This is a genomic window from Aurantimonas sp. DM33-3, from assembly GCF_014334315.1.
Taxonomy (GTDB): Bacteria; Pseudomonadota; Alphaproteobacteria; order Rhizobiales; family Rhizobiaceae; genus Aurantimonas; species Aurantimonas coralicida.
The window spans coordinates 55992-112445 of the sequence record NZ_JACSGS010000005.1 but is presented as its reverse complement, the minus strand read 5'-3'; the positions used below and the strand labels follow the sequence as shown (position 1 = coordinate 112445).

The 56454-nt window shown below is 68.3% G+C and carries 50 protein-coding genes (1 of these 50 cut by a window edge); 30 read left to right on the top strand and 20 right to left on the bottom strand.

Translation table 11 applies throughout. From position 1 onward, the window contains the following. Nucleotides 1-166: 166 nt before the first annotated feature. From H9Q09_RS09035 to H9Q09_RS09015, 5 genes are all read left to right on the top strand, one after another. Entirely contained in the window at nucleotides 167-1402 is a 1236-nt protein-coding gene (locus H9Q09_RS09035; RefSeq protein ID WP_187390769.1) for a response regulator, read from the top strand. Continuing rightward, nucleotides 1399-1764, top strand: coding sequence for an Hpt domain-containing protein (locus tag H9Q09_RS09030; RefSeq protein ID WP_187390768.1), 366 nt, complete (start codon nucleotides 1399-1401; stop codon nucleotides 1762-1764). The genes H9Q09_RS09035 and H9Q09_RS09030 overlap by 4 nt, the downstream gene beginning before the upstream one ends. Next, nucleotides 1761-3038, top strand: a complete 1278-nt coding sequence (locus tag H9Q09_RS09025) for a diguanylate cyclase (protein ID WP_187390767.1) — start codon at nucleotides 1761-1763, stop codon at nucleotides 3036-3038. Before H9Q09_RS09030 ends, H9Q09_RS09025 begins: the two co-directional genes overlap by 4 nt. A 183-nt stretch (nucleotides 3039-3221) precedes the next feature. After that, complete coding sequence (locus H9Q09_RS09020; protein WP_246716072.1) at nucleotides 3222-4193, top strand: tripartite tricarboxylate transporter substrate binding protein; 972 nt, start codon at nucleotides 3222-3224, stop codon at nucleotides 4191-4193. A 173-nt stretch (nucleotides 4194-4366) separates the two neighbouring features. After that, the gene (locus tag H9Q09_RS09015) at nucleotides 4367-4507 is read left to right on the top strand and encodes a hypothetical protein (RefSeq protein WP_187390765.1); all 141 of its coding nucleotides are present in this window, start codon (nucleotides 4367-4369) and stop codon (nucleotides 4505-4507) included. 8 nt (nucleotides 4508-4515) lie between these two features. Here the strand turns inward: H9Q09_RS09015 and H9Q09_RS09010 are convergent, their stop codons facing one another. Together H9Q09_RS09010 and H9Q09_RS09005 are read right to left on the bottom strand one after the other, a co-directional pair. Continuing rightward, the gene (locus H9Q09_RS09010; protein ID WP_187390764.1) at nucleotides 4516-5277 is read right to left on the bottom strand and encodes a hypothetical protein; all 762 of its coding nucleotides are present in this window, start codon (nucleotides 5275-5277) and stop codon (nucleotides 4516-4518) included. 79 nt (nucleotides 5278-5356) lie between these two features. Next, nucleotides 5357-7663: a bifunctional diguanylate cyclase/phosphodiesterase gene (locus H9Q09_RS09005; RefSeq protein WP_187390763.1), complete on the bottom strand. Its 2307-nt coding sequence runs from the start codon at nucleotides 7661-7663 to the stop codon at nucleotides 5357-5359. A gap of 134 nt (nucleotides 7664-7797) precedes the next feature. Here H9Q09_RS09005 and H9Q09_RS09000 point away from each other — a divergent pair, with 134 nt between their 5' ends. Then, nucleotides 7798-8325: a hypothetical protein gene (locus tag H9Q09_RS09000; protein WP_187390762.1), complete on the top strand. Its 528-nt coding sequence runs from the start codon at nucleotides 7798-7800 to the stop codon at nucleotides 8323-8325. Here H9Q09_RS09000 and H9Q09_RS08995 read toward each other — a convergent pair. Beyond that, the gene (locus H9Q09_RS08995) at nucleotides 8313-9068 is read right to left on the bottom strand and encodes a transferase (protein WP_187390761.1); all 756 of its coding nucleotides are present in this window, start codon (nucleotides 9066-9068) and stop codon (nucleotides 8313-8315) included. The two genes, H9Q09_RS09000 and H9Q09_RS08995, sit on opposite strands and share 13 nt — an antisense overlap. Nucleotides 9069-9383: 315 nt before the next feature. Between H9Q09_RS08995 and H9Q09_RS08990 the strand changes: the two genes are divergently transcribed. The 4 genes from H9Q09_RS08990 (at nucleotide 9384) to H9Q09_RS08975 (ending at nucleotide 13078) form a co-directional block, all read left to right on the top strand. Continuing rightward, nucleotides 9384-10283 carry a metal ABC transporter substrate-binding protein gene (locus H9Q09_RS08990; RefSeq protein ID WP_187390760.1) on the top strand — a complete coding sequence of 300 codons (900 nt, stop codon included), beginning with the start codon at nucleotides 9384-9386 and terminating at the stop codon, nucleotides 10281-10283. Between the two features lie 88 nt (nucleotides 10284-10371). Continuing rightward, on the top strand, nucleotides 10372-11319 hold the full coding sequence (locus H9Q09_RS08985; protein WP_210315283.1) for a manganese/iron ABC transporter ATP-binding protein: 948 nt from the start codon (nucleotides 10372-10374) through the stop codon (nucleotides 11317-11319). Continuing rightward, the gene (locus H9Q09_RS08980; RefSeq protein WP_024350188.1) at nucleotides 11316-12203 is read left to right on the top strand and encodes a metal ABC transporter permease; all 888 of its coding nucleotides are present in this window, start codon (nucleotides 11316-11318) and stop codon (nucleotides 12201-12203) included. Before H9Q09_RS08985 ends, H9Q09_RS08980 begins: the two co-directional genes overlap by 4 nt. After that, nucleotides 12200-13078, top strand: a complete 879-nt coding sequence (locus tag H9Q09_RS08975; RefSeq protein WP_187390759.1) for a metal ABC transporter permease — start codon at nucleotides 12200-12202, stop codon at nucleotides 13076-13078. The genes H9Q09_RS08980 and H9Q09_RS08975 overlap by 4 nt, the downstream gene beginning before the upstream one ends. Before the next feature lie 65 nt (nucleotides 13079-13143). Here H9Q09_RS08975 and H9Q09_RS08970 read toward each other — a convergent pair whose 3' ends face one another. From H9Q09_RS08970 to H9Q09_RS08955, 4 genes are all read right to left on the bottom strand, one after another. Further along, entirely contained in the window at nucleotides 13144-13281 is a 138-nt protein-coding gene (locus H9Q09_RS08970) for a hypothetical protein (protein ID WP_187390881.1), read from the bottom strand. Between the two features lie 146 nt (nucleotides 13282-13427). Further along, nucleotides 13428-14009: a copper chaperone PCu(A)C gene (locus H9Q09_RS08965; RefSeq protein ID WP_246716071.1), complete on the bottom strand. Its 582-nt coding sequence runs from the start codon at nucleotides 14007-14009 to the stop codon at nucleotides 13428-13430. Between the two features lie 56 nt (nucleotides 14010-14065). Continuing rightward, nucleotides 14066-14476 carry a hypothetical protein gene (locus H9Q09_RS08960; protein WP_187390757.1) on the bottom strand — a complete coding sequence of 137 codons (411 nt, stop codon included), beginning with the start codon at nucleotides 14474-14476 and terminating at the stop codon, nucleotides 14066-14068. Nucleotides 14477-14561: 85 nt separating this feature from the next. Next, a complete protein-coding gene (locus H9Q09_RS08955; RefSeq protein WP_187390756.1) occupies nucleotides 14562-15308 on the bottom strand; it encodes a siderophore-interacting protein in 747 nt (248 codons plus the stop codon). Between the two features lie 374 nt (nucleotides 15309-15682). Here H9Q09_RS08955 and H9Q09_RS08950 point away from each other — a divergent pair, with 374 nt between their 5' ends. From H9Q09_RS08950 to H9Q09_RS08935, 4 genes are all read left to right on the top strand, one after another. Further along, a complete protein-coding gene (locus H9Q09_RS08950) occupies nucleotides 15683-16555 on the top strand; it encodes a siderophore ABC transporter substrate-binding protein (RefSeq protein ID WP_187390870.1) in 873 nt (290 codons plus the stop codon). A gap of 76 nt (nucleotides 16556-16631) precedes the next feature. After that, nucleotides 16632-17603, top strand: a complete 972-nt coding sequence (locus tag H9Q09_RS08945; RefSeq protein WP_187390755.1) for an iron chelate uptake ABC transporter family permease subunit — start codon at nucleotides 16632-16634, stop codon at nucleotides 17601-17603. Between the two features lie 76 nt (nucleotides 17604-17679). Continuing rightward, a complete protein-coding gene (locus H9Q09_RS08940; RefSeq protein ID WP_210315290.1) occupies nucleotides 17680-18615 on the top strand; it encodes an iron chelate uptake ABC transporter family permease subunit in 936 nt (311 codons plus the stop codon). Beyond that, entirely contained in the window at nucleotides 18612-19370 is a 759-nt protein-coding gene (locus H9Q09_RS08935) for an ATP-binding cassette domain-containing protein (protein ID WP_187390753.1), read from the top strand. Before H9Q09_RS08940 ends, H9Q09_RS08935 begins: the two co-directional genes overlap by 4 nt. A 103-nt stretch (nucleotides 19371-19473) precedes the next feature. Here H9Q09_RS08935 and H9Q09_RS08930 read toward each other — a convergent pair whose 3' ends face one another. Beyond that, nucleotides 19474-20028, bottom strand: a complete 555-nt coding sequence (locus H9Q09_RS08930) for a carboxymuconolactone decarboxylase family protein (RefSeq protein WP_024350179.1) — start codon at nucleotides 20026-20028, stop codon at nucleotides 19474-19476. 208 nt (nucleotides 20029-20236) lie between these two features. Between H9Q09_RS08930 and H9Q09_RS08925 the strand changes: the two genes are divergently transcribed. Both H9Q09_RS08925 and H9Q09_RS08920 read left to right on the top strand, forming a co-directional pair. Then, on the top strand, nucleotides 20237-20848 hold the full coding sequence (locus H9Q09_RS08925) for a TetR/AcrR family transcriptional regulator (RefSeq protein ID WP_187390752.1): 612 nt from the start codon (nucleotides 20237-20239) through the stop codon (nucleotides 20846-20848). Between the two features lie 60 nt (nucleotides 20849-20908). Continuing rightward, a complete protein-coding gene (locus H9Q09_RS08920) occupies nucleotides 20909-21553 on the top strand; it encodes a DsbA family protein (protein WP_187390751.1) in 645 nt (214 codons plus the stop codon). A gap of 64 nt (nucleotides 21554-21617) precedes the next feature. Here the strand turns inward: H9Q09_RS08920 and yghU are convergent, their stop codons facing one another. Continuing rightward, complete coding sequence (yghU, locus tag H9Q09_RS08915) at nucleotides 21618-22496, bottom strand: glutathione-dependent disulfide-bond oxidoreductase (RefSeq protein WP_187390750.1); 879 nt, start codon at nucleotides 22494-22496, stop codon at nucleotides 21618-21620. A gap of 357 nt (nucleotides 22497-22853) precedes the next feature. After that, a complete protein-coding gene (locus tag H9Q09_RS08910; protein WP_187390749.1) occupies nucleotides 22854-24917 on the bottom strand; it encodes a TonB-dependent receptor in 2064 nt (687 codons plus the stop codon). 437 nt (nucleotides 24918-25354) lie between these two features. Between H9Q09_RS08910 and H9Q09_RS08905 the strand changes: the two genes are divergently transcribed. From H9Q09_RS08905 to cls, 5 genes are all read left to right on the top strand, one after another. Then, nucleotides 25355-27277, top strand: coding sequence for an IucA/IucC family protein (locus tag H9Q09_RS08905; protein ID WP_246716070.1), 1923 nt, complete (start codon nucleotides 25355-25357; stop codon nucleotides 27275-27277). Beyond that, on the top strand, nucleotides 27274-29004 hold the full coding sequence (locus H9Q09_RS08900) for an IucA/IucC family protein (RefSeq protein ID WP_187390747.1): 1731 nt from the start codon (nucleotides 27274-27276) through the stop codon (nucleotides 29002-29004). Before H9Q09_RS08905 ends, H9Q09_RS08900 begins: the two co-directional genes overlap by 4 nt. Beyond that, a complete protein-coding gene (locus tag H9Q09_RS08895) occupies nucleotides 29001-30251 on the top strand; it encodes an AMP-binding protein (protein ID WP_187390746.1) in 1251 nt (416 codons plus the stop codon). The genes H9Q09_RS08900 and H9Q09_RS08895 overlap by 4 nt, the downstream gene beginning before the upstream one ends. Before the next feature lie 8 nt (nucleotides 30252-30259). Continuing rightward, a complete protein-coding gene (locus H9Q09_RS08890; RefSeq protein WP_187390745.1) occupies nucleotides 30260-31546 on the top strand; it encodes a DUF6005 family protein in 1287 nt (428 codons plus the stop codon). Nucleotides 31547-31741: 195 nt separating this feature from the next. Continuing rightward, entirely contained in the window at nucleotides 31742-33139 is a 1398-nt protein-coding gene (cls, locus tag H9Q09_RS08885) for a cardiolipin synthase (RefSeq protein WP_187390744.1), read from the top strand. A 44-nt stretch (nucleotides 33140-33183) separates the two neighbouring features. Here the strand turns inward: cls and H9Q09_RS08880 are convergent, their stop codons facing one another. Then, nucleotides 33184-34761 carry a gamma-glutamyltransferase gene (locus H9Q09_RS08880; RefSeq protein ID WP_187390743.1) on the bottom strand — a complete coding sequence of 526 codons (1578 nt, stop codon included), beginning with the start codon at nucleotides 34759-34761 and terminating at the stop codon, nucleotides 33184-33186. Between the two features lie 89 nt (nucleotides 34762-34850). Further along, complete coding sequence (locus tag H9Q09_RS08875; RefSeq protein WP_210310117.1) at nucleotides 34851-35618, bottom strand: helix-turn-helix domain-containing protein; 768 nt, start codon at nucleotides 35616-35618, stop codon at nucleotides 34851-34853. A gap of 190 nt (nucleotides 35619-35808) precedes the next feature. Between H9Q09_RS08875 and H9Q09_RS08870 the strand changes: the two genes are divergently transcribed. From H9Q09_RS08870 to H9Q09_RS08835, 8 genes are all read left to right on the top strand, one after another. Further along, on the top strand, nucleotides 35809-37380 hold the full coding sequence (locus H9Q09_RS08870) for an ABC transporter substrate-binding protein (protein ID WP_246716069.1): 1572 nt from the start codon (nucleotides 35809-35811) through the stop codon (nucleotides 37378-37380). Nucleotides 37381-37463: 83 nt separating this feature from the next. Continuing rightward, nucleotides 37464-38405, top strand: a complete 942-nt coding sequence (locus H9Q09_RS08865; protein WP_009210491.1) for an ABC transporter permease — start codon at nucleotides 37464-37466, stop codon at nucleotides 38403-38405. Then, on the top strand, nucleotides 38405-39298 hold the full coding sequence (locus tag H9Q09_RS08860) for an ABC transporter permease (RefSeq protein WP_187390740.1): 894 nt from the start codon (nucleotides 38405-38407) through the stop codon (nucleotides 39296-39298). The genes H9Q09_RS08865 and H9Q09_RS08860 overlap by 1 nt, the downstream gene beginning before the upstream one ends. Continuing rightward, entirely contained in the window at nucleotides 39298-40992 is a 1695-nt protein-coding gene (locus H9Q09_RS08855) for an ABC transporter ATP-binding protein (protein WP_187390739.1), read from the top strand. Before H9Q09_RS08860 ends, H9Q09_RS08855 begins: the two co-directional genes overlap by 1 nt. After that, the gene (locus H9Q09_RS08850) at nucleotides 40989-42530 is read left to right on the top strand and encodes a M81 family metallopeptidase (RefSeq protein WP_187390738.1); all 1542 of its coding nucleotides are present in this window, start codon (nucleotides 40989-40991) and stop codon (nucleotides 42528-42530) included. Before H9Q09_RS08855 ends, H9Q09_RS08850 begins: the two co-directional genes overlap by 4 nt. Nucleotides 42531-42576: 46 nt before the next feature. Next, nucleotides 42577-43740, top strand: coding sequence for a M20 aminoacylase family protein (locus H9Q09_RS08845; protein ID WP_187390737.1), 1164 nt, complete (start codon nucleotides 42577-42579; stop codon nucleotides 43738-43740). A gap of 37 nt (nucleotides 43741-43777) precedes the next feature. Continuing rightward, nucleotides 43778-44914, top strand: coding sequence for a M20/M25/M40 family metallo-hydrolase (locus H9Q09_RS08840; RefSeq protein WP_187390736.1), 1137 nt, complete (start codon nucleotides 43778-43780; stop codon nucleotides 44912-44914). 28 nt (nucleotides 44915-44942) lie between these two features. Beyond that, complete coding sequence (locus H9Q09_RS08835) at nucleotides 44943-46415, top strand: amidase (RefSeq protein WP_187390735.1); 1473 nt, start codon at nucleotides 44943-44945, stop codon at nucleotides 46413-46415. Between the two features lie 51 nt (nucleotides 46416-46466). Here the strand turns inward: H9Q09_RS08835 and iolB are convergent, their stop codons facing one another. The 8 genes from iolB to H9Q09_RS08795 form a co-directional block, all read right to left on the bottom strand. Continuing rightward, the gene (gene iolB, locus H9Q09_RS08830; RefSeq protein WP_187390734.1) at nucleotides 46467-47276 is read right to left on the bottom strand and encodes a 5-deoxy-glucuronate isomerase; all 810 of its coding nucleotides are present in this window, start codon (nucleotides 47274-47276) and stop codon (nucleotides 46467-46469) included. Nucleotides 47277-47339: 63 nt separating this feature from the next. Next, on the bottom strand, nucleotides 47340-48245 hold the full coding sequence (gene iolE, locus H9Q09_RS08825) for a myo-inosose-2 dehydratase (protein WP_187390733.1): 906 nt from the start codon (nucleotides 48243-48245) through the stop codon (nucleotides 47340-47342). Between the two features lie 48 nt (nucleotides 48246-48293). Next, nucleotides 48294-50123: a 3D-(3,5/4)-trihydroxycyclohexane-1,2-dione acylhydrolase (decyclizing) gene (gene iolD, locus H9Q09_RS08820; RefSeq protein WP_187390732.1), complete on the bottom strand. Its 1830-nt coding sequence runs from the start codon at nucleotides 50121-50123 to the stop codon at nucleotides 48294-48296. Beyond that, entirely contained in the window at nucleotides 50120-52039 is a 1920-nt protein-coding gene (gene iolC / locus H9Q09_RS08815; RefSeq protein WP_187390731.1) for a 5-dehydro-2-deoxygluconokinase, read from the bottom strand. Before iolC ends, iolD begins: the two co-directional genes overlap by 4 nt. Continuing rightward, nucleotides 52039-52818: an ATP-binding cassette domain-containing protein gene (locus tag H9Q09_RS08810; protein WP_009210502.1), complete on the bottom strand. Its 780-nt coding sequence runs from the start codon at nucleotides 52816-52818 to the stop codon at nucleotides 52039-52041. The genes iolC and H9Q09_RS08810 overlap by 1 nt, the downstream gene beginning before the upstream one ends. Before the next feature lies 1 nt (nucleotide 52819). Beyond that, nucleotides 52820-53926: an ABC transporter permease gene (locus H9Q09_RS08805; protein ID WP_024350156.1), complete on the bottom strand. Its 1107-nt coding sequence runs from the start codon at nucleotides 53924-53926 to the stop codon at nucleotides 52820-52822. A gap of 252 nt (nucleotides 53927-54178) precedes the next feature. Next, nucleotides 54179-55105, bottom strand: coding sequence for a sugar ABC transporter substrate-binding protein (locus H9Q09_RS08800; RefSeq protein WP_187390730.1), 927 nt, complete (start codon nucleotides 55103-55105; stop codon nucleotides 54179-54181). 137 nt (nucleotides 55106-55242) lie between these two features. Beyond that, complete coding sequence (locus tag H9Q09_RS08795) at nucleotides 55243-56079, bottom strand: MurR/RpiR family transcriptional regulator (protein WP_187390729.1); 837 nt, start codon at nucleotides 56077-56079, stop codon at nucleotides 55243-55245. Nucleotides 56080-56159: 80 nt separating this feature from the next. On the opposite strand from H9Q09_RS08795, the gene H9Q09_RS08790 reads away from it, so the two are divergent. Beyond that, a protein-coding gene (locus H9Q09_RS08790; RefSeq protein WP_187390728.1) for a Gfo/Idh/MocA family oxidoreductase crosses the window boundary here: on the top strand, nucleotides 56160-56454 show its 5' end (the start). Its footprint extends 830 nt past the window's final position; only the first 295 of its 1125 coding nucleotides appear in the window; it begins with the start codon at nucleotides 56160-56162; its stop codon lies off the right edge, out of view.

Genomic DNA, 56454 nt, shown 5'->3' with positions numbered 1-56454 from the left:
GAAAGCGCCGCGATGTCGAAAAGCGGGTTAGTGGTGCAACGCTCTTATTCGTAACCATCTGGATTCAAAGCGCTATCAATCCATCCTTAACGCCGATCCCGGACTATCCGGCGCAACACCCACCCTTGGGCAATGTCCAAGGTGCAGGCAAATGGACGGATAGCATATGGACCGCGACATCGGCCTCGCCGTCGTAGACGACGACCCGCTCTTCCTCGACTATGTCTCCAATCTTCTTGCCCTGCAGGGCGGGATGCGGGTCACCTGTCTGGAATCGGAAACCGCGCTGTTCGATACCCTCGGCACCGAGCCGTTCGACTGCATCCTCATGGATTACGACCTCGGCCAGAACAACGGCCTGTCCGTTGCCGAACGCGTCAATGCCATGCTGTCGGACCCGCCTCCTATCGTCATGCTGACCGGCGGCGGCAGCGAACGGACCGCGGTCAAGGCCTTCCGCAGCGGCTTCAGCGACTATGTCTCGAAGCGGGACCTGAAGGTCACCGAGCTGGTCGGCGCCGTGCGCGGCGCGGTGGACCGGCACGAGGCCGCACAAGGCGCCCGGGCCCGGACCGAAGCGCTGCAGGAACGGCTGGAATTCAACGCCACCACCGGCCTCTACGACCAGCGCTTCATGCAGGCGCGGCTGGCCGACTTCACCGCCCCCGGCGCGGCCCGGCGCTTCGCGGTCATCGTCATCGACATCCGTGAACTCGCCACCGTGCGCGCCGAGCTCGGCTACATGGCCGGCCAGCGGCTGTCGAACGCCTTCGCCGCCGAACTGCGCAGCCATCTGTCCGCCGGCGACATCGCCGGCCATCTCGGCGAGGACGGCTTCGTCATCATCGTCGACCGGCCGGCGGCCCTGGCGGATGTGGACACCATGGTCCAGCGCCTGCGCCAGGCGCTGACCCGGGGCTTCACCCTCGACCGGGCGCAGGTCCATCTCGCGCCGCAGATCGGCGTCGCGCTTCACCCGGACGCCGGGACCAGGGGCGACGGCCTGATCGCCGCAGCGCGTCCTGCGCCCACCGGCGAAGCCGCGACCGTGACGGCCTTTTCGGCCACGCCGACCGCCGGCGACGCAGAGACTGCCTCGCCCGCACGGGCTGAAGCCCAGTCGGGCCAGACGCCGATCACCCAGGCGACGGAGCGCCGCAAGGAGCGACGCCAGCGCGTGCTGCGACAGGCCAAGATCCTGATCAACGGCCGCAGCACCATCATCGATTGCAATGTCCGCGACCTGACCGCTTCGGGCGCGCGGCTGAGGGTCGACAGCTATTTCGCCGTGCCGGCGGAATTCGATCTCGCCATCGTGGGAACCGGGATCACCCGCCGGGTGACCACGCGCTGGCAGATCGGACGCGACATCGGCGTCGAATTCGTGGTGGGCGTCGCATGAGCGCACAGCCCGACACCGCCGCCATCGAGGCCCGGCTGATGCGCCTGCGCGAACAATTTGCCGCGCGCGCCGCCACGCATGTCGCGATGCTCGACGCGCTGGCCGGACGGCTCGCCGACGAAGGCGCGCCCGCCGATCGCGAGGAAGTGCGACGCATCGCCCATTCGCTGGCCGGTGCCGGCGGGACCTTCGGCTTCGCCGTCATCTCGAAAAGCGCTGCCGAGCTGGAAGACTTCATTGCCGCCGATCCCGATGACGCGGCACTTGCCGCGCGCATTCGCGGTACCGTCGCGGCCATCCGCGACAATCTTGCCGCAGACGGGCTCGCAGCCGGCGAACCGGCAAAAGGAGACGGCGCATGACCGCCCAGGCAGCCCCCCTCGCCGTTTCCGACCTCGACACCGCCATGCGCCGGCAGGATGAGGGCCCGGCGCGCCAGATCGTCTGCGCCTTTGCCGATGACGGCCGTATCTCCGGCCTGCTGCTGGCCCTGTCCGGCCTCGGCTATGAGGCCGTGGACGGCCGGTCCGGCGTGCCTGACGGCTGCCTCGCGGCGGTCGTGTGCGGCGCTTACGATCCCGATCTGGCGCTGAGCCGTGTCCTGAAGAACCAGGTGCGGGTGGTGCTGGCCGACGCGGCGCCGTCCTTCGCCCGGCGGCTCGCCGTCGCCCGGGCCGGCATCGAGGCGATCATCGCCACGCCCGTCGACACGGTCGAGCTCGGCGCGTGGCTGTCGGATTTCGAGACCAGCGGCGACCGCCAGCAGCGCCTGTCGATCCTCATTGTCGACGACGACGAACTGATTGCCGAAAGCTACGCGCTGGCGCTGGAAGCGGCCGGCATGGACGCCCGCGTGGTGACCGATCCCGCCGACGCGCTGCGGCACATCGCCGAGGTCACGCCGGATCTCGTCCTTCTCGACATGCACATGCCGGGCGCCAGCGGCCTCGAACTGGCGCAGATCATCCGCCAGTCGCGCCAGACCCTGCCCCTGCCGATCGTCTTCCTGTCGGCCGAGCGCGATATCGCCGCGCAGACGCAGGCCCGCCAGATCGGCGGCGACGATTTCATCCGCAAGCCGGTGGACCTCGCCCATCTCGCGGCCACCGTGCGGATGCGGGCCGAACGGGCGCTGGCGCTGCGCCAGATCATGGAGCGCGACAGCCTGACCGGCCTGTTGAACCACGCCCGGTTCAAGGAGCGGGTGACGCTGGAACTGGAGCGCTCGCGGCGCACCGGCGCGCCGCTGACCGTGGCGCTGATCGACATCGACCATTTCAAGCAGGTCAATGACACCCATGGCCACCAGACCGGCGACCGGGTGATCCAGGCCCTGTCGCAATGTCTCGTCGGCGGATTGCGGCGCACCGACGTGGTGGCCCGCTATGGCGGCGAGGAATTCGGCCTGCTGCTACTCGACACGCCGGTCGCGGCGGCGCAGGCCGTGCTCGACCGGATCCGCCTGCGGTTCTCGCAGATCGGCCATGCCGGCGACGACACCTTGTTCCGGGCGACCTTCAGCGGCGGCATCGCGGGCACCCGCGAGGGAACCGACAGTACGGCGATGATCGCCGCGGCGGACGCGGCGCTCTACGGCGCCAAGCGCGCCGGGCGCAACCGCATCACCGGCGCCTGACCGCGGCGCTGCCGGCAAGGTTCGGCGGCGCCGACTTCCCACGGCAGGCTCCAGGGCCTGCCGCACGTGGGCGTCTGCGCTCGAAACAACCCTGACGCGCTTTCGTCATTCCCGAAGGTCATCCAGACTGATTGTTCGCCGGACTTCATGGGGGAACCGGCGCGATCCGTCTGGGAGGACATCATGAAACTGCTCGTCAATGCCGCGGCCGGTCTGATCGCCGGCCTTTTCGCCGTCTCGGGACCCGCACACGCCTTTCCCGATCGGCCGATCTCGATCATCGTGCCCTGGGCCGCCGGCGGCGGCACCGACGCCGTGGTGCGCACCTTCGCCGCCGGCTTCCAGGAAGAGCTCGGCGTGCCGGTCAACGTCATCAACCGCACCGGTGGCGGCGGCATCACCGGCCACTCGGCCATCATCAATGCCGAGGCCGATGGCTACACGCTCGGCGCCGCCAGCCCGGAAATCGGCCTCTACCGCACCCTCGGGACGGCCGACATCTCGCTCGACGATCTCGACCTGTTCTCGCGCCTGGCGATCATCCCGGCCGGCGTCACCGTGGCGGCGGATTCGCCCTTCGAGACGCTGGAGCAACTGATCGCGGCGGTCCGCAGCGAGCCGGCCGGAACCTACTCGTCCTCGGGAACGGGCGTCGGCGGATCCTGGCATGTGGCCGCGGGCGGGCTTCTGGCAGCGGCCGACATCGACCCGCAGAAGCTGAAATGGGTGCCGAGCCAGGGCGGCGCACCGGCCCTGATGGAGGTCATGTCCGGCGGCATCACCATGTTCACCGGCTCGCCGGTCGAGGCGTTGAGCCTCCTCGAGGCCGGCCGGGTGCGCACCCTCGCGGTGATGCTGGACGAGCGTTCAGAGACTTTCCCCGATGCACCGACCGTCAGGGAGGCGCTCGGCAAGGACTGGTCCTATGCCAACTGGTTCGCACTGGTCGCGCCCAAGGGGATCGACGCCGAGGCTCGCGACATCCTCTATCAAGCGGCCGCCCGCGCCAATGCCCGTCCCGAGGTCCAGTCGTCGCTCAAGGAAAGGGGTATCACGCCGGTCTGGGACGCGCCCGGCGAGTTCGACGCCTTCGCGGCGGATTTCACGGCCAAGGCGAAATCGGTCCTCGAAGGCCTGGGGCTGGCCAAGAACTGACGCGCTGAGCCGTTACCGATCCCGGCCGGGCGACTGGCCGGGACTGGCGGGAGGACGCCGACCGACAGCTTTGGACTGGCCGCCGATATTTGTCGGGCGGAACGAAAACACGGATGCGTCTTTTTCAGCGGCGCTCCGTAACTTCGTGTCCCGCCGCCTGACGACAGTCCTTCATGCCCTTCGATCACCTGCGCGAACTCGGCCGTATCCCGAACCCCGGGACGATGACGCCTCGCGCCATCCTCGCCTGGGGTGGCGCGGCCATGGTCGTCGGCTGGGCTCTGGCGATCCTCGTCGCCCTGTCGATGATGTGAGCCGGCCGTCAGACGGCGCGGGCGGTCAGGAACAGCATGCCCGAATAGCCGCTGCGGATTTCCGCCTCGACGATGCCGATCCGCTCGGTCCGGATGTCCGTCGCCAGCGGCGCGAAGACGTCGAGGATGTCTTCCTCCGAGACGTTAAGAACCGGAAACGGCCGGCCGGCCACGGCATAGCCTGACGAGCCGACCAGGAACGCCGCGATCAGGCTGCCGCCCGGCTTCACGCAGCGGGCGAAGCGGTTGCAGGCCAGATCGAACTCGCTGCGCTTCTCGGTGATGGATTCGGCGCAGAAGAACATGGTGGCCGCGTCCCATGTGCGTTCCGGCAGATCATAGACCGATCCGCGCCGGACCTCGGCGGTCGCACGCAGCATCGGCAGCGGATCGTCGGGCAAGGACAGTTCCGGTTCACAGGCGGCCTGCGCCACCTGCCAGAAATGCTGCCATTGCGAACGCAGGGTCGTCGCCGCCAGTTCGGCCTGTAGCCAACCGACATTGCTCTCGGCATATTCCCAGGCCGTGATCCGCCTTGCCCGCGGCGCTGCGCACATCAGCGGAAAGAGGTTCGGCCCGGTGCCGACATCGACGATGTCGAGCTTGCCGCCCAGGGGCTCGGCGCGCTTGAAGGCGGCGCAGGCGGACCGGATGACCGCCTCGTCATCGGCGTGCGGCTCGCCGTAATAATGGTTGAAATAGTATTCCGGGTCGAAGTCCGACCAGCTGTAGCTGGCGTTTCCGGCCGGCCCGTCCCTGTCTGGCGTCACGCTCTTCTCCCGGCTCGTCGATCCTGCAAGGGCAGGCCGGTGCTTTCGCACCGCGCAGGCCCGCCCTGCCGACCAGCCCTTAGCCGAGGTTGGTGTTCGATTGAAGCAGATTGCTCGCCTCGTCGAACTGCAGCGCCACGCTGGAGGAATTGTACGAGCCGATGAAGGCGATGAGTTCTTCGGCCGGCAGCGGCCTGGAGAAGAAGTAGCCCTGCAGATAATCGCTGCCCCAGAAGCGCATGGTGACGCTGTCCGTCACGGTTTCCACGCCCTCGGCGACCACTTCCATGCCCAGCGCATGGCCGAGGCGGATGACCGCCTGCACCACGGTCTGGGCCGACCCCGCCTGGGAGATCGCGCTGACGAAGCTGCGGTCGATCTTCAGCTTGTCGAAGCGGTATTCGACCAGATAGCTCAGGCTGGAAAAGCCGGTGCCGAAATCGTCCAGCGCGATCTGGAACCTCAGGTCCCGGATCGCCTGCAGCGTCGCCATGATGCGGGGCGAGGGTTCGAGCAGCAGTCCTTCGGTGATTTCCAGCGTGACCATCGTCGGGGAGACGCCGGTCTCGGCGATCAGCTCCTGCAGCCGGATTTCCAGATCGCTCTGGTAGAACTGGGCCGGCGACAGGTTGATCGTGACTTCGATGTCCGGCCAGAGCGCGGCCGAGGTCATGGCGCGTTTCAGCACCCAGTCGCCGAGCTTCGACATCAGCCCGATCTCTTCGGCGATCGGAATGAAGACGCTGGGGCTGATCATGCCCTTGACCGGATGCTTCCACCGCAACAGCGCCTCGACGGCGACGATCCGGTTGGAGCGCGCCGAAATGATCGGCTGGTAGTGCAGGTCGAACTGTTCGCCGTTCAGCGCCTCGAGAAGATCCATCTCGATCTCGCGCTTCTGGCGCAGGCTCGCCGCCATCTGGGTCGTGAACCAGGCGGCATGACCGCGGCCGAGACGCTTGGCTTCGTAAAGCGCGATGTCGGCATGGCGCATCAGCTCCTCGATCGAGGCGCCATGCTCGGGAAACCGGGCGAGGCCCAGCGACGCGGTGACGGTGATCTCGTGACCTTCGATCAGCAGGGGCTGCTGGAACGCCTCGACGACCAGCGACGCCAACGGCGTGGCGAAGCTGACACCCGTGCGCGACCGGAAGATTGCGAATTCGTCGCCGCCGAAGCGGGCGAGGAAATCCTGCGGCTCCAGATGTTGGCGCAGCCGCTCGCCGAACGCCTTGATCAGTTCGTCGCCGATGTGATGACCGAGCGTATCGTTGATGTCCTTGAAGCGATCGACGTCCAGATAGCCGATGGTCAGCGCGCCCTCCCGGTTCTGTTCGCTCAGACCGTCAAGCGCCTGGTTGGCGGCAACGACGAAGGCGTGCCGGTTGGGCAGATTGGAGAGGGAATCGTGGGCGGCCTCGTAGCGGGCGGCGGCTTCGCGGGCCGACAGTTCGTTCGAAGCCCGGATCAGCCGGCGCAGCATGACGGCGCACAACAGGCTGAGGCCGATCACGGCAACGGCGACCAGCGGGAGCACGATTGTCAGGAGCGGCTGGCCCGGCCGCTTCGTCGTCCAGTTGAGGTAGCGGGTAGAGAGATTGTCGTCAGTGACAAATGCCTCGGAGACGGTCGCGGCGCCAGTGCTCTCATCCGCCGTAAAGTTGATGTCCGGGATCAGCAGGAACTGGCTGAGCTGCTGCAGGAAGTCGGCGTCGATCCAGTCAACGCTCAGGAGAACGTAAGGCGGTTGGCGCAGCAGCGTCATGTCGACATTCGGGACGATCGTGATGGCGGTCACGATGGCCGGCTTCTCGTCAATGGTCAGGATCGCCCCTTCCCAGGACGCGACGCCCAGCACCTTCTTCAGCACCTCGTAATGCTTCTGGCGTTCGGAGAAGAAATCGTCGCGCTCCGCCAGGCCGGCATTGCCGCCCGTGCGCGTCGCCGTCAGCACCTGCAGCACCTCTCGCCGGCGGACCTCGAAGGCATCGGGGTCCTGCCGCCCCTGGTCGCGATAGGCGTAGACCGGCTTGTTCAGGGAATCGACGATGTAGACCTCGTCGTGCCCGTAGGTCTCGGTCAGGAAGATGCCGAAATTGCTGTCGATGAAACCGAGATCGGGCGTATCGACGATCAATCGGACGGCATCGTCCCACCAGGCGACGCTCTTCTGCTGGTCGAGGGTCCGCGCAACGCTCTGGTTCAGCGCATTCTCGATCCTGGCCCTTTCGGCCTGAACCTCGGTGCGGTTCGCCTTGATGCCCGTATAGACGATCACACAGATCAACAGGGCGCTGGCCACGGCCACGGTGCCGCCGACGACCTGCGCGAGGCGACGCAGATTGGGCCGGGGGCGAGCCTCGCTTTTCTTCGGGATGTCACGCATCTCAATCTCGCTTTCCCCTTTGGCTTAGGGGCGAAGCGCTAAGAATAGTTGAAGGAATGGTGGGTTAGGCTGATTCCCATTCGGCACAATCCTCGCCCGAGGAGCCGCCGCGCCACCAAAGGATGGACCCGCCCATGCCGCTCGACATGGCCGCCGCGGCGTTCGGAAGCTGGGTCCCTTCACTGGTGGCCGACAGCCTCCGGCGCAGCGGCGAAACGCAACAGCCGAGCGAAGCCGTTATCGCGGCGCATCGGGGATTCCTCGCGGCCAACGAGCCCCGGGTCGCGAATCTGGAGATCCTCGCCGCCTATCTGGCGCCGGGGGCGGTGCTCCGGGAGGCGCCGGTCGCGCCCGACGCCGCCGATCACTACGGCGTTGTGCCATCCCTGCCGGACGCGCTCGCCGATCTCCTCGCCCTCACCCGCTCCGGCCTGGCCTCGGCCGACGAGGCGGTGCAGCTCTTCGCGATGCTGCGCCCCTTCACCATGGGCAATGGCCGCGTCGCCCGCGCCCTGTGGCTGTGGCGCACGATCCGCGAGCCCGGCATGAGTGCCGAGGCGCTTGCGGCCCTGTCGTTTCCGCAAGCGCCGGCGTCAGCCGACGGAGACAGTGCCCCGGCGCTGACGGCTTACGTCGGCCGTCCGCAGGGTCAGTGCGTGTAGGCCACCCAGACATTGGGTTCCGAATAGGTGCCGCGCTGGCCTTCGACGTCGATGGCGACCGGCACCAGCCCACCGGCCAGCGTATAATCGCCCGAGGTCTCGAACCGCCGCCCCGCCCAGGTCTCCCAGAAGGCGATATGCTCGCTGACGACCATGGAGCGTTCGCAGGGGTGAACCACCCGGCCGCCCTGCGCGAGATGGCTGCGGAGCCAGGGATCGAAGCAACGGCCGCGCTCGTCCTGCCAGCCGATATAATCGGCCATGGACGCATGGGGATGCACGGTCTTGGCGGAGGGGCGCACCGGCGCAATCATCCGCTCGAAGCCATTGGCCTGGGCGATCCGGTGCAACTCGCCGATCATCCGGAAGGCATAGCCCTTGCCGCGTTCGGCGACCGGCACCGAGATGGCCAGCGCGCCCAGCACATTGGCCTGGCTGCGGCGACCGGTCCCGCCGGTCTCGACCAGCCAGTCCCAGCCTTCCGCCGGGAGTTCGGACAGATCGCCTGCGAACGCGACCGGCACGCAATTGGCCAGCGCGACCGGACGGCCCGTCGCCTCGTCGACGAGGCAGAGCTGAAGGTCGGCGTGGTCTTCCAGCAACCTGTCGTAATGTTCGCGATGGGCCCGTGTATGGTTCAGGAAGCCCAGCGGGCCCCAGACGGCATCCTCGACCTCGACCGCCTGCCGGCGCAGCGCATCGCTGTCCGCCCGTGTCCGTACAACGAGTTCACTCAATGCCATGCCGTTTTCCGCCCGTTAACCATTCGCTCAAGTTCTAATCAAATCTTAATGATTCAGGCCAGCTTGAAATACCGTGGGATCGCTCCATCCGACTGTGCCGACGAAAGCTGATGCGAGGCCGTCCAGACCGGACACATCGGCGGTGATGGCGAGGGTGACGGCGGGATACGAAAGGCGGTGCCGCGCAGCCTTCGGAGGCCTACATCCCGCAGGCAACCATCGCGCTCCTCACGGAACCCAGTTGCAAACGATTTGCACTTGCAAAAGTCGGAATTGGCAGGCAGCGTGCACCGACCGATAGAGATTGGAGACCCCATGCCGTTCGTTCGAACGACGATCCTCGCCGCCTTCGCCGCAGCGCTCCTGGCGACGGGCGCCACAGCGCAGGAGCGGCTCAAGGTCGTGACGACCTTCACGATCCTGTCCGACATCGCGCAGAACGTGGCCGGCGAGCATGCGGACGTGGTGTCCATCACCAAGCCGGGCGCCGATATCCACGGCTACCAGCCGACACCGCAGGACATCGTGCGGGCCAGCGGCGCCGACCTGATCCTGTGGAACGGTCTCAATCTGGAGCGCTGGTTCGAGCAGTTCGTCGCCAATCTCGGCGACATGCCCTCGGCCACATTGAGCGACGGCATCGCGCCGATCTCTATCGCCGAGGGCGATTACGAGGGCCTGGCCAATCCGCATGCCTGGATGGGGCTGGAGAACGCGATGGTCTATGTCGACAACATCAGCGACGCCCTCGCCGCAAACGACCCGGACCATGCCGACGCCTACCGGGCGAATGCCGAGCGCTACAAGCAGCAGATCACGGAGACGATCGCGCCGCTGCGCGACCGGATCGCCGCCATCCCGGAAGACCGGCGCTGGCTGGTCACCTGCGAGGGCGCGTTCAGCTATCTCGCCCGCGACTTCGGCATGAAGGAGCTGTATCTGTGGCCCATCAACGCCGACCAGACCGGCACGCCGCAGCAGGTGCGCAAGGTTATCGACGCGGTGCGCGAGAACGACATTCCCGCCGTGTTCTGCGAGAGCACCGTCAGTTCCGCACCGGCCGAACAGGTGGCGCGCGAGACCGGCTCGACCTTCGGCGGCGTCCTCTACGTGGATTCGCTGTCCGGGCCGGACGGGCCGGTGCCGACCTATCTCGACCTCCTGCGGACCGACGCCGAGACGATTGCCGACGGCCTGGCAGTGGACAGCCAGTAACCGCCTCTCCATCTACGGTGGCAAGCCGCGGCGACCTTCGCACGACGGCTTCCCCATCCGAGCAGCCAAGGGATCTGACAGGCACCCCATGACCATCACGCGCGAGACGTCTGACGTAGCGGACGACCGGCCGGCCGGTAGCACTGCGACCGGCGACGGCATCTCGGCGCACAACGTGACCGTGACCTATCGCAACGGCCATACCGCGCTGCACGACGCGACCTTCCAGATCCCGCGCGGCACGATCACCGCCCTGGTCGGCGTCAACGGCGCCGGCAAGTCCACCCTGTTCAAGGCGATCATGGGCTTCGTGCCGGCGGCGCGCGGCGAGATCACCCTGCTCGGCCGTTCGGTGAAGCAGGCGCTGCGCGAGAACCTCGTCGCCTATGTGCCCCAATCGGAAGAGGTGGACTGGGCGTTTCCGGTCCTCGTCGAGGACGTGGTGATGATGGGCCGCTACGGCCATATGGGCTTCCTGCGCCGCCCCGCCGCGGCCGATCGCGCCGCCGTCGACCAGGCGCTCTCGCGCGTCGGCATGCAGGATCTGCGGCACCGCCAGATCGGCGAGCTCTCCGGCGGCCAGCGCAAGCGGGTCTTCCTGGCAAGGGCCCTGGCGCAGGACGGCCAGGTGATCCTCCTCGACGAGCCCTTCACCGGCGTCGACGTGAAGACCGAGGAGCAGATCGTCGCCCTCTTGCGCGAGCTGAAGGCGGAAGGCCGGGTGATGCTGGTCTCCACCCACAATCTCGGCTCGGTGCCGGAGTTCTGCGACCGGGTCGTGCTGGTCAAGGGCACGGTGCTGGCCTACGGGCCGACCGCGACGATCTTCACCCGGCGCAATCTGGAGCGCGCCTTCGGCGGGGTGCTGCGCCACGTGACGCTCGCGGGCGCTGCCCTGCACGACGACGACGATCCGCGCGAACTCTCGATCATCACCGACGACGAGCGCGCTTTCGTCCATTACGGCGAGCCGCGCGCTGCCGCCGCACCGACCAGGACGTCCGGCAAGGCCCCGCAGGACGGGGAGCGGCGATGATCACCACGCTGCTCGAGCCGTTCCAGTACAGCTACATGACCAACGCCATGTGGGTCTCGGCCCTCGTCGGCGGCGTCTGTGCCTTCCTGTCGGCCTATCTGATGCTGAAGGGCTGGTCGCTGATCGGCGACGCGCTCAGCCATTCGGTCGTGCCGGGCGTTGCCGGCGCCTTCATGCTGGGCCTGCCCTTTTCCCTCGGCGCCTTCATCGCCGGCGGGCTGGCGGCCGGCGCCATGCTGTTCCTTTCGGGACGCTCGGGCCTGAAGATCGACGTCATCATCGGTATCATCTTCACCTCCTTCTTCGGGCTCGGCCTGTTCATGGTGTCGATCAGCCCGGTCTCGGTGTCGATCCAGACCATCGTCATGGGCAACATCCTCGCCATCACGCCTGAGGACACGCTGCAGCTGGCGATCATCGGTCTCGTCTGCCTCGTCGTGCTGCTCGCCAAATGGAAGGACCTGATGGTCACCTTCTTCGACGAGAACCATGCGCGCTCGATCGGCCTGCGGCCGGACCTCCTGAAGGTGATGTTCTTCATGCTGCTGTCGGCGGCGATCGTCGCCGCCATGGTCACCGTCGGCGCCTTCCTCGTCATCGCCATGGTGGTGACGCCCGGCGCCACCGCCTATCTCCTGTCGGACCGGTTTCCGCGGCTGATCGGCCTGTCCGTCGCCATCGGCGCCGTCACCAGCTTCGTCGGCGCCTATCTCAGCTACTTCCTCGACGGGGCGACCGGCGGGGTGATCGTCACGCTGCAGACGGTGATCTTCCTCGTCGCCTTCGTCTTCGCGCCCAAGCACGGGCTGATCGCCGCCCGGCGCAAGGCCGCCGCCGCGCTCGCCACGCCGCGGCCGGATGCCATCCGGGAGGAAGCGGCATGAGCCTCGAGCAGCTTCTCCTGCCGTTCCAGTTCCCGTTCATGCAGAACGCCTTCTGGATCGTCCTGATGGTCGGGCCGCCGACCGCCCTCCTCTCCTGCTTCCTGGTGCTCAAGGGCTGGGCGCTGATGGGCGATGCGGTCAGCCATGCCACGCTGCCGGGTGTCGTCCTCGCCTGGGTTCTCAACATCCCGCTGATCGTCGGTGCCTTCGTCGCCGGCATGACCTGCGCGCTGCTCACCGGCTATCTCTCGCACAACAGCCGGGTAAAGCAGGACACGGTGATGGGCGTCGTCTTCTCGGGCATGTTCGGGGTCGGCATCATCCTCTACACCTCGATCCACACCAACGAGCATCTCGACCACGTCCTGTTCGGCAACATGCTGGGGATCGGCGCCAAGGACCTCGTGACCTCCGGCACCATCGCGCTGGTCGTCTCGGCGCTGCTGCTGCTGAAATGGAAGGACCTGCTCCTCCATGCCTTCGATCCGGCGCAGGCCCAGGCCTCGGGGCTCAACACCGGCCTCCTGCACTACGGATTGCTCGCCAGCCTGTCTTTGACCATCGTCGCGACGCTGACCTCGGTCGGCCTGATCCTCGCCGTGGCGCTCTTGGTGACGCCTGGCGCCATCGCCTTCCTCTTGGTGCGCAGCTTCGGCCGGATGCTGATCGTCTCGGTCGCGGTCTGCGTGTCGGCGATGCTCATCGGCACCTATCTCAGCTTCTTCCTCGACAGCGCCCCGGCAGCGACGATCGTGCTGGTGCTGACGGCGATCTTCATCGCCGCCTTCGTCAACCGCCTGCGCACGACCCGCCGGCACTCGCGCCGCGCCCGCGAGGACGCGCCCGCCATGCCGGCCCCCACGGCAGCGGAATGACGCGGGTCGGCCTCTAGGCATCACCGGCCCGGCAATGGCAGACCGGTGACCTCTGCCATCTGTGATCAGGCCCGTCCGCGCCGCCAGAACCGGCTCAGCGCCAGATCGAGCGCCAGCATCACGATCAGCGACAGGCCGACCAGCGGAAACAGCACACCGCCGATCGCGAGGATCGCCAGCAGGCCCGCAAAGACCCAAGGCAACGCCGTGGCCGATCCTGCGATCGCTGACGGATGAAGGAGAAGCGGCTCGGACGCGCTGCGCGTGGGGACCGCAAGACGACGCCGTAGCGCTGCCTCGCGATCCTTCGCCGGGCGCAGTCCGCAGACTGCGGTCGGAGAGGTGCGGCCTAGTGCTGGTGCGGCTCGGCGCTCTCGCCCATGGCACCGTGGCCGGCCGCATCGGCCGGCTTGTCGCCGGCATCGTGCGACATCGCCGCCCCGCCATGCGCGCCGTGGTCCATGGCGGCCGGCGCCCGGGCGCCGATGCCCTCGACCGCCAGTTCCATCTCGACCGGTCCGGCCTTTTCGAACCGCAGGGTCAGCGGCACGCGGCTGCCTTCGGTGAGCGGCTCCGTCAGGTTCATGAGCATGAGGTGATAGGCGCCGGGCTCCAGCGCGACCGTTGCGCCGGCAGGCACCGCGACGCCATCCTCGAGCCGGCGCATCTTCATGATGTCGCCGTCCATCTCCATCGTGTGGATCTGGACCTCGCCGGCGATCGGCGTCGCGCCGCCGAGCAGCCGGTCATCCGCCGTGCCGTGGTTCTCGATGACCATGTAGCCGCCGCCGACGGCGGCGTTGGGCGGCGTGGCACGGCTCCACGGATGGGCGATGGCGATGTCGCCGACCTTGTAGTCATGGGCGGAAGCGGCCGTCAGCAGGCCGAGCGTGAGGGCTGCTGCGGCAGCCAGCGTGATGCGAAGGGACATGGAAGTCTCCATTTGAACAGGACAGGCAGGGCCGCGACGGGTGTCGGGCCGATTGTTCAGACGGAGAGAAGCGGTGGGCCGCGTTGCAGGGCGAGCCCCGGCGGCGGCGCACGCGGGCCGAGGGCGGCGGGCGACGGCGTCCAGGCCACGACAGCGTCGGTGGCGCCGGCGGCGATCGCGTAGGAGGCGAGATCGGCCATCGCCGGCAGGGCCGGGCTCTGGCCGCATCCGGCCGCGGAGGGGCAATCGACGCAGCAATCGTGTTCGGATGGGTCAGCCGCCGGAACCGACCGCGTCTCGAAGCCGTCGCCGACGCAGATGACGGTCACGCCGGCCGCGGCGGACGCGTCCATCCTGGCGCAGGCAAAACCCGATGCCGCCGCCTGACCCAGGAGAAGCTGGGTCAGGATCAGCATGGCCGCGAGGGCCGCGGATCGGTCCGCAAGGAAGCGCCGGAGCGTCGTCATGTCCGGCAGATATCACGCGATCCGCGGCAAGGGTAGCTGCCGCATCCGGCTTTCGTCGGTGCAGACCGGGTGCGGATGCCGGTGATCAATCGTCGAATTCCTCGTGGCTGTCCTTTGTGCCGAGCTTCCAGTAGCCGCTGGATTTCAGCCATTGCTTGGGATGGCCCCAGACGTCGGTCACATGGGCGCGGACGGCCTTGGCGACGCGGCTTTCCGCCGCGATCCAGACGAAGCCCTCGCCCTCCGGCAGCGACAGATCGGCCAGCGCCTGAAGAACCGGCGCGGGATCGGAGGCGGCCGCAAGGGGCCGGTGCACCCAGAGCGGCCGATGCGCGGCCCGGGTCGCAAGCGCCTGCTCTTCCGCCGGCCCTTCGACTGCGACCAGCGTCGTGACCGGCGTGCCGGGCGCGAACTCTTCCAGCCGCCGGCCGATCGCCGGCAGCGCGGTCTCGTCGCCGACCATCAGCCACCAGTCGAAATCATGCGGCACGATGGACGATCCGCGTGGCCCCCCGATCTGCAGGCGATCCCCTTCCTTCGCCGAGCGCGCCCAGAGCGTCGCCGGCCCGCCGTCATGCAGCGCGAAATCGAGGACCAGCGACTGCGTCTGCGCATCGTAGCGGCGCGGGGTGTAGTCGCGCATTGCCGGCTCGCCGTCGGGCTGCGGAATGAACAGCTTCACATGGTCGTCGGCGGACGGGCTGTGAAACCCCTCCAGCTCCTCGCCGGTCAGGGTCATGCGGAGCATGCCCGGCGTCGGGTATTCGACCCGGCTGACCTCAAGGTCCCGTCGCCGCAATTCATGGCGAACGCGAATGATCTCGTGCTTCATGCGGCACTGCTTCCCTGTCTGTCTTTGCGGCGGCGGGCCTTGTCGCCCCAGCCCGCCTGTCCGGCATGGCGCCATGGCCACCGCCCGCTCTTCCGGGCCGCCATAGCCCGGACTAAACATGATTTCAATTCTCAGGTTATGTGGAAGTGTTGCGGAAGCTCGCCGGTCCGCGCCCTGCTGCCAAGGCACCGCTAATCTTGACAATGATTTTCATATTATCCACTCAGCCCTGTCGGCCCGCCGTCCGGCAGACTCGCAAAGGATCAGACATGTCCGCATTCCAGCCCGTTTCGGCCCGCCATGGGGCGCCATCGTCCCGCCGCCCCCGCCTCTTGTCGCACCTGGTCGCGGCCTGGTGCGCCCTGGCGCTGTCCATGGCGCCGGCGCTCGCCCAGGAACCGGCATCCGGCGAGATGACGGTCTCGACCTATCGCGGCGACGTCGTCATTCCGGCCGAGCCGAAGACGGTCGTCGTCTTCGACATGGCGTCTATCGATACGCTCGATGCGCTGGACGTTCCCATGGCCGGCCTGCCGGCCGCGCCGTTCCCGGACTATCTCGCCCATTATGCCGGCGACGCCACGCCGAAGGTCGGGTCGATCTTCGAGCCCGATTTCGAGGCGGTCGCCGCCCTCGCCCCCGACCTGATCATCGCCGGCGGGCGCTCCAGCGAACAGACCGAGGCGCTGGCCCGGATCGCGCCGACCATCGACATGACCGTCGATGCCGGCAATCTCCTCGCCAGTGCCTTCGAGCGGATCACCACGCTCGGCGCCATCTTTGGCAAGGCCGACCTGGCGGAGCAGCGGATCGCGGATCTGCAGGGCCGGATCGCGGCGCTGAAGGAGACGTCGGCCGGCGTCGGCACCGGCCTCATCGTCATGACCACCGGCAACCGCATCAGCGCCTTCGGCGCCGGCTCGCGTTTCGGGCTGCTGCACGCCGAGTTCGGCGTCACGCCGGCGGACCCGGGCCTCGAAGCCGCCAATCACGGCGAAGCGGTCTCCTTCGAATATATCGCCGACACCGATCCGGACTGGCTGTTCGTGATCGACCGCGACGCCGCCATCGGCCAGGGCGCCGCAGCGGCGCTTCTGCAGAACGAACTGGTCGAGAACACCAAGGCGTGGCGTTCGGACCATGTCGTCTATCTGAACCCGGCGACCTGGTATCTCACCGCCCCGGGCCTGACCGCGCTCGAGACCAATGTCGAGCAACTGACGGCGCGCTTCGACAAGGGCTCCTGACGCGAAGGGGCCCCGCCCCGACGCACGCTCCCTTTGCGCCCTGCCCCGTCCTGCGCCGGCAGCAACCACGACCGCCATGTCCCATTCCCGCATCATCGCTGGCCTGATCGCCACGATCGTCCTTCTGGCTCTCGCCAGCGTCTTCGTCGGCGCGGGCGCCTTGTCGGTCGGCACGCTCGCGGCCGGAGGACTGGACGCGGACGGCCTGCGGCTGCTGCTGGTCAGCCGGATTCCCCGCACGCTCGCGGCGCTGCTCGCCGGGGCCGGCCTCGCCGTCGCCGGCCTGATCATGCAGATGCTGTCGTCCAACCGCTTCGTCGAACCGTCGACCGTCGGCACGACGGAATCGGCCAGCCTCGGCCTCCTCGCGGTGACCATCCTCGCCCCCGGCCTCCCGGTCTTCGGCAAGATGCTGATCGCCGCCGGATTCGCGCTGGCCGGCACCGCGCTGTTCATGGCGATCATCGCCCGGCTGCGGCTGCGCTCCGGCATGCTGGTGCCTCTGGTCGGGCTGATCCTGTCAGGCATCATCGGGGCCGGGGCGAGTTTCCTCGCCTATCGCTTCGATCTGCTGCAGTCGCTCGGCGCCTGGGTGAGCGGCGATTTCTCGATGGTGCTGCGCGGCCGCTACGAACTCCTCTGGATCGCCTTCGGCCTGACGATCCTGGCGGTCTTCGCCGCCGACCGCTTCACCCTCGCCGGCCTTGGCCGCGACGTGGCGACCAATCTGGGGCTCTCCTACGAGCGCGTTCTGGCGCTCGGCCTCGTCGTCGTCTCCCTCGTCGCCGCCGTCACCATCGTGTCGGTGGGCAGCATTCCCTTTGTCGGTCTCGTTGTGCCGAACCTCGTCTCCATGCTCGTCGGCGACAATGGCCGGCGCACGGTGCCCTATGTCGCCCTGTCGGGCGCTGCGCTGGTGCTGGCCTGCGACCTCGTCGGACGGCTGGTGCGGGCGCCCTACGAGATCCCGGCCGGCACGATCATGGGCGTTCTCGGCGCCTGCGTGTTCCTGGCGATCATCTTCCGCCGGAGGCCGAGCCTTGGTTGACCTCGGCGCCACCCACGGCCGCACCGGGACCGCCCGCGCGACGACGCCGCCCAAGCGGAGCAATCGGCCCGAACGCCTGACCCTCCTCGTTCTGGCGGCGCTGGCGATCCTCGCCTGCGTCCTCTTCCTGACGCTCGGGGCGCGCGGCAACTGGTCGTTCGTGCTGCCGTTCCGCGGCGCCAAGCTGGCGGCGATGCTGCTGGTCGCCCACGCCATCGCGACGTCTACCGTGGTGTTCCAGACGATCGCCGGCAACCGCATCCTGACGCCGTCGATCATGGGCTTCGACGCCCTCTACCGGCTGATCCAGACGCTGCTGGTGTTCCTGACCGGTGCCGCCACCACGGCGGCGATCGCTCCCGCCGCGCTGTTTGCCGGCGAGCTCCTGGTCATGGTGCTGTTCGCCTGCGGCCTCTACGGCACGCTGATCGGCGCCGGCACGCGCGACATCCACCGGCTGCTCCTGGTCGGCGTCGTTCTGGGCATCCTGTTCCACTCCACCGCCGGTCTCATGCAGCGGCTGATCGACCCGAACGATTTCGTCGTCCTGCAGGACCGCCTCTTCGCCAGCTTCAACACCATCGAGACCGACCTTCTGGGCATCGCCGCCGCGCTGATCGGCGGCGCCAGCCTTGCCCTGTGGCGCATGACCGCGACGCTCGACGTCCTGTCGCTCGGCCGCGACCGCGCCATCTCGCTGGGCATCGCCCATCGCCGCGCCGTCATGCTGGTCCTCGCCACGGTGGCCGTGCTGGTGTCGGTCTCCACGGCGCTGGTCGGCCCGGTCACCTTCTTCGGCCTGCTCGTCGCCAGCCTGGCGGTCAGCCTCGTCGGCGCGCGCAGCCACCGCCTGACCATGACCGCGGCCTCGCTGATCGCGATCATCTGCCTCGTCGGCGGCCAGACGCTGCTCGAACACGTCCTGCATTTCGATACGGCGCTGGGGATCGTCGTCGAGTTCGCCGGCGGCCTCGTCTTCCTCGCCCTCATCCTGAAGAAAGGCATCGCATGATCGAGGCCGAGCACCTGACCAAGCGCTACGATCGCGCCCTGGTGGTCGATGGCGTCAGCCTGTCGCTGCCGGCGGGCGGTGTGACGGCGATCATCGGACCGAACGGGGCCGGCAAGTCGACGCTCTTGTCGATGATCGCGCGGCTCCTGCCGATGGATGGCGGCCGCGTTCTCGTGGACGGCCTCGACGTCACCCGCACCAAGGGCGACGAACTCGCCAAGCGGCTGGCCATCCTGCGGCAGGAGAACGGGCTGTCGGTGCGGCTGACCGTGCGCGATCTCGTCGGATTCGGCCGCTTTCCCCATTCGAAGGGCCGGATGAGGGCGGCCGACCACGCCAAGGTCGCCGAGGCCATCGCCTATCTCGATTTGTCGGAGCTGGCCGAGCGCTATCTCGACGAACTCAGCGGCGGCCAGCGCCAGCGGGCCTTCGTCGCCATGGTGCTGGCGCAGGACACCGGCACCATCCTCCTCGACGAGCCGCTGAACAATCTCGACATCCGCCATGCGGTGGCGATGATGCGGCTGATCCGCCGCGCCGCGGACGAACTGGGCAAGACGATCGTCGTCGTCCTGCACGACATCAATTTCGCCAGCGCCTATGCCGACCGCATCGTCGCCATGTGCGACGGAAAGGTCGCCCATGAGGGTCCCGTCGCGGCGGTAATCACCGAGGCGGTGGTCGAGGCGGTGTTCGGCCTGCCGGTGATGATCCGCGAGATCGAGGGCCAGCGCACCTGCCTGTTCCGGCGCTGAGATGACGCCGGCCGGAACGACGACGGCCCGCCATCTAAAAGGATGGCAGGCCGCGCGTTCGGTGACGAGACAGGCTTGTCCCGGCGTGCTGGCTGGCTGACGCTCAGGCGCCCTTCTGCCAGGCGAATTTCTGGAACGGCTTGTCGACCGGCGTCTGCGCCAGATGGTTGGTGTAGTTCGACATCACCTTCTGCGAATAGCCGAGCACCACTTCGAGAATGTTGCGCCTGGTGAAGCCGGCATCGAGGAACGCCTGCACCTTCGCGTCATCGACATTGCCGCGATCGCGCACGACGCTGAGGGTGAAGTCGCGCAGCGCCTCGAGCCGGGCGTTGGGCAACGGGGTCTCGTTGCGCAGCGCCTCGGTAATGGCATCGTCGACGCCCATCGCCTTGGCGATGCCGGTATGGGCCGGGACGCAGTAATGGCAGTTGTTCTCGACGTTCACCGTCTGCCAGACGACGGTGGTCTCGTCCTTGTCGAAGCTGGAATTCAGGAACAGCTCGTGGACCTGCTGATAGGCGTCCAGCAGACCCGGGGCCTCGGCCATGACCGCATGCAGGCCCGGGACCATCCCGAAGGCCTTCTGGGACTTGGCGAGCAGCGGCTTGCTGTCGTCCGGCGCGGTGGTTTCGTCGTGCAGGGTAAAGTCGGTCATGATCGCTTCCTGATGTCGGTGCCGGACAGATGTCCGGAATGTCTGCGGGTCCGAGGGGACGGTCCGTGTTCCGGCCGCCGTTCGATGAGCGGGAAGCTAATCATCTTGAGCGATCGCTCAAGTAGCGAATTGAGCGAGCACTCAAACTTGAAGGCCGAGGAGCACCGCGGTACAGACAGGCTGTCTTGCGCGACCTACATTGGACGACATGAAACGCAGCCGCCCCAACGCCCGGCCCTACGACCGCGACGCCGCCCTCGATGCCGCCCTCCGGCTTTTTTGGGCGAAGGGCTATCACGCGACGTCGCTGAAGGATCTGGAAGCCGCGCTGACGATGAAGCCCGGCAGCATCTATGCCGCCTTCCGGAGCAAGGAGGCATTGTTTCTGGCGGCGCTGGAGCGCTATTTCCTGCGCAACCGCGCCGGCCTCGCCGCGCGGCTGGCGGCGGCGCCGACGCCGATCGCCGGCCTGACCGACTATCTGCGCGCCCTGGGGCGCGGTGAACTCGGCGAGGACCCGGTCCATGCCTGCATGCTGGTCAAGACGCTGCTCGACGCGACGCCCAACGATCCGGCGATCGCCAATGCGGCGCGGCACTATCTCGACCTGATGCGGGCCGAGATCGCCGCCGCCTTCGAACGCGCCAGGACGGCCGGCGAGATCCCGGACGATGCCGATTCCGAGCGGCTGGCGACGCGGTTCCAGTCCGACGTCACCGCCCTGCGCATCGAGGCGCATCGCGGCACCGACCGGGCGGCGCTGGCGCAGCTGGCCGACGGCATGGCGGCCGATATCGCCCGCCAATGTCAACCGGCCTGACCGGCGGACGCCGCGACATCCTCTTCAAACCCGACCCGCAACGACAGATTGGCAATCGACATGACAGACGGTCTGCAGGCGATCTATTTCGCCGACCCCATGTGCTCCTGGTGCTGGGGCTTCGCACCGACCATCGAGACGATCCGCAAGACCTATGGCGACGCCTTGCCGGTCCGGGTGGTGATGGGCGGCCTGAGGCCGGGCACGGAAGAGCCGATGACGGCGCAGTCCAAGGCGGAAATCCGCAATCACTGGCAGCATGTGCACGAGCGCTCGGGCCAGGCCTTCGACTTCGATTTCTTCGAGCGGGACGGCTTCGTCTACGATACCGATCCGGCCGCACGGGCCGTCGTGGCGGTCCGGGCCGAGAACCCCGAGTTGGAACTGCCGTTCCTCGAGCGCGTCCAGCGCGCCTTCTACGCCGAGAACCGCGACGTCACGCAGCCGGAGACCCTGGCCGATCTCGCCGAGGAGATGGGTCTGGAGCGCGAGCCGTTCCTGATGCGGCTTGAATCCGAGGCCGTGCGCGACGCGACGCGCCTCGATTACGCCACGTCGCGCAATGCCGGGGTGCAGGGCTTTCCGACGCTGGTCGTCGGACCGAATGCCGAGGGCACCTACACGATGCTCACCCACGGCTATCGCGGGGCGGACGAGCTGATGCCGCTGGTGGCGAAGGTGCTGGAAGCGCACGGCGCCAGCTAATTCTTCTCTTTGCAGGAAACCCGGCGGCCATACAGAGCCGCCGGGTGTGCATCGGTGTTCCGCGCTACTTCGCGGCGGGCGCGATCTTGTCCTGCGTCTTCGTATCGAAGTCGGACGCGTCATGGCGCTCGTGGAGCTGGCTCGACGGCTCGCCCATCACGCGGTTGACCATCCGGCCGCGCTTGACCGCCGGGCGGGCATAGACCGCCTCGGTCCAGCGCTGGACGTTCTTGTAGTCCTGCACCTGCAAGAACTCGCCCGCATCGTAGAGCAGCCCCTTGGCCAGCGCCCCGTACCAGGGCCAGATCGCCATGTCGGCGATGGTGTATTCGGGCCCCGCGACGAACTCGTTGTCGGCCAGCCGGCGATCGAGCACGTCGAGCTGGCGCTTCACTTCCATGGCGTAGCGATTGATCGGGTATTCGTATTTGACCGGCGCATAGGCATAGAAATGCCCGAAGCCGCCGCCCAGGAACGGCGCCGAGCCCATCTGCCACTGCAGCCAGGACAGGCACTCGGCCCGCGCGGCCGGGCTGGTGGGCAGGAAGGCGCCGAACTTTTCGGCCAGATAGATGAGGATCGCGCCGGATTCGAACACCCGGATCGGCTCCGGTCCGCTGCGGTCGTTGAGCGCAGGGATCTTGGAATTCGGGTTGATCTCGACGAAGCCGCTGGAGAACTGGTCGCCGTCGCCGATCTGGATCAGCCAGGCGTCGTATTCGGCGCCGCTGTGGCCGGCCGCCAGAAGCTCCTCCAGCATGACCGTCACCTTCACGCCGTTCGGCGTCGCCAGGGAATAGAGCTGCAGCGGATGCTTGCCGACCGGCAGCTCCTTGTCATGGGTCGGGCCGGCAATGGGGCGGTTGATGCTGGCGAACTTGCCGCCGCTTTCCTTGTCCCAGGTCCAGACGGCGGGCGGCGTGTAGTCGGCATTGTCGGTCATCGACATCTCCATTCTCGAATTTTTGCGGGTGAAGGGCGACCGGGTCCGGTGGCTGGCGGCGAATGTCGGCCGCGCCGACGTGGCCGTTTTCGGGAAAACCGCGACGGATCCCGGGAGCGGGTCCTTGCGCCTTGCAGCTCACTATAGGTGCGCGGCCGCGCGGCTCAAGCCGGCGACGCCGGCTGCGACGGCAACGGAGCGTCACCATCGGGCAGACAGCGGCACCGCTCGCCCGCGAGCACGAACGCCTCCGCGATGGCGCCGGCGCACGCAAAAGAGACCGGGAAGTCTCCTCCCCGGCCCCTGTCGATGATGGTGTCTTAAGTGCGGCGAGCCCTGCGCCCGCCGCCCGGGTGATCAGAACTCGATACGGGCCGAGACGCCGAAGGAGCGGCCGGGGCTGCGCAGCGGCACGACGGTGGAGAATTCCTGACCGTAGGTGGCGCGGTCGGAATAGGTCTCGTCGAAGATGTTGTCGACCTTGGCGCGCAGCGTGACGTTGCTGAGCTGCGGCGGGACGTACTCAACGAAGGCGTTGACGACCGCGTAGCTTTCCAGCGGGCGCACACCGGCCGGATCGGCGCCGTTCTTGGCCGGCGCGTCTTCCTCCAGCGCGAACTCGGCATCGGCGCCAAAGGTCAGGCCGTATTCGTCGACCCGCTGGACCAGGGCGAGGGTGAAGATCTCGCCCATCGGCACGGTGAAGTAGTTGCCGACATAGGAGTCCACACCGTTGCCGTCCATTTCAGTGGTCACGCTCGTGAAGCCGCCGCGCACATTGCCGGTGCCCCAGTCATAGCCAGCCGTCAGGTCGAAACCGGTGCTGGTGAAGTCGTGGGTCAGCGACGGGCCGCCGCGATATTCCGGCGTGCGGCCGTTCTCGATGTCGGTGCGGAACAGCTGACCGTCGAGCATGAAGCCGGCATAGCGGAATTCGAAGCCCGCAAAGCCGTTGTCGCCGCGCACCGGGTCGATGTCGGTGTAGACCCAGGCCGGGTTCTGGATGAAGGTTTCGGCCAGGACGATGCCGCCGAAGACGCTGGAAACGCCGGCCTTCAGGGCGAAATGGTCGGTCAGGGCATATTTCACCGAGGCGTTGCCGCTGGCGCCGGTGTTGCGCTGGTCGCCGCCGTTGGTGCCGGTGAAGACCTGGTGGTCGATACGGCCACCGAAGGAGAGCGACAGCTTGTCCGTCGGGTCGAGACGGGCCTGCGCGAAGGCGCCGATATTGTCGGCCTTCTCACCGGTCGAGTAGGTCGCGTCGTAGAAATCCGCGGTCTCGCGATAGACGTCCACACCGGCGTTCACCGATCCCATCTCGAGATGGAATTCATTGGCGAAGGTGGCGTTGAAGCTCTCAGCCTTGGCCTCGTAGCGGGCCTTGTTGCCGCTGGGCACGCCGCCGAGCAGGATGTCTTCCTCGGTTTCCAGATTGGTCGTGCTGTAGGCGAGCGTCACCTTCGGGTCGAACCAGCCGGTGGCCTGCGTGTTTTCGTAGGAGAAGACGACATTCTGGCGGTCGAGATCGTAGATGCGCGTATCGGGAACCGGACGGCCGCCGATGATCGAGCCGATATTGGCGCGATAGGGGCGCACGCCGTCATCGGTCACGCGCTCGTAGCTGAACTCGAAGCGATCGCCCGACAGGCCTTCATAGGCCACCTTGCCGAGACCGCTGACGAGGCCGGCGCCGGTGCCGGTCACGGTGCGGCCGTCACCATCCTCGTAATCGTCGCCGTCGACGCGGTTCAGGAAGCCGAGCACCTCGAAGCCGTTGGAGCGGGCATAGCCGGCGCCGAGCGTGCTGAAGGTGTCGCCATTGGTCTGGAAGCCGCCCTCGACATAGCCGCCCCAGTTGCGCCCGTCGCGCAGCAGGTCGTCCACATCGACGGTCTCGTAGGCGATCGCGCCGGCCAGGGCGCCCGGACCGGCGTCGGCGGCGGCAACGCCGGCATCGACGCGGGCCGCCTTCAGGAGCCGCGGATCGATGACGTTGGTGGCGTTGTGGTGGAATAGCTTGTTGTTCTGGCGCGCGCCGTCGATCGACACGGCGAGGTTGGTCTCCTCGATGCCGTGGACATAGACCTTCTGGTTGGTCGCGATGGTGCCGCCGACCGACACCGCGGGCTCGCGGCGGAAGAGATCCTGGACCGTCTGCGGGCGGAAGGTCTCGATCTCGGTGTAGTCGACGACGGCGACGGTGTTGCCGTCCTCGATGGACTCCTCGCTGCCGCCGGAACCGGCCACGACAACTTCGCCGAGCATGACCGTTCCGGTCTCACCGGTGGCGGCGGTGGCCTGCGTATAATCGCGAGCCGGCGATTGCGCGAAAGCCGTGCCGGCCGCGAAGACACAGATGACGGGACTGACCGTCAGGAGAAGCATGCGGCGCAGCGAGGTCGTCGCCCGGTCGTCGGTCATCGATCATTTTCCTTTACTCGAACCATGGAAACACGCGCTCGGCACCGTGGCGGACAAGTTGCGTGTGAGAAGATGCGTTACGAAACATGACTCGTAGAATCAACTTTGTATATTGCCGTTGCGACCACGACACCGCGACTGTGGCAAAACTGCACTGACTCTGGAATCGCTTTAAGAAAGGGCCTGGAGACAGCCAGTCCGGCGCCGGCCGCTTCTCACGGGCCGCCATTGCGGCGCATTCCCGCCCTGCGATCGCCACACTGCCTTCCCGGCTGAGTTGCGGCCGAGGTCCCATCTCCGCCTCCTCCGCGGCCTGCCACTACAAAACATGATTCTTTTGTTCATGTTTATTGTCACGGGGCGGGAAGCCGGTTAGGCAACGCCACGCAATCGGGCGGCACGCGGGTGCGGTCCGGACGCTTGCCCGGAGAGGAACGATGGCTCAGCGCGACAGAATGGTCGGTGACGGAACGGATTCGGACCGCCGTCCGCAATCCGGGCCCGTGCCGGTGATCGTCGCCCGTGCACCGGATGTTGCCGCTCGCCCGATCGGCGCCGAATCGGTATGGCGGCGCCCGGCGGCCTATGGTCCAAGGCTTGCCCCGACCCTCGAGCCGAGCTGGACCGTAGCGGAACGCGCCGCGTTCCGTGCCTTTGCCAATTGCTATCTGCGCGAGATCGATGCCGGCCGTTTCGTCGCGCGCGACGGTCCCGCGCCCTCCTTCATCGAGTGGCGACTGACGGGGCAGCGCCGGCGCCTGCGTGCCGCCCTCGCCTATCGCTCGCTCTGCGGGGCGCATGAATTCGGCCTCGTCCAGGCCGCCGATCTCGGGGACGGACGCTTCCGCTCGATCAGCTGGCTGACCGGCATCCAGCTGATGATCGCCGAGGCGAGCGAGCGCAATGGCGGCGCGTTGGCCGGCAGCGCCAACAGCGCAGCGCTCCTCTCCCGGGTGATCCAGAGCATCCGCGCGATCGACGCCAACCTGACGCGCGCCCGGACCAGCGTCCCCGGCCACGACTTCCTCGCGACGGAACAGTCGCTGGTCTATGGCCACTGGCTGCACCCGACGCCGAAGAGCATGGAGGGCATCACGCCCTGGCAGCGGGAGATCTACGCGCCCGAAGCCGGCGGACGCTTCCAGCTCGTCGCCTTCGCCGTCGACCGCCACCATGTGCGCGAGGACCATGCCTATGGTCCGAAACCCACAGAGATCGCCGCCAGGCTGGCCGGTGACGACCTGGCCAGATGCGGACTGGGCGACCGGGAGGCCATCCTCCTCATGCACCCGCTGCAGGCGGAATATCTCCAGCTGTCCCCTCATGTCGCGGCGGCGCGCCGGGACGGCATCCTGCGGCCGCTGGGGCCCGTGGGACCCGACTTCTTCGCCACCTCCTCGATGCGGACGGTCTGCTCGACCGATGCCGGCTACCAGCTGAAATTCTCGCTGCCGGTGCAGATCACCAATTCGGTGCGGCGCAACAGCCGGGAGGAGATGAAGGCGGGCGTCGCCATGGCGCGCTGGCTGAAGCGGCAGGGCGCCGGTTCCGAAGCCGGCGGCCTGTCGTTCCTCCCCGACCCGGCCTGGGTGACGGTGGAGCTGCCCGGCCAGACCGACACCGGTTTCGAGACCATCTACCGCGAGACCATCGCCGCGGATGCGGAGCCGCCGGTGATGGTCGCGGCGCTGACGGCCGCGCCGGTCCGGCCGCGCCCGTCGATGCTGAAAGGCCTGATCGCGCGGCTCGCCGCACGTGATGGTGCGACGCCGCAGGCCACCGCCGCCCGCTGGTTCGACGCCTATCTGAAGGCCAGCGTGGAGCCTGTCGTCGGCTTCTTCGACCGCACCGGCATCGCGCTGGAAGCGCATCAGCAGAACTGCCTTTTGCGCCTCGTCGACGGCTGGCCGGTCGGTATCGTCTATCGCGACAATCAGGGCTTCTACCTGTCGGAGGCCGCACGGCCGGCGCTATCCGCCGACTTCCCGGAGGCGATGGGGATCGACGGGCTGTTCTTCCGCGAGGAGGAGATCGTCGGGCGCCTCACCTACTACCTCCTGGTCAACCAGGTCTTCTCGGTCATCGCCCGGCTCGGCGAGGACGGGCTTCTGCCGGAAGACGCCGCCCTCGGGCAGTTGCGCCGGACCCTCTCCACGCTGGCCGGCCGCACGTCGCGCGGCGGCCGCCGCTTCTGCGACACCGCGCTTGCGGCGCCCGACCTGGTGCTCAAGGCCAATCTCGGCCTGCGGCTAGCCGATACCGACGAACTCGCAAGCCCCACCGGCGCCGGCGTCTACACGCGCTGGCCCAACCCCCTCATCGCGCCGGGCCCGACCCGGCCGCAACGGCTGGCCTCATGACACTCGTTCTCGATCTCCCCGGCCCTGACGGCGCCGCGCCCCGCGTCCTGGCGCAGCTCGTGTCGGCGGCCCTCTACGAGGGTTTGCTGACGGTCGAAGCCGAGGGCGCCCCGGCTCGCGACGGCCGCAGGACCGTACGCCTCGGCGCCGCCGGTCTCGTCATCGACGCGGAGCTCTATACCGGCGCCTTCGGCCGGCCGCGCGTCGTGCCGGGCACCGTGCGGCTGAACGGCCTGCCGGCGTCGGCGGATGCCGCAGCATCGATCGTCGCGGCCCTCGTGCCCGAACCGGTGCGCCGCATGCGCCTTCAGGACGAGTTCGCCCGCACGGCCAGCGGCCTCGCCCACGCCATCCGGGTGGCCCCTGCCAATCGCCGCGACCTCGACTTCGCCCGGCTCGATTCGGCGATCTACGAAGGCCATCCCTACCACCCCGCCTTCCGGGGCCGGCTGGGCTTCAACGACGCCGACGACATGCGGTTCGGGCCGGAAGCCAAGGCCGGGTTCCAGCTTCGCTGGCTGCTGGTTCGCGACGACCGGCTGCACCGCAGCGGACCGGATCTGCGCGGGCCGGACGGCTGGGCGCAACTGGCCGGGCCGGTGGTGGCCGCGATGGCGCTGGACCGCGTCGGCGCGGAGGCGGCGCCGCAATGGCAGCTTCTGCCGGTCCATCCCTGGCAATGGCGCGCGAAAACCTCCGCCATCGTTGCCCCGGCGATCGCGCTCGGCGAGGTTCACGACCTCGGCGTGGCCGGCGAGAGCTACCGCGCCACCCAGTCGCTGCGCACACTGGTCAATCTCGACCGGCCCGACGCGCCGCACCTCAAGCTGCCGCTGGCGGTGGTGAACACCTCCGTCGCCCGCACGCTCGACCCGCACTGGGCGCTGGCCGGTCCCGCCATCTCCGACTGGCTCGCCACGCTGGTGGCGAACGACCGCTGGCTGAGCGATGGCGACCGCCTGGCCGTATTGAAGGAAACTCGGGCGGTCGTCTTCGACCGGAACGGCACCGAAGCCGAACACACCGGCGCGATCTGGCGCGACAACCCGGCCGCCAGGCTGGCACCGGGCGAAGAGGCGGTGCCGCTCAACGCCCTCTTCGTGGTCGAGGCCGATGGCGACCCGTTCGTGGCGCCCTGGATTCGCCGCTACGGCTGCACGGGCTTCGTCACGCAGCTGATCGAGGTGGTCGTGCGGCCGCTGGTTCACCTGCTTCTGGCCTACGGCCTGGCATCAGAGGCGCATGGCCAGAACCTGGTGCTGATCCATCGCGACGGATGGCCGGTGCGGATCGCCCTGCGCGACTTTTCCGACAATCTGGAATGGGTGCCGGACTTCCTGCGCGGCGCACCGCCCTTGCCCGATTTCACGGCGATCGACCCGCTCTTCGCCGACCGCACGCCCAACCGCTTCTACTGGATGGAGGACGTGGAGGAGCTGCGCTGGCTGTTCACCGACGCCGTGCTGATCTTCTCGCTCGCCGACTTCGCCTTCCTGATGGAGCGACGCTACGGCCACACCCAGAAGGCCTTCTTCGACCAGATCCTGTGCCTCGTCACGAACCACGCCAAGGCCCTGAAGCTGGAGCACCGGGCCGACCAGCTCGGGCTGCACGCGCGGACCGTGGTCACCGACCGGCTGCTTTCCGCCAAGCTCGGACATGCCGCCGAAGGCCCGCTGGTCGTTCCCAATTCCCTTGCCCGCAAGCCCTGGGAGGCCCTGGCATGATCCGTTTCGATGACCGCGACTACGACTTCGCCGCGCTGCTGGCCCTTGCCGCGCAGATGCAGCGCGACGGCCGGCTGGGCAGCTCGTTGCACGGCACCCACGCCATCTGCCTGACCGATCCGGCGGAACTGATGGCGGCGTTCCTGTTGATCCGGCAGGAGGGCGGCAGCGTCATGCCGCTGCACCCGGCGACGCCGGCAACGGCGGCCCGGCGCATCGCGCTCAGCGCCTGTTGCGACACGCTGACCTTCGGCCGTGCGCCGGTCGAGGCGCTGGAGCCCGACGCCCGCCAGCGCGAATTCGGTCATCGCCTGATCCAGACGAGTTCCGGCACGACGGGCGAGCCAAAGATCATCGCCCGGACCTTCGAGGACATCGAGGCCGAGATCGAATCCTATGTCGGCTTCTTCGAGGGCGCCCACGACAAGGTGCCGGTGGTGGCCTGCCCGATCAGCCATTCCTACGGCCTGATCTGCGGCCTCCTGGCCGGTGTCGCGCGCGGCGTGACCCCGCTGGTGCTGTCGCCGGACAATCCGAAATACGTCCTGTCCCGCATGGCCGAGATGGAGCGCCCCCTCCTCTACGCGGCGCCCGCCTTCCTCAACGTGGCGGCCCGCTTCCTGAAGCCGGGCGAGACCATGCATGCGGCGATGACCTCCGGCACGCTGCTGCCGGCGCCCTGGTTCGAGGCGATCCGCGCGAAGACCGGCACGCTGTTCCAGCAATATGGCTGCTCGGAAGCCGGCGTCGTCGCCGTCAGCGAGGATCTCGTCGCGGCGAACGAGATGGGCCGGCCGCTGCCCCATCACCGGGTGCAGGCCGGCACGGCGGCGGAACCGGCGGAGATCATCGTCGACACGCCCTGGGGCACGGTCGGCACCCGCGATCTCGGCCATCTGCGTGACGACGGCGTTCTCGTCTTCGACGCACGCCTCGACGACACGATCATTGTCTCGGGCCTCAACGTCTATCCGCGCGAGGTCGAGGACGTGGTCATGGCCATGCCGGGTATCGACGACGCCGTGGTGTTCGGCCTGGACGACGCATTTGCCGGCGGGCGCGTCGCGCTCGTCTACACCGGCTCGAACGACGTCACCGAGGCGGCCATCGCGCAATGGTGCGGCACGCAACTCGCCGGCCACCAGCGCCCGCGCGAGATGCGGCGCGCCGCCGCGATCCCGCGCGGCGGCACCGGCAAGATCAGCCGCCGCGAGATCCGCAGCCTCTACACCGAAGACCGACTCTAGAGATCATCATGGACCAGCCCGCAGCACCTTCCCTTCTCGACACCGTTCGCATGGTCCTCGCCGAGGAGATCCGGCATCCCGGCATGGAACGCTTCGCCCTCGCCGCCCGGCTGCGCGAGGATCTGGGGATCGATTCCGTCATCCTGATGGAGCTTCTGGTGCGGCTGGAAACCGGCCATGGCTTCGAGGTGCCGAAGACCGCGCTCGACAGCGCCCGGCTGATCACCATCGGCGATCTCCTCGCCCAGTTCGGCCCCGACCAGGCCGGCACGGATCTCGCCCCGCGGCCGCGGCCGGCGATCGATCCGGCAGCCGGGCGCGCCGAGGCCCGGGCGGCGGCCGGCGTGCATGGCGAAATGCCCATGGACATCAAGGTCCATTGCTATGTGAGCTGTCTCTGCGACGGGCTGAAGCGCCGCGACGGGATCGACCACCGCCCCTTCTACGCGGCCATCCCGGATTCGCCCTTCGCCCTCGATGACCGGATGCGGATCCGCTACCACGCGGCCGGCATGACCCATGGCGATTTCCGCGACTGGTTCGCCTCGCTCTACGGCGCCACGATCACGCCGGTCGCGGATGCCGACACGCTGCTCACCGCCGCGGAGTACCCGGTCAATGGCATCGACACGATGGTGATGGTCGATCTCCACCGCCTGCCGGAGCGCGAGAACCCGTTCGACCGCGATCCCTTCCCCCATTACGCGCTGCTGGCGCCCCATGACGAGCCGGGCAAGCTGCTCATGCGGGATGTCGATTTCCGCTGGGAAGGGCCGATCGCGGCCGACCGGCTGGCCGCCGCCATGGCCAGCCCGCATGTCTCGGGCGGCTTCCTGATCGACCATCGCGATAGCCATCCACCGGAGCCGGCGGCGCTCGCAGCCTTCTTCCGGTCGGTGATCCGGCTCGATGTGAACCCCTTCGCGACCGGGCTCAGACGTGTGCTCGCCGCCCATGCCGGCGCCCGCGCGACCCGGCCGCTGGCCGATCTGCCGGAGGCCGTCGCCGAACTGCCGATCCTGGTCATCCGCAAATATGCCTATGAGCACGTCATCGCCTATTTCTGGCGCACGCTCGGGCGGGACACGGCGAGCTTCGATTTCTGGGCCGACGAGATCGAGCGGCTGGTGCAGGGCTATCGCAGCGCGCATTTCGAATGCGCCAAGCTGGCGGCCGGCAACAGCCCCGCCGACACGGCGCAGCTGGTGCGGCTGATCACCGGCCTGGAAGCGCTGGAGGGCGCGATCAAGGCGGAGATCCTGCGCTGCACGAGCGAGCTCGAACAGGCGGCCTGAGTTCCTCCCGCGGGCTACCCGCCGCGAGGGCCATTGACAGAACGGGCCGGCTCCGGCCGTCTGTCCCCGACGCCAGACCGCCAGCCTCACCGCTCCGGTCCGGCGGCGGGGACGGCATGGGGAGATCGGCGCGATGACGAGAGATTGCCAGGCACGGCCGCCCCGGCCGGCGCGCCGGTCCGCATAGGCGCGGGCATGTTCGACCTTCCGAGCCTCACGCTCACCTATCTTCTGTGCGAATGGGCCGTCCGCCTGGTGATGATTGTGGTCATTCCCCTGCGCCGGCCGCCGGAATCGGCGCGCAGCTGGCTCCTCCTGGTCCTGTTCCTGCCGATCCCGGCGCTGATCCTCTACCGCCTGATCGGCCGGGCCAGTTTTCCGGCCTGGCGCACCGCACGCTTTGCAGCGACGGCGCCGGAACGGGCGCAGGTGGCGCGCGACCTGCCCGTTCCCGCCCACGCCCCGGACCGGCTGTCGAGGCTGGCCGAAGCGCTCGGCGGCTTTCCGGCCTGCGACGGCAACCGGGTCGACCTCTTCACCGACTACGACGCGACGATCGACGCCATGGTGGCGGCCATCGACGGCGCCCGCACGCAGGTCCACCTCCTCACCTATATCTTCGCCGACGACCGGACCGGCACGAAGATCGCCGATGCGCTGGGCCGGGCCGTCGCCCGCGGCGTGGCCGTCCGGGTACTGATCGACGCGCTCGGGTCGCGGCCCTGGGCTGCACGCAGCCTGCCGATGCTGACCGCCCGCGGCGTCGACGCCCGGCTCGCCCTGCCGGTACGCTTCGCAGCGCTGCGGCGCACCCGCAGCGATCTTCGCAATCACCGCAAGCTCTGCCTGATCGACGGCGAGATCGCCTTTGTCGGCTCGCAGAACATCGTCGACCGCGACTTCAAGCCGGGCATCCGCAACGATGAACTGGTCGGCCGGGTGGAAGGCCCCGCCGCCGCCGCGCTGGAGGCGGTCTTTGCCGGCGACTGGTATCTGGAGACCGAGACGCGGCTCGCGCCGCTGCCGGTCGCAGCTGCTGCCGGCGATGCCCTCCTGCAGGCAATGCCGAGCGGACCGGATTTCGGCGTTCCGGGCTATGAAAGGCTGCTGATCGAACTCGTCCACGGCGCTGAACGCCGGGTCGCGATCGTGTCGCCCTACCTCATTCCCGACGAAGCGCTGCTGACCGCCCTGAAGAACGGCGTCACCCGCGGCGTGGAGATCAACCTGATCGTCTCGCAGGTCGTCGACCAGCGGCTCGTCAGCCTCGCCCAGCGATCCTATTACGACGAGCTTCTTGCGGCCGGCGTTCGCCTCTACCGCTATCGCGACCATCTGCTGCACGCCAAGAACGTCTCGATCGACGGGCGGGTCGGCGTCATCGGCTCCAGCAACACCGACGTGCGTTCCTTCATGCTGAATGCCGAGATCAGCCTGATCCTGCATGGCGAGGAGGCCAGCGGGCGCCTCGACGCCGCCCAGCGCCACTACATCGCGCACAGCGACCCGCTGGCGCTCGAGGACTGGCGGGCGCGCCCGCGCGGCACGCGGCTTCTGGAAAATCTCGCCCGGCTGGTCAGCCCGCTCCTGTAGCGCTGTTGGCCGAGATGGCGTTCCGGCCCGTGCGGTGCCCGGCGCTACGCCGTGGCGGCGACATCCTCTTCGGCGACGGCATCGCCCCAGGGCGAGACGATCTCGGTCGCGCCCCAGTTGGTCACCCCCTCTCGCGCCACGCCGGAGGGACAGGCGAAGGCATAGGGAAAGACCGTCCGCGGCACGGTCTCGACCCGGTGGGTTCGCCGCAGGGCCGCCAGATCGGCGTCCGGGATCGCCTCGTCGGCGATCACCATGTCGCCGCCCGACACGTCGATGCGCGGGGCGCGGAAGGCGGCGTCGAGGTCGCCGCGTCCCGCCAGCATATGGCGGGCAAGCTGGAACACGGCCGGCAGGATCTTGCGCCCGCCCGAGGCGCCGAGGGCAAATCGCGTGTCACCGCTTTCGCCGAGGATCGGGCAGACATTCATCAGGCAGCGCTTGCCGCCGGCGAGCGCATTCGGCCCGCCCTGTTCGGGATCGAACCACATGATGCCGTTGTTCAGAAGCAGTCCGGTCGAGGGCGAGACCACCCGCGACCCGAAGACCGACAGCAGCGTCTGGGTCATCGCGACCATGTTGCCGTGCCTGTCGACGATGGAGAAATGCGTCGTCGAGCCGGGCGCGGCGGGGCTGTCGTGGTCGCCCATCCGGGCCAGGCGATGCGCATAGGCCCCGGACAGCGCATCCGCCGTCGCCGCCAGTTCGTCGCCGGGCCCGGCGAAGGATCCCGCCGCCGCGTAGCGCGCAAACGCGTCGGCCAGCGTCGGCCCCGCCGTCAGCTCGGGCGTCGCGTGAAGCCGGCCGCCCGGTGCCGCGAAGGAGAGCGGCGTCTGGATCTCTGCGCGATAGGCTGCCAGATCCGCATAGGTCAGCGATCCGCCCTTGTCGGCGACGTCGCGGGCGAGCTCGCGGGCGACGTCGCCCTCGTGCATCTCGCGCGGCCCGTTGCGGGCGATCGCATCCAGCGTGTCCGCCATCCGGCCCATGGTCAGGCGGATATCGGTCAGCGCCGTCCAGCCGCCGACCGGCGGCCAGACCCCGTCCTCCAGGAACAGCGCCGCCGCGTCCGGATCGCGCGCCAGCGACCGCGCCGCCGAGGCGATCATCAGCCCGGCGTACCAGTCGATCTTCAGCCCCTCGCGGGCCATCGCCGCCGCTGGCTGGACGAGGTCGTGCCAGGGCATGCGCCCCCAGCGGGCATGGGCGATGCCGATGCCGTCGACGACGCCGGGCACCGCCACCGCCGTCGCGCCCTCGATATTGCGGTCGTCGACCACCCGCTTCCAGGGAAAAAGGTCACTCGCGCGGCCTTCCCCGGCCAGCGGAAACGCCGCCGGGTCGAGCCCGGCGGGCGCGCGCATGCCGTAATAGACCGCATAGGGTTTCGCCTCGTCGGCGCGCCACACCATCATCGCGCCGCCGCCGGCCGGGCCGCTCATCCAAGGCTCCAGCACCCCCATGCCGAAGGAGACGGCGGTCGCCGCGTCGAGGGCATCGCCGCCGGCCGCCAGGATCTCTGCGCCGAGTTCCGCGACCCGGCGATGCTGGGCCGCGACGATGCCGGTCTGCGACATCCGGGCCGGCTTGGTAACGATCTGGGAGCGGGAGAAATTGGTCATGGACGTCCCCGGATACGGATGAGTGGGTGCATGGGCAGGACGGGACGGACGCGGTGTTGCGGCCGCGACCCTTCGGCAGCGGGCGCCGGTCAGCCAACGCCGTTGGCGGCATCGAGCAGGGGCGGGATGATCTCGGCCTCCAGACGTTCGCGGGTCCAGGCGGTGCCGCTGACCGAGCAATGGATCGCCCCGCCGGTCTGCGGGTCGCGGCCGACGGCCACGGCGACGCCGAGCTCGTTCATCTGCACCTCGTTCTCGGCGATGGAGTAGCCGGTTTCGGCCGCCGCCTCGACGAGGGCGCCGACAGCGCCGCGGTCCATCACCGTTGCAGGCGTGAACCGCCGCATCGGCCATTCCTCGACGCAGCGGCGGCGTGTCTCGGCGCCGAGGCGCGACAGCATCACCCGGCCGCTTGAGGTGTTCAGTGCCGGCACCCGGCGCCCGACGATGGAGGCGCCGAAGCTCGTGCGGGCGCTGGGCAGGCGGACGATGTAGACGATGTCGGGCCCGTCGATGCGCGAGAAATTGATGGTTTCGCCCAGCGACTGGTGCAGGTCGATCAGCTTGGGCATCGCCGTGTGGACCAGCTCCTGCGACCAGAAATAGGCATTGGCGAGCTCGGTCATCCGGATCGACGGACTGTAGCGACGGGTGGTCGGGTCCTTGTCGAGATAGCCCAGGCGGGTGAAGGTGGTGACCAGACGCTGAACGCTGCTGCGGTCGAGCCCGGTCGCCTCGGACAATTCGGTCAGGCCCATGCGCGAACGCTCGGGCGCAAAGGCCTCCAGAAGGGTCATCGCCTTGCCGAGCGAGGCAACGAAGTGGCCGTCCTTCTGAACTTCCCGGTCTGCCGCCATGCTGCGCTGCACACTATTTGATCAATTCGGAGTGTTGACTGAATCGTAGCCGTGTTCCTACGATACCACAATCCGCAAACGGTTATCGGCATGCGATAACGGGCGGAGATGTCCCGGCCCCCGAGCCCTACCCTTCGGAGACGCATTGATGTCCTTCTTCTCTGCCGCTTCCACCTTCCGACCAACCCGGATGATCCGATCCGCCCTGCTCGCCTCCGTCGTCGCCATGACGGGCCTCGCCGGCGGCCCCGCCGCCGCCCAGGAAATCCGCGCCGTGATGCATTCGGGCATCCGCGTCCTCGATCCCGTGATCACCACCGCACACATCACGCGCAACCACGGCTACATGATCTACGACACGCTTCTGGGCATGGACGAGAGCCTGAAGCCGCAGCCGCAGATGGCCAGCTGGGAAGTCTCCGACGACAAGCTCACCTACAGCTTCACCCTGCGCGACGGCCTGAAATGGCATGACGGCGCACCGGTGACGGCGGCCGACGTCGTCGCCTCGCTGAAGCGCTGGGGCGAGCGCGACGGCGGCGCCCAGATGATGTTCAAATATGTCGAGAGCCTCGAGGCCAAGGACGACAAGACGGCCGTCCTGACCCTGTCCGAGCCGTTCTCCTACGTCCTCGAACTGATCGCCAAGCCGTCCGGCCTGCCGTCCTTCATCATGCCGGAACGCGTCGCCCAGACGCCCTCCGGCGAGGCGATCACCGACTATACCGGTTCCGGCCCGTTCACCTTCGTCGAGGCCGAGTTCGAACCCGGCGTGCGCGCCGTCTACGACAAGAACCCCGACTATGTGCCGCGCGACGAGGCGCCGAGCTGGACCGCCGGCGGCAAGGTGGTGAATGTCGACCGCGTGACCTGGGTGGTCATGCCGGACGCCCAGACCGCGGTGAACGCCATCAATAGCGGCGAGATCGACTATATCGAGCAGACGCCGACCGACCTTCTGCCGCTGCTGCAGGGCAATCCCGAGCTGACGGTGATGACCCTCGCCGATTACGGCTACCAGACCATGGGCCGGCTCAACTGGCTCTACCCGCCCTTCGACAATGTCGAGATCCGGCGTGCCGCCATGGCGGCGCTCGGCCAGGAGCCGATCCTCGCCGCGCTGGTCGGCAATCCGGAATATCAGGACACCTGCGGCTCGATGTATGGCTGCAACACGCCCTTCGCGACCGAGGCGGGCGACGAGCTGATCATGAAGGGCCCGCAGCCCGAGGTCGCCAAGAAGATGCTCGACGAGGCCGGCTATGACGGCACGCCGGTCGTCCTGATGCAGCCCACCGATGTCGGCTCCGTCGGCCCGCAGCCGGTGGTCGCCGCCCAGCTCCTGCGCCAGGCCGGCTTCACCGTCGACATGCAGCCGATGGACTGGCAGACCCTCGTGACCCGCCGCGCCAGCCAGTCCGCGCCCGCCGACGGCGGCTGGAACATGTTCTTCACCAACTGGATCATCCCGGAGGTGTGGAGCCCGCTCAACAACCCGATGCTGAACGGCGGCGGCAAGGAAGCGGCCTGGTTCGGCTGGCCGGACGATCCGAAGCTGGAGGAACTGCGCGTCGCCTTCGCCAAGGCCGGCGACGAGGCCGAGCGCAAGAAGATCGCCGAGGACATCCAGGCCCACGCCTATGACGTCGTCAACTACATCCCGGTCGGCGAGTACCGGATCCCGACGACGATCTCCAACAAGCTGACCGAAATCATGAAGATGCCGGTTCCGGTGTTCTGGAACGTCCAGAAGACCGACTGACGCCATGCCCGTGACGCCGCGTCGCTGACGGCGCGGCGTCACCCGTTCCCTTCTGCAGCGTCCTGCGCCGCGAGGCTCGACCCATGCTCGCCTACATCTTCCGCCGCGTCCTGGCCTCCGTGCCGGTGCTGATCGTCGTGGCGCTGTTCGTCTTCCTCTTGTTGCGGCTGACGCCGGGCGACCCGGCCGCGATCATCGCCGGCGACATGGCGACCCCCGAACAGCTCGCCCAGATCCGCCAGAGCCTCGGCCTCAACGAGCCGCTGGTGACCCAGTTCATCACCTGGAGCGGCCAGCTCCTGAGCGGCGATTTCGGCCGTTCGCTGATCTCGCGCACGCCGGTCCTGACCCTGATCGGCCAGCGGCTGGAACCGACCCTCAGCCTCGCCCTCGTGACCATGGCGATCACGCTTCTCCTGTCGATCCCGATGGGCGTCCTCGCCGCCTGGCGCCACGGCACGCTCACCGACAACGTCATCATGGCGATCTCGGTGCTGGGCTTCTCGATCCCGGTCTTCGTCACCGGCTATATCTTCATCCAGATCTTCGCCATCGACCTTAAGCTGCTCCCGGTCCAGGGCTTCAAGAGCATCTTCGACGGCGTCGGGCCGTTCCTGGCGCGCATCATCCTGCCGGCCTTCACCCTGGCGACGATCTACATCGCGCTGATCGCCCGCATGACCCGCGCCGCGATGCTGGACGTTCTCGACGAGGATTATGTGCGCACCGCCCGGGCCAAGGGCCTTTCGGAGCGGATCGTCCTGTTCCGCCATGCGCTGCGCAACGCCGCCGTGCCGATCCTCACCGTCGTCGGAACCGGTTTCGCGCTGATGATCTCCGGCGTCGTCGTCACCGAGAGCGTCTTCAACATTCCCGGCCTCGGGCGGCTCACCGTCGACGCCATCCTTGCCCGCGACTACCCGGTGATCCAGGCGCTGATCCTCCTGACCAGCGGCATCTACGTGGTGATCAACCTCCTGATCGACATCTCCTACGCGTTCATGGACCCGAGGATCCGATACTGATGGCGAGGAGAGACACCCTGCCCCCGATTGCCGAGCCGGTCATCAAGCGCCGCTTCCTGCCGCGGATCGAACTGGCGGATCTGCGCTTCGCGCCGACCCTCGCCGCGATCTGCCTGGCGGTCATCGTCATCGGCGCGCTGCTGGCGCCGATCATCGCGCCCTTCGACCCGATCGCCATGAACCCGATGGAACGGCTGGCGGGCGCCAGCGCCACCCATCCCTTCGGCACCGACGCCTATGGCCGCGACGTCTTCTCGCGCACCCTCTACGGCGCCCGCGTCTCGCTGATCGTCGGCATCGGCGCGGCCCTCGTGGCGGTGCTGATCGGCCTGCCGCTCGGCCTGATCTCGGGCTTCTTCCGCTGGCTCGACGCAATCCTGATGCGGATCATGGACGGCCTGATGGCGATCCCCAGCGTGCTCCTGGCCATCGCCATCGTGTCGCTGGCCGGCTCCAGCCTCTGGACCGTGCTCATCGCCATCACCATTCCGGAGATCCCGCGTGTCGTGCGGCTGGTGCGTTCGGTCGTCCTGTCGGCGCGCGAGGAGCCCTATGTCGAGGCCGCCATCGCCGTCGGCTCCAGCCTGCCGAAGATCATGTGGCGGCACCTGACGCCCAACACCATCGCGCCGCTGATCGTCCAGGGCACCTATGTCTGCGCCTCGGCGATCCTGACCGAGGCGATCCTGTCGTTCCTGGGCGCCGGCATCGGCACCGAGACGCCGTCCTGGGGCAACATCATGTCGGAGGGCCGGCTCTACTTCCAGCTCAAGCCGTCGCTGATCTTCTGGCCGGGCCTGTTCCTGTCGCTGGCCATCCTGTCGATCAACATTCTCGGCGACACCGCCCGCGACGTCATGGACCCGCGCCTCGGCAAGAAGAGGGAGGCCTGATGAGCGACCACGCCCACCCCGCCGCCGCGAGCACCGGCGGCGACGTCCTCGTCGTCGAGGATCTCGTCGTCACCACACGCGGCCGCAAGCCGACCCCGATCCTCGACGGCATCTCCCTCAGGGTCGGCGCCGGCGAGACCGTCTGCCTCGTCGGCGAAAGCGGCTCCGGCAAGTCGGTGACGTCGTTGGCCACGATGGGGCTGTTGCCGAAGGGGGCGCTCACCGCCCGCTCGGGCCGCATCCTCGTCGAGGGCGAGGATGTCCTGACCGCCAGCCCGGCGCGGCTGCGCCAGCTGCGCGCCACCCGCATGTCGATGATCTTCCAGGAGCCGATGACGGCGCTCAACCCGGTGATGACCGTCGAGAGCCAGCTGGAAGAAGTGCTGAGCGCCCATGCCAGCATGAGCACCGCCGATCGCCGGACGCGCATCCGCGACATCCTCTCGCTCGTTCATCTGCCGGATGTGGAGCGCATGTGCCGCTCCTATCCGCACCAGCTCTCGGGAGGCCAGCGCCAGCGGGTGATGATCGCCATGGCGCTCGTCCTCGAACCCAAACTGCTGATCGCCGACGAGCCGACGACGGCCCTCGACGTGACCACCCAGAAGCAGATCCTGAAGCTGATCCGCGAGATCCAGGAGCGCCTCGGCACCTCGGTCCTGTTCATCACCCACGACATGGGCGTCGTCGCCGACATCGCCGACCGGGTCTATGTGATGCGGGCCGGCGAGATCGTGGAATCCGGGCCGATCCAGGCGATCCTCACCGCCCCGACCAAGCCCTATACCCGCAACCTTCTGACCGCCGTGCCGGCGCTGCGCCCGCGCGACGCCCGCCCCGCGGCCTCCCGCGAGATCGTGCTGGAGACCAGCGAACTCGGCATGACCTACAGCCAGGGCTCGCTGTTTCGCAAACGCGAGGGCACCGTCGCGGCCAAGGACGTCAACCTGATCCTCGGTCGTGGCCGCACCCTCGGCATCGTCGGCGAGAGCGGCTCGGGCAAGTCGACCGTGGCGCGCTGCGTCATGCGGCTGATCGAGCCCACCGCCGGCAGCATCCGCCTGCGCGGCTCCGACATTTCGGGCCTGTCGCGCCGGGCGCTGCGACCGTGGCGCAAGCGCATCCAGATGATCTTCCAGGACCCCAACCGCTCGCTCAATCCGCGGCTGACGGTGGGCGACAGCATCACCGAGGGGCCGATCAATTACGGCACGCCGCCCGGCAAGGCGCGCGAGCAGGCGAAGACGCTTCTGGAACTCGTCGGCCTGCCCAAGGACGCCATCGACCGGCATCCGCACCAGTTCTCCGGCGGCCAGCGCCAGCGCATCGCCATCGCCCGGGCGCTGGCCATGGAGCCGGACGTCCTCGTCGCCGACGAGGCGGTGTCGGCCCTCGACGTGTCGGTGCAGGCCCAGGTCCTCGACCTTCTCGACGACATCCAGGCGCGGCTCGGCGTCGCCCTCCTGTTCATCACCCACGACCTGCGCGTCGCCGCGCAGATCTGCGACGAGGTGGTGGTGATGCAGCGCGGCCGGGTGGTGGAGTACGGCCCGACCGCCGAGGTGCTGGGCAATCCGCGCGAGGCCTATACGCGCGAACTGATCGACGCGGCGCCCGGCCGCTACTGGGACTTTCCGAATTTCCGCCCGCTGCCCGGCGCCGCAGGCTTCAGGGACACGACCGTGCCGGCATGACAGACGACAGCACAGGGACGCCCGCCCCGCGCATTGCGGTCGGCGGGTTCATGCACGAGACCAATACGTTCGCGCCGACCAGAGCGGACTACGCCGCCTTCGAGCATGGTGGTGGCTGGCCGGCGCTGGCGGAGGGCCCGGGGATGATCGCGGCGACGCGCGACGTCAACATGGGCATCTGCGGCTTCGTCACCGAAGCCGAGCGACGCGGCTGGCACCTCGTGCCGACGCTGTGGTGCGCAGCGGTGCCCTCCGCCCATGTCACCGAAGACGCCTATGAGGCCATCGCCGCCCGCATCGTCGCGGCGGTCGATGCCGCACTGCCACTCGACGCGGTCTATCTCGATCTCCACGGCGCCATGGTCTGCACCCACCTCGACGATGGCGAAGGCGAGCTCCTGGCGCGGGTGCGCCGGGTCATCGGCCCCGATGTGCCGCTGGTCGCCAGTCTCGACCTGCACGGCAACGTCACGCCGCAGATGGTGGCCGGGGCCGATCTGCTCGTCGCCTACCGCACCTATCCGCATGTCGACATGGCCGAGACCGGACGCCGTACCGCCGAACAGCTGGTTCCGCTGCTCGCCGGCCAGCGCCACGCCAAAGCGTTCCGGCAGATCCCCTTCCTGATCCCCATCGCCTGGCAATCGACCACCATGGAGCCGAACGCCACGCTTTATGGCGGCCTGCCGGAGATGGAGACCGGCGGGGTCGCCAGCGTCTCCTATCTCTGCGGCTTTCCGGCCGCCGACTTTCCCGATTGCGGCCCGTCCGTCCTCGCCTATGGCGCTGATCAGGCGGGGGCCGATGCTGCTGCGGACGCTCTGGCAGCGAGGGTCGTCGCGGCGCGTTCCGCCTATGCCGGCAAGGCGTTTGCGCCGCTGGACGGCGTGCGCGAGGCGATACGGATCGCGACAGGCGCCACGCGCCCGGTCGTCATTGCCGACACCCAGGACAATCCCGGCGCCGGTGGCGATTCCAACACCACCGGCATGCTGAAGGCGCTCATCGAAGCCGACGCGCAGCGCGCCGCGATCGGCGTGATCTTCGATCCGAAGGCGGCGGCCGCCGCCCATGCGGCGGGCGTCGGGGCGACGACCGAGATCACCCTCAGCGGCGCCGACGGCGTTGCCGGCGACACGCCCTTCACCGGCACCTTCGAGGTCACTGCCCTCTCCGACGGCGACCTGATCGCCTCCGGCGCCTTCTACGGCGGTGCGCGCATGCGGCTCGGCCCGTCCGCCTGCCTGAAGATCGGCGGCGTGCGCGTCGTGGTCGCCTCGGCCAAGGCGCAGATGGCCGACCGCGAGATGTATCGCTTCGTCGGGATCGAACCGGAGAAGGAGGCGATCCTCGTCAACAAGAGTTCGGTGCATTTCCGCGCCGATTTCGCGCCGATTGCCGAGACGATCCTGACCTGCACGGCGCCGGGACCCATGCCCCTGTCGCCGGCCGACCTGCCCTTCCGACGGCTGCGGCCCGGCATCGACCTGTCGCCCACCGGCCCGGTGTTCGATCCCGCCGAATCCCATCCGTCGTAATGCCTGCGACCGCCTTGCCGCGGCCGCGAAACGAGGAAACCCGACCATGACCATCATTCCCGAGATCAAGAGCTTTGCCGAAGATTTGACGGCGATCCGCCACGATTTGCACGCCCATCCGGAGATCGGCTTCGAGGAAAAGCGCACCGCCGCCATCGTCGCCGAGGCGCTGAAGAGCTACGGCGTCGACGAGATCCACGAGGGCATCGGCGGCACCGGCGTCGTCGGCATCCTCCGGGGCACCGGCGGCGACGGCCGGACCATCGGCCTGCGCGCCGACATGGACGCCCTGCCGATGGAGGAGTTCACCAACCTTCCCTACCGCTCGACCAATCCCGGCCGCTTCCATGGCTGCGGCCATGACGGCCACACCACCATGCTGCTGGGCGCGGCGCGCTATCTCGCCGCAAATCGCGGTTTCAAGGGCACCGCGATGTTCGTCTTCCAGCCCGCCGAGGAGGGGCTGGGCGGCGCCCGCGCGATGATCGCCGACCGCCTGTTCGAGCGCTTCCCCTGCGACGAGATCTACGGCCTGCACAACATGCCCGATCTGGAGCTCGGCGAGGTCGCCGTCTTCCCGGGCAAGGCGATGGCCGGCGCCAAGTTCTTCGACATCCAGATCATGGCGCGCGGCAGCCATGCCGCCATGCCGCACAATTCCAAGGACCCGATCGTCATCGCCATGGCGCTCGGCCAGAGCCTGCAGTCGATCGTCAGCCGCAACGTCAATCCGCTGAAGCCGGCGGTGCTGTCGATCACCAAGTTCGCCGCGGGGTCGGCCTACAACGTCATTCCCGAAGAGGCCGATCTCGGCGGCACGATCCGCTACTTCCACGACGACGTGGGCGAGCTCGTCGCCACCCGCATCCGCGAGATCGCCGCCGGTTTCGCGGCGAGCTACGACTGCGAGATCGTGGTCGACATCCGCGACGTCTTCTCGGTGCTGGAGAACCACGAGGCCGAGACCGAGGCGCTGCGCGAAGTCGCCGTCGAGATCGTCGGCGAAGACAAGGTCTTCACCGACCCCCGCCCGACCATGGGCAGCGAGGATTTCGCCGACATGCTGCACGCGGTCCCCGGCTCCTATTGCTGGGTCGGCCATGGCGGCACCATGCCGCTGCACAATCCCGGCTTCATCCTCGACGACGGCATCCTGCCGATCGGCTCCAGCCTTCTGGCCCGCATCGTCGAGAAGCGGCTGGGGGCCTGACCGGCCGATCCGAGACCTCAGGAAAGCGAGAGTGACGATGGACGTGACCAAGATCCCGCTGGATGCGGAACAGATGCTGAGTGGCCTGAGACGCTGGGTCGAATGCGAGAGCCCGACCTATGACAAGCCGTCGGTCGACCGGATGATGGCGCTGGCCGCCGAGGACATGCAGGCCATGGGCTTCGAGGTGGAGACCATTCCCGGCCCCGAGGGGCTCGGCAATTGCGTGCGCGGCGCGTTTCCGCACCCCAAGGCCGGCGAGCCCGGCATCCTGATCATCGGCCATCTCGACACGGTGCACCCGCTCGGCACGCTGGAGAAGCTGCCGTTCCGGCGCGAGGGCGACATCTGCTGGGGCCCTGGCATCTGCGACATGAAGGGCGGCAACTACATCGCCATCAGCGCCGTCAAGGCGCTGGCCGACATGGGCGTCGAGACGCCGCTGCCGGTGCATGTCCTGCTCACCTCCGACGAGGAGATCGGCACGCCGGGCACTCGCGCGCTGATCGAGGCCGAGGCCGCCAAACACCGCTACATCCTGGTGCCGGAGCCGGCCTGGGCCCGCAACACGGTGGTCACCGGCCGCTACGCCATCGCCCGCTACCATCTGACCGCCATGGGGCGCCCGAGCCATGCCGGCGCGGCGCTGAAGGCTGGCCAGTCGGCGGTGAAGATGATGGCCCGGCAGCTCATCGCCATCGAGGACATGACCGACGAGGACTGCACCTTCTCGGTCTCCGTCATGCATGGCGGCCAGTGGGTCAATTGCGTGCCGACCATCGCCCGCGCCGAGTGCCTCTCCATGGCCAAGCGCCAGGAAGACCTCGACCGGGGCACCGAGAACATTCTCGCCTTCGACAGGCGCGAGGCGGACGGCACCGGCTTCTTCGTCGAGAAGAGCGTCGTGCGCCCGGTCTGGGAAGCCAGCGAAGGCACGATGGAGCTCTACGAACGCGTCCGGCGGATCGGCAACGAGCTGGGCTTCGACCTTGCCCATGCCAGCGAGGGCGGCGGCTCGGACGGCAATTTCACCGGCGCCATGGGCCTGCCGACGCTGGACGGCCTCGGCGTGGTCGGTGCCGACGTCCATACGCTGAACGAGCATATCGAGGTGTCGAGCCTGGTCTCGCGGGGACGTCTCCTGGGCGGCCTTATGGCCGAGCTCGGCGCCTGATGCGGCGCCCCGCAGGGGGCCTTCGCCGGTGACATCCGGCGGGGCACCTCAAGAAGCGGACGGCGAGACGCTCTCGCCGTTCGACCGGCCGGGCCATCTACGCGCGCCGGACGCGGTGTCCGGGATCTGCGCCATGGACGCGACGGCGTTGATGGCCGCGATGCGTGCCGGCCGCCTGTCCTCGCTGGAGATCGTCACCGCCTTCCTCGACCGGATCGACGCGCTCAACCCGACCTACAACGCCATCATCTCCCGGCGTCCGCGGGACGCGATTCTCGCCGACGCAGCGGCCGCCGACCAGGCGCTGGCCAGCGGCGCGGACACCGGTCCGCTGCACGGCCTGCCCATCGCCATCAAGGATCTGTCGCCGACAAAGGGGCTGACCACCACCTTCGGCTCGCCGATCTACCGCGACCACCTGCCCGATTGCGACGGCCTCTCCACGGCGCGCATCCGGGCGGCCGGGGCGATCATCGTCGGCAAGACCAACACGCCGGAATTCGGCCTCGGCTCCCACACCTTCAACGAAGTCTTCGGCGCGACCGGCAACGCCTTTGCGCCGGAGCGCAGCGCCGGCGGCTCCAGCGGCGGCGCGGCCGTCGCCATCGCGACGCGCATGCTGCCGCTGGCCGACGGTTCGGACATGGGCGGCTCGCTGCGCAATCCCACCGCCTTCAACAATGTCTACGGCCTACGCCCCTCCTTCGGCCGGGTACCGAGCCTGCCGGCCGGCAATGTCTTCGAGGCGGCGCTGGCCACCGACGGGCCGATGGCGCGCACCGCCGACGATCTCGCCTTGTTGCTCGCCGTCCAGGCCGGCGTCGATCCGCGCCAGCCGCTGTCGGTCGGGCTTCCCGGCCTCGAGACGACGACGCGCGACGAGGGCGCGCCCGTCCGGATCGGCTGGCTTGGCGATTTCGACGGCCATCTCGCCATGGAGCCGGGCATTCTCGACACCAATCGCGCGGCGCTGGAACGCATTCCGGGCGCGGTGGTCGAGGCTGCGGCTTTGGGCTTCGATGCCGAGCGCCTGTGGCAGAGCTTCGTGATCCAGCGCCATGTGGCGGTCGCGGCTCGCTACGGCCCGCTCCATGCCGATCCGGCGACGCGCGACCTGCTGAAACCGGAAATGGTCTGGGAGATCGAGAACGGCCTGCGTCTGTCGGCGCTGGCCGTCGAGGCCGCCCGCGAGCTGCGGACCGCTTGGCATCTGCGCCTCGTCGACCTCTTCGCCCGCTTCGACCTGCTGGCCCTTCCGGCCGCGCAGGTCTGGCCCTTCGCGATCGGCGAGCGCTGGCCGGAGGCCATCGATGGCCGGGCGATGGACAGCTATCACCGCTGGATGGAATGCGTGGCGCCCGCCACCCTCTCCGGCTGCCCCGTCCTCGCGCTGCCGTCCGGCTTTCGCGGCGGCCTGTCGGCGGGCGTCCAGATCATCGCGCCTTTGGGCCGCGAGGCCGATCTCCTGGCCCTGGCACGGCGGGTCGAGCGCGCGGGCTGAGCCCCGCAACGCTGCCGATTCCCGCTTCCTTCGCCATTGCCGGCGGGCGGTTCATTCCGCGTCGCGCTGGGCGATCCAGTCGTGGTCGGGGTGGTTCTCGAACCGCCACTGGCGGCGGGGGCCCGCCATGACGTTGAGATAGTACATCTTGTAGCCATGCGGTGCGCCGCAGGGATGGTGCCCCTTGGGCACGAGGACGACGTCGCCGTCATGGACGGTCATGGTCTCGTCGAGGCTGCCGTCGTCGGTGAAGACCCGCTGGAAGCCGAAGCCCTGCGGCGGGTCGAGGCGGTGGTAATAGGTCTCTTCCAGATAGGTCATGCGCGGAAAATCGTCCTCGTCATGCCGGTGCGGCGGATAGGACGACCAGTTGCCCGCCGGCGTGTAGACCTCGGTCACCAGCAAGCTGTCGGCGACGTCGCGCTCTTCCATGGCGATAGCGTGCACCTTGCGGGTGTTGGCTCCCTTGCCCTTGACGATGGTCGGGATGCCCTGCGGGCCGATCACCCGCGCGGCGTGGCCGCCCTTGCCCGGGGCGCGGCAGACCGCCAGCGTCAGCGGCGTCGTCGCCGTGACCTGCCAGCGCGAGCCGTTCGGCACATAGACCGCGTGGGGCGGCACCAGCTCGAAGACCGACATGCGCGCGCCGAGTTCGCCGAACTCCTGGTCGCCGGCGCTGACCTCGCCCTTGCCCTCCAGGAGAACGAGGATCGCTTCCTCCTCGCCGGTCTCCGCCGATGCCATCTCGCCGGCTTCCAGCCGATGCAACGCGAAGCCGACGTAGGACCAGCCGGCATCGGCCGGGGTGATGTCGTGAACCAGGCCATGCCGGCCGTTCGGGCGACGAAGAAGGTCGGGCATCGTGATCCTCCGCAATGCTGTTGATCGTCCGCAGGGCACGCCCCGCGAACCGGGTCCGCCTGGTCAGTCCGCGACGAGGCCGGTTTCGGCGGCCAGCGTCTTCAGGGTCTTCAGGCCGAGGCTCTGATATTCGACCGGATCGTGGACCTCCGGGTCCTGCTCGGCCTCGATGACGATCCAGCCGTCGTAGCCATGCTCCGCCAGGACCGCGAGGCAGGGGCCGAATTCGACGCCGCCTTCCGCGTCACCCGGCACGGTGAAGACACCGCGGCGTACGCCCTCCAGAAACGACAGGCCTTCGCGGCGCACATCCGCCATCACGGCCGGCCGCACGTTCTTGGCGTGGAAATGCGCCACGCGATCGACATGCCGGGCGAGATAGGGCGCCGGATCGACCCCGTTGCCGCCGAAATAGAAATGCCCGGCATCGAACAGAAGCCGGGTCGCCGGTCCGGTATGGGCCATGAACAGGTCGAGCTCGGCCGGCGTTTCGACGACCGTGCCCATGTGATGATGGTAGACCAGCGGCACGCCCTCGGCGGCGCAATGGGCCGCGACCTTCTCGACCCGCGCACCGAACTCCGCCCATTGATCCGCATTGAGCACCGGCGAGGCCGCCAGCCCGACCGCGTCGTTGCCGTGGATCGCGTTGGAGGTCTCGCAGGCGATGCAGACCGTGCAGCCCATCGCCTTCAGCCGGTCGAGATGCGGCTGGATCAGCGCGATCTCCTGATCGGCCGAATGGACGAGGAGGTTGAGCGAATACCAGGCCGAGACGAAGGCGAGGCCGTGCGGCTGCAGGGCCGCCCGCAATTCGGCCGGGTCCCACGGAAATTTGTGGCCGTTCTCGATGCCGTCGAAGCCGATCGCGGCGGCTTCGCCGAGGCAGCGGTCGAGCGGGATATGGGCGCCGAGGCTCTGGTCGTCGTCGTTCGACCAGGCAATGGGGTTCGTGCCGAAGCGGATCATGGGCAGTTTTCCGGTCAGGAGATCGAGGGCGGACGGGGCGACGGCCGGTCAGCCGCCGGCGCGCATCCGCAATTGCGCTTCATAGGCCTTGCGGGCGGCTTCCACCGCCGGGCGGGCCGAGACTTCCGGTACCGCCACGTCCCACCAATGGCCACCCGGCCCGGCGCTGGGATAGGGATCGGTGTCGATCACCAGTACCACCGGACCGTCCGCCTCGCCCGCCGCCGCCAGTGCGACTTCCAGCTCGGCGATGGAGGTGACATGGGAGGCGGTGGCGCCCATCGAGGCGGCGTGGGCGGCGAAGTCGATCCGCGACGGGTTCACGTGATGGGCGTGTTCCAGGAGATTGTTGAACTCGGCGCCGCCGGTGCTCATCTGCAGCCGGTTGATGCAGCCATAGCCGCGATTGTCGGTGACGACGACGGTGAACTTGATCCCCAGCATCGCTGCCGTGGCGAGCTCGGAATTGGCCATCATGTAGCTGCCGTCGCCGATCATGCAGACCACGTCGCGATCGGGCTCGGCCATTTTGATGCCCATGGCCCCCGCGATCTCGTAGCCCATGCAGGAGAAGCCGTATTCCATGTGGTAGGCCCCCGGCCGCGGCGCCTTCCACAGGGTATGGAGTTCGCCCGGCATGGTGCCGGCGGCGCACATGACGACGGTATCGACGCCGCTGGCCCGCTGCACCGCGCCGATCACCTGCTGGTCGGTCGGCAGGGCATTGCTGTCCTTTGGCGCCGCGGTCAGCGGATCGACGGCGGCGAACCAGTCGCGTTTCAGGCCCGCATCGGGCGCGACGAATGCATGGTCGCCCAACGCTGCGCCGAGCGCTTCCAGTCCGACCAGCGCGTCGCAGCACAGCGGTTCGGCGCCGTGCTTCATGGCGTCGTAGGCCGCGACGTTCAGGCTGACGAGCCGGCGCCCGGGATTGCGGAAGAGGTTCCACGAGCCGGTGGTGAAGTCCTGGAAGCGCGTGCCGACGCCGAGAACAAGATCGGCCTCGGCGCAGATCGCGTTGGCAGACGCCGCCCCGGTCACGCCGACCGGGCCGAAATTGAGATCGTGATCCCAGGCGAGCGCCGACTTGCCGGCCTGGCTCTCGACCACCGGAATCCGGTGCCGGCGCGCGAATGTCTCCAGTGCCTCGCAGGCACCGGCGTAAAGCACGCCGCCACCGGCGACGATCACCGGCTTTTCAGCGCGGCGCAGGAGATCCGCGACACGCTCCAGCTCGACAGGATCGGGATGCGGCCGCCGGGTGCGCCAGACCCGCTGTTCGAAGAAGGTCGCCGGATAGTCGTAGGCCTCGGCCTGCACGTCCTGACAGAAGGCGAGGCACACCGGCCCGCATTCGGCCGGATCGGTCATCACCCGGAAGGCCCGCGGCAAGGCGGTCAGAAGCTGTTCGGGCCGCATGATGCGGTCGAAATAGCGGGTCACCGGACGGAAGCAGTCATTCACCGTCACGGTGCCGTCGCCGAAATCCTCGACCTGCTGCAACACCGGATCGGGGCCGCGATTGGCGAAGACGTCACCGGGCAGAAGCAGCAGCGGCAGCCGGTTCACATGGGCGAGCGCGGCGGCGGTCACCATATTGGTCGCGCCGGGCCCGATGGAGGAGGTCACCGCCATGGTCCGCCGGCGCTGCAGCTGCTTGGCATAGGCGATGGCCGCATGGCACATCGTCTGCTCGTTGTGGCCGCGCAGCGTCCGGATCTGGTCCTTCTCGGCATGCAGCGCCTCGCCGAGCCCGGCGACGTTGCCATGGCCGAAGATCGCCCAGACCCCGGCGATGAACGGCTCGCCGTCCTCGGTCATCTGGGCGGTGAGATATTTTACCAGGGCCTGCGCCGCTGTCAGACGGATCGTCGTCATGCCGCTTTCTCCCCTGCCCGGCGTGCGTCGTCCCAAAGGGCGCACAGCCTGCTGTATCGTTCCGCCATCTGGCGCACCGCCGCCTCGGGCGTGATGTCGCCGGTCATGTAGGCCTTCGCCGCGTCGGCGAAGATCGTCCGGCCGACGGCAAAGCCCTTCACCAGGTCGAAACGGGCGGCGACGGAGAAACTCTCGATGAGCGCCGCCTCGGAGGCTTCGAGACCCAGAACGACGATGCCGCGCACATTGGGATCGTTGTCCCGGATCGCCGCGCAGGCCTTCTGCCAGCCGGCCTCGCTGGTCATCGGCTCCAGCTTCCACCAGTCGGGATAGACGCCGAGATCGTAGAACCGCCGGATCACGGTCGCCGCAGTGTCGTCGTCCACCGGCCCGACCTTGGAGGGAATGACTTCCAGCAGAAATTCCAGCCGGTTGCGCCGGCAGGTGTTGTAGAGGCGCAGGATGGTCTCCTCCTGCGCGCGCCACAGTTGGGGAGCATCGTTGGGATGGCAGAAGCACAGGCATTTCACCACGTGCTCGCTCGGCCATTCCGACAGGCCGCCGAAATCCGAGCCGATCTCCGGCTCCAGCGACAAGGGCCGCGATCCCGGCCATTCGACCGGCCGGCCGATCCACAGGCCGCGACCGGCGGCGCGGTAGAGCGCCTGCCGCCCCAGCCGGCCGTCGCACAGAATGCCGTGGCCCGGCGCTCCGTCCTGGACCCGCAGCGCCGCGTCGAGGCAGAGCTGCTTGAAGGCGCCGATCCGGTCGGGCGTCGCCCCCTCCAGTTCCTCGAACTGCATGCGGTGGTCGAAGGCGAAAACGCGCATGGTCGACCAGTCGGTCTTGCGGGTCGTCGACCAGTGGATCTGCTCCAGCTCCGCGTCCTTGCGCAGCGCTTCCTTCTCCTTCAGGACGCCGCGCTTCAGGAAGAACTGCAGTTCCTGCCAGCTCGGATAGGCCGGAGTGCAGCCATGGCGCGACACGGCGAAGGCGCCGCAGGCATTGGCGTAGGTCAGGGCCGTCGGCCAGGTTTCGCCGTCGAGCCAGCCTTTCAGAAGGCCGGAGATGAAGCCGTCGCCGGCGCCCAGCACGTTGAACACCTCGATCGGGAAGCCGGGCCCGGCCTGCCCCTCGTCGAGACTGTTGCGGATCGGGCCCTCGAAGGCGACCGCGCCGGCCGCGCCGCGCTTGCAGACCAGCGTCGCGCCGGTGACGACGCGAACCGCCCGCAGCGCCGCGATGGTGTCGGTGGTGCCGCCGGCAATGTGGAATTCCTCCTCTGTGCCGACGATCAGGTCGAAGAGATGCAGGGTGGATTGCAGCTTCGCAGTGACCGCCGCGGAGGCGATGAAGCGTTCCTCGCCGGCGCCGTGGCCGGCAAGGCCCCACAGATTGGGGCGGTAGTCGATGTCGAGCGCGGTGCGAGCGCCATTGGCGCGGGCAAGCTCCAGCGCCTTCAGCACCGCCGCCTCGGTGCGCGGATTGCTGAGATGGGTGCCGGTGACGACGACGGCCCGCGCCCTGGCGATGAGCGCCTCGTCGATGTCGTCCTCGCACAGCGCCATGTCAGCGCAGTTCTCGCGATAGAAGATCAGCGGAAACTGCTCGTCGTCGCGAATGCCGAGAATGACCAGCGCGGTCAGCCGGTCGGGGTCGGTGACGACGCCCGTCGTGTCGACGCCCTCGCGCTGCAGCTCCTCGCGCAGGAACCGGCCCATATGCTCGTCGCCGACGCGGGTGATCAGCGCCGAGCGCAGGCCCAGCCGGGCCGTGCCGGTGGCCATGTTGGTGGGCGAGCCACCGACATATTTCTCGAAGCTGCGCATGTCCTCGAGCCGGCCGCCCACCTGTGCGCCATAGAGGTCGACGGAGGACCGGCCGATGGTGATGAGATCGAGATCCTTCGCCGCCATCACACGGTTCCTCCGAGCGAACCCTGCAGGGTCGCCAGTTCCTGGCCGCCGGCCATCAGGTCCTGCAGCTCGTTGGCGGTAATCTCGCCGCGCGGCGCAGTGCCCAGCGTGCGGCCGCGGTTGAGAACGGTGAAGCGATCACCCACGGCCATGGCGTGGCGGACATTGTGGGTGATGAAGACGACACCGATGCCCTGGTCGCGCACCTTCTCGATGGTCGCCAGGACATTGGAGGTCTGGCGCACGCCGAGCGCCGAGGTCGGCTCGTCGAGGATCAGCACCTTGGCGCCGAAATACACCGCGCGGGAGATCGCCACCGTCTGACGCTCGCCGCCCGACAGGGTGCCGACCGCCTGATCGGGACCGCGCAGGGCGATGCCCATCTTGCGCATCTCCTCAATGGTCACCGCGTTGGCCGTCTCGATGTCCATGCGCTTGAACAGCCAGCGTCCCTTGGTGGGCTCGCGGCCCATGAAGAAGTTGCGGGTCACCGACATCAGCGGGATCATGGCGAGATCCTGGAAGACCGTCGCGATGCCGGCTTCCATGGCGTCGCGCGGGCTGTCGAAGGACATCGGCTGGCCTTCGAAATAGATCTCGCCCTTGGTCGGCTTGTGGACCCCGGACATGGTCTTGATGAAGGTCGACTTGCCGGCGCCGTTGTCGCCGAGAAGGCAGTGGCACTCGCCGGGCAGGACGTCGAAGCTGACGCCGGCCAGGGCGATGATGTTGCCGAAGTGCTTCTCGATGTTTTCCATGTGAACGATGGGCTTGGTCATGTCAGCGCTCCCCGGTCACTTGCTTGCGGATGTAGTTGTTGAAGAGCACCGCCACGAGCAGCATGCCGCCCAGGAAGATCTGGAACCAGTCCTGGTCGAAGCTCGTGTAGGTCAGGCCGATGGTGACCATGCCGAAGATGATGGCGCCGAAGAAGGCGCCGATCGCCGAGCCGTAGCCGCCGGTCAGGAGGCAGCCGCCGATGACCGCCGCGATGATCGCCTCGAACTCCTTCATGAAGCCGCGACGGGCGTCGGTGGAGCCCGCGTCCATCACCGTGATGATGGCGACCAGCGCACCGCAGCAGGCGGCGAACATGAACAGCGAGATCTTCACCTTGCGCACCGGCACGCCGGAATTGGAGGCCGCGACCTTGTCGCCGCCGGCGGCGAAGATCCAGTTGCCCTGCGGGGTACGGGTGAGGACGTAGGTCGCCAGCAGCGCCAGGCCGACGAACCAGAGGATCTCGACCGGAATGCCCGGCACCTTGGGCGTGCCGTTGTTGAAGGTGTCGATGATCCCGGTCTCGGCCATCCATGCGAACAGGCCGGTGAAGGCGTCGCCGGAAAAGATCGGCATCAGCCAGTCGCTTTCCACCGAGTCGCGGACGCCGCGCAGCTGCGTCGAGCCGCCGGTGGCGATCTTCAGGCCGACCAGCGAGGCGCCGCGCAGGATGAACAGGAAGGCAAGGGTGACGATGAAGGAGGGCAGCCCGGTCTTCAGGACGATGGTGCCGTTGACCGAGCCGATCGCGGCCGCGACCATGAAGGTGATCGGGATCGCCAGGATCAGCGGCAGGCCGAGCGTCACCGTGCAGGCCGCGAAGATCAGGCCGGCGAAGGCGACCATGGAGCCGATCGACAGGTCGAACTCGCCGCCGATCATCAGCATCGCTGCGCCGATCGCCAGGATGCCGAGCTGGGCGGCCGGGGTCATGAAGTTCATGATCCCCGACAGTGTGAACATGGAGCTGTCGGCGGTGACCATGAAGAACACCGTGACGACGACCAGACCGGCGATGGCGCCGAGCTCCGGCCGCTTCATCAGCCGGGCCCCGAAACTCTCCCGCTTGAGGCGCTCGTCGGCGACCACCTGGGGTGTGTCAGACATCGTTTCTCCTCCTTCTGGACAAGGCTTCGCCGTGGCCGCGGGGCCGGCATGCCGGGTCGAAGATGCTTCGGGTCGTCGGTTCCGCCGGATGCGGGCTGCCGTGCGGACGGACCGCCGGGCGTGGCGCGGCGTGCGCGCAGGCACCTTGGACGGCGGATCGGCCGGCAAGATCGGGAAGCGGTCCGAAGACCCCTTCCCTCACCGGGGCTGCGGGTTCACCGCAGTCCCGGCGTCGTGATCGGGCCCTGAGGCCTAGCGGATGCCCTGCGCCGACAGCTCGACGACCTGGCCGGCCTTGTCCTGCGTGACGAGGTTCGGACCCGACGGCACGTTGCCGCCCGGGACCAGACCGTATTTCGAGTTGAGCGCCAGGAAGGTCACCGGCAGATAGCCCTGCAGGAACTGCTGCTGGTCGATGGCGAAGGTGGCCTTGCCCTCGGCGACAGCCTCCAGGAAGGTCGCCGACAGATCGAAGGTCGCGATCTTGACGTCGCCGGTCCGGCCGACGGCCTCGACGGCCTTCAGGGCCGGCTCGCCGACGAGCGAGGCGCCCAGTCCCAGAACGGTGTCGATATCCGGGTTCGAGGTCAGCGCAGCCTGGATCTTCGACTGGACTTCGGCCGGATCGTTCTGGGTCGGGACGACCTCGACCTGCCCGCCGAAGCCCTCGGCAAAGCCCTCGCAGCGCTGGTCGAGGGAGACGTTGCCGACTTCCTGGTTGACGCAGATCGCAACCTTGCCGCCATCCTTGGCGAGCTGCTCGCCGGCCGCCTTGCCGGCGGTGAACTCGTCCTGCCCGACATGCAGCAGCGCGCCGAGCCCCTTGGAGGCATCGGAGCCCGAATTCATGGAGATGACCGGGATGCCGGCCTGCACGGCCCGCTCGATCGAGGGTCCGAGCGCGTCGGCGTCGGGGATCGAGACGACCAGCCCGTCCGGCTCCTGATTGACCGCGGCGTCGATGAGCTGGCTCATCTGCACCATGTCGAAGGTCTCGGGCGCCCGGTAGTCGACCTCGGCGCCGCTATCCTTGGCGGCCTGGTCGACGCCGTTCTTGACCACCGACCAGAACGGGTCGTTGGCCTGGCCGTGCGAGACCACGATGATCTGCTGGGCGAAGGCCGGGCCGGTGAAGGCGATGGCCGCGGCCGCGATGGTCGATTTCAGGAAATTGTTCATGGATCCTCCCGTTGAGCACATGCGGGTTCTCCCGCATTTGGAACCGGCCGAAACCGGGTTCAGGTCGTTCCACCGGCCCTCACTCCCGAGCGCTTTTTGGAACAATTATTCTATTAAGGCCCTCGCGGCGGTCGGAGTCAAGCCTTTTCCTTACGTAATCCGCCAATGGCCACGGCCAGCGCCGTGACGAGCGCCAACCCGGCATTGGGCGCACGGAAGCCGCCGACCTCCACCTCCCGTGCAATCAGGAGGTTTTCCGCAACATCGGCGAGCGGGCAGGTGGTCGTGTCGCTCATCGCCAGAACCGGGATGCCGCGCTCCGAAACCCGCTTGGCGAGCGTCAGGGTCTCCTGCGAAAACGGCGCGAAGGTCACCGCGAACAGCGCATCGTCCGGCCCGATCGCATGGTCGCTCTCGATCTGACCGGTGGTGTGGTGCAGCATCGAGGCCACGCCCATCTTGTCGAGGAGATAGGCGAGATAGACCACCACCGCGAAGGCACGCCGCAGGCCGACCAGATGGATCGTGCGGGCCCCGGCCAACCGCTCCGCCACCGCCTGCAATTGCTGGGCATCCAGCTCTTTCGACATGTCCATCAGGGATCTGATGCCGGCCTCGGCAAAATCCGCGGCCAGGCGCCCGGCGCCCGATGCGCCCTCCGCCCGCAGCCGCGTCAGGCGTTCGGTGTAGTCCGGCCGCATCTGGGCGTATTCGGCCCGAAACAGCGCCTGCATCTCGGAATAGCCGGAGAGGCCAAGGGTCTGGCAGAAGCGCATGAAGGCCGAGGGAGGGACCTCGGCCAGCTGCGCCATGTCGGCGACCGTGGAGACGGCGACGCGATCGAGATTGGCGCGCAGGCAGATGGCGCATTGCTTCAGCCGCTTGGGCAGCGCGCCGTCGATCCTGTCGAGGCTGGCGAGCAATTCGGCGACACTGGCCGGCGCCCGGGGCACCCCCTCGGCAGAACTGTTCATCTCGCTCTCCTGACTTGACTCCCGCCCGCTGCGAGCGCATCCCTTTATGGAATTTATATTCCAATCGGCGGGAGGAGTCGATGGTGGTGGGTCTTGGTCTCATCGGGACCGGCTTCATGGGCAAGGCCCATGCGCTGGCCTATGGGGCGGCACGCGCGGTGTTCGGCGACGTGCCGGCGGTCCGCATGGCATGCCTGTGCGACGCCGAGCCCGCACGCGCAAGGGCGTTCGCCGATCAGTTCGGCTTCGCGGCGGCGACGTCAGACTGGCGGACCGTCATTGCCGACCCGGCGGTCGATCTGGTCTCGATCACCACGCCCAACGCCCTGCATCGCGACATGGCCCTCGCGGCGATCGCGGCGGGCAAGGCCGTCC

What these genes read in the sequence shown, in the direction of transcription:
- H9Q09_RS09005 (WP_187390763.1), bottom strand. Translation starts at nt 7,663, where the DNA reads ATGCGTGACATCCCGAAGAAAAGCGAGGCTCGCCCCCGGCCCAATCTG.
- H9Q09_RS08865 (WP_009210491.1), top strand. Translation starts at nt 37,464, where the DNA reads ATGCTCGCCTACATCTTCCGCCGCGTCCTGGCCTCCGTGCCGGTGCTG.
- H9Q09_RS08895 (WP_187390746.1), top strand. Translation starts at nt 29,001, where the DNA reads ATGATCCGTTTCGATGACCGCGACTACGACTTCGCCGCGCTGCTGGCC.
- iolC (WP_187390731.1), bottom strand. Translation starts at nt 52,039, where the DNA reads ATGGCGGCGAAGGATCTCGATCTCATCACCATCGGCCGGTCCTCCGTC.
- H9Q09_RS08955 (WP_187390756.1), bottom strand. Translation starts at nt 15,308, where the DNA reads ATGAAGCACGAGATCATTCGCGTTCGCCATGAATTGCGGCGACGGGAC.
- H9Q09_RS08935 (WP_187390753.1), top strand. Translation starts at nt 18,612, where the DNA reads ATGATCGAGGCCGAGCACCTGACCAAGCGCTACGATCGCGCCCTGGTG.
- H9Q09_RS08800 (WP_187390730.1), bottom strand. Translation starts at nt 55,105, where the DNA reads ATGAACAATTTCCTGAAATCGACCATCGCGGCCGCGGCCATCGCCTTC.
- H9Q09_RS08845 (WP_187390737.1), top strand. Translation starts at nt 42,577, where the DNA reads ATGACCATCATTCCCGAGATCAAGAGCTTTGCCGAAGATTTGACGGCG.
- H9Q09_RS08880 (WP_187390743.1), bottom strand. Translation starts at nt 34,761, where the DNA reads ATGACCAATTTCTCCCGCTCCCAGATCGTTACCAAGCCGGCCCGGATG.
- H9Q09_RS09015 (WP_187390765.1), top strand. Translation starts at nt 4,367, where the DNA reads ATGCCCTTCGATCACCTGCGCGAACTCGGCCGTATCCCGAACCCCGGG.
- H9Q09_RS08945 (WP_187390755.1), top strand. Translation starts at nt 16,632, where the DNA reads ATGTCCCATTCCCGCATCATCGCTGGCCTGATCGCCACGATCGTCCTT.
- H9Q09_RS08850 (WP_187390738.1), top strand. Translation starts at nt 40,989, where the DNA reads ATGACAGACGACAGCACAGGGACGCCCGCCCCGCGCATTGCGGTCGGC.
- iolE (WP_187390733.1), bottom strand. Translation starts at nt 48,245, where the DNA reads ATGATCCGCTTCGGCACGAACCCCATTGCCTGGTCGAACGACGACGAC.
- H9Q09_RS08840 (WP_187390736.1), top strand. Translation starts at nt 43,778, where the DNA reads ATGGACGTGACCAAGATCCCGCTGGATGCGGAACAGATGCTGAGTGGC.
- iolB (WP_187390734.1), bottom strand. Translation starts at nt 47,276, where the DNA reads ATGCCCGACCTTCTTCGTCGCCCGAACGGCCGGCATGGCCTGGTTCAC.
- H9Q09_RS08925 (WP_187390752.1), top strand. Translation starts at nt 20,237, where the DNA reads ATGAAACGCAGCCGCCCCAACGCCCGGCCCTACGACCGCGACGCCGCC.
- H9Q09_RS08930 (WP_024350179.1), bottom strand. Translation starts at nt 20,028, where the DNA reads ATGACCGACTTTACCCTGCACGACGAAACCACCGCGCCGGACGACAGC.
- H9Q09_RS08890 (WP_187390745.1), top strand. Translation starts at nt 30,260, where the DNA reads ATGGACCAGCCCGCAGCACCTTCCCTTCTCGACACCGTTCGCATGGTC.
- H9Q09_RS09020 (WP_246716072.1), top strand. Translation starts at nt 3,222, where the DNA reads ATGAAACTGCTCGTCAATGCCGCGGCCGGTCTGATCGCCGGCCTTTTC.
- H9Q09_RS08810 (WP_009210502.1), bottom strand. Translation starts at nt 52,818, where the DNA reads ATGACCAAGCCCATCGTTCACATGGAAAACATCGAGAAGCACTTCGGC.
- H9Q09_RS08920 (WP_187390751.1), top strand. Translation starts at nt 20,909, where the DNA reads ATGACAGACGGTCTGCAGGCGATCTATTTCGCCGACCCCATGTGCTCC.
- H9Q09_RS08910 (WP_187390749.1), bottom strand. Translation starts at nt 24,917, where the DNA reads ATGACCGACGACCGGGCGACGACCTCGCTGCGCCGCATGCTTCTCCTG.
- H9Q09_RS09030 (WP_187390768.1), top strand. Translation starts at nt 1,399, where the DNA reads ATGAGCGCACAGCCCGACACCGCCGCCATCGAGGCCCGGCTGATGCGC.
- yghU (WP_187390750.1), bottom strand. Translation starts at nt 22,496, where the DNA reads ATGACCGACAATGCCGACTACACGCCGCCCGCCGTCTGGACCTGGGAC.
- H9Q09_RS08980 (WP_024350188.1), top strand. Translation starts at nt 11,316, where the DNA reads ATGATCACCACGCTGCTCGAGCCGTTCCAGTACAGCTACATGACCAAC.
- H9Q09_RS08995 (WP_187390761.1), bottom strand. Translation starts at nt 9,068, where the DNA reads ATGGCATTGAGTGAACTCGTTGTACGGACACGGGCGGACAGCGATGCG.
- H9Q09_RS09025 (WP_187390767.1), top strand. Translation starts at nt 1,761, where the DNA reads ATGACCGCCCAGGCAGCCCCCCTCGCCGTTTCCGACCTCGACACCGCC.
- H9Q09_RS08985 (WP_210315283.1), top strand. Translation starts at nt 10,372, where the DNA reads ATGACCATCACGCGCGAGACGTCTGACGTAGCGGACGACCGGCCGGCC.
- H9Q09_RS08860 (WP_187390740.1), top strand. Translation starts at nt 38,405, where the DNA reads ATGGCGAGGAGAGACACCCTGCCCCCGATTGCCGAGCCGGTCATCAAG.
- H9Q09_RS08795 (WP_187390729.1), bottom strand. Translation starts at nt 56,079, where the DNA reads ATGAACAGTTCTGCCGAGGGGGTGCCCCGGGCGCCGGCCAGTGTCGCC.
- H9Q09_RS08805 (WP_024350156.1), bottom strand. Translation starts at nt 53,926, where the DNA reads ATGTCTGACACACCCCAGGTGGTCGCCGACGAGCGCCTCAAGCGGGAG.
- H9Q09_RS08875 (WP_210310117.1), bottom strand. Translation starts at nt 35,618, where the DNA reads ATGGCGGCAGACCGGGAAGTTCAGAAGGACGGCCACTTCGTTGCCTCG.
- H9Q09_RS08870 (WP_246716069.1), top strand. Translation starts at nt 35,809, where the DNA reads ATGATCCGATCCGCCCTGCTCGCCTCCGTCGTCGCCATGACGGGCCTC.
- H9Q09_RS08965 (WP_246716071.1), bottom strand. Translation starts at nt 14,009, where the DNA reads ATGTCCCTTCGCATCACGCTGGCTGCCGCAGCAGCCCTCACGCTCGGC.
- H9Q09_RS08990 (WP_187390760.1), top strand. Translation starts at nt 9,384, where the DNA reads ATGCCGTTCGTTCGAACGACGATCCTCGCCGCCTTCGCCGCAGCGCTC.
- iolD (WP_187390732.1), bottom strand. Translation starts at nt 50,123, where the DNA reads ATGACGACGATCCGTCTGACAGCGGCGCAGGCCCTGGTAAAATATCTC.
- H9Q09_RS09000 (WP_187390762.1), top strand. Translation starts at nt 7,798, where the DNA reads ATGCCGCTCGACATGGCCGCCGCGGCGTTCGGAAGCTGGGTCCCTTCA.
- H9Q09_RS08905 (WP_246716070.1), top strand. Translation starts at nt 25,355, where the DNA reads ATGGCTCAGCGCGACAGAATGGTCGGTGACGGAACGGATTCGGACCGC.
- H9Q09_RS08855 (WP_187390739.1), top strand. Translation starts at nt 39,298, where the DNA reads ATGAGCGACCACGCCCACCCCGCCGCCGCGAGCACCGGCGGCGACGTC.
- H9Q09_RS08975 (WP_187390759.1), top strand. Translation starts at nt 12,200, where the DNA reads ATGAGCCTCGAGCAGCTTCTCCTGCCGTTCCAGTTCCCGTTCATGCAG.
- H9Q09_RS08900 (WP_187390747.1), top strand. Translation starts at nt 27,274, where the DNA reads ATGACACTCGTTCTCGATCTCCCCGGCCCTGACGGCGCCGCGCCCCGC.
- cls (WP_187390744.1), top strand. Translation starts at nt 31,742, where the DNA reads ATGTTCGACCTTCCGAGCCTCACGCTCACCTATCTTCTGTGCGAATGG.
- H9Q09_RS08950 (WP_187390870.1), top strand. Translation starts at nt 15,683, where the DNA reads ATGGCGCCGGCGCTCGCCCAGGAACCGGCATCCGGCGAGATGACGGTC.
- H9Q09_RS08960 (WP_187390757.1), bottom strand. Translation starts at nt 14,476, where the DNA reads ATGACGACGCTCCGGCGCTTCCTTGCGGACCGATCCGCGGCCCTCGCG.
- H9Q09_RS09035 (WP_187390769.1), top strand. Translation starts at nt 167, where the DNA reads ATGGACCGCGACATCGGCCTCGCCGTCGTAGACGACGACCCGCTCTTC.